General features: G+C 69.2%; 57 protein-coding genes (2 of these 57 only partly in view). 33 read left to right on the forward strand and 24 right to left on the reverse strand.

Translation table 11 applies throughout. The annotated features are described in order from the left end of the window. The 5 genes from AC1Q87_RS15325 to AC1Q87_RS15345 form a co-directional block, all read right to left on the reverse strand. Positions 1-77: the 5' portion of an MFS transporter gene (locus AC1Q87_RS15325; RefSeq protein WP_492609786.1), read on the reverse strand. The gene continues 1,264 nt to the left of window position 1, outside the view; 77 of the gene's 1,341 nt are visible here — the first part of the coding sequence; the start codon lies at positions 75-77; its stop codon lies beyond the left edge, outside the window. Between the two features lie 196 nt (positions 78-273). After that, complete coding sequence (locus tag AC1Q87_RS15330) at positions 274-2,538, reverse strand: TonB-dependent receptor (protein ID WP_492609787.1); 2,265 nt, start codon at positions 2,536-2,538, stop codon at positions 274-276. A 69-nt stretch (positions 2,539-2,607) separates the two neighbouring features. Next, positions 2,608-4,863: a xanthine dehydrogenase family protein molybdopterin-binding subunit gene (locus tag AC1Q87_RS15335; protein ID WP_492609788.1), complete on the reverse strand. Its 2,256-nt coding sequence runs from the start codon at positions 4,861-4,863 to the stop codon at positions 2,608-2,610. Continuing rightward, positions 4,860-5,330, reverse strand: coding sequence for a (2Fe-2S)-binding protein (locus tag AC1Q87_RS15340; RefSeq protein ID WP_492609789.1), 471 nt, complete (start codon positions 5,328-5,330; stop codon positions 4,860-4,862). Before AC1Q87_RS15340 ends, AC1Q87_RS15335 begins: the two co-directional genes overlap by 4 nt. Positions 5,331-5,416: 86 nt before the next feature. After that, positions 5,417-6,148, reverse strand: a complete 732-nt coding sequence (locus AC1Q87_RS15345) for a hypothetical protein (protein ID WP_492609790.1) — start codon at positions 6,146-6,148, stop codon at positions 5,417-5,419. Between the two features lie 83 nt (positions 6,149-6,231). Between AC1Q87_RS15345 and AC1Q87_RS15350 the strand changes: the two genes are divergently transcribed. Both AC1Q87_RS15350 and AC1Q87_RS15355 read left to right on the forward strand, forming a co-directional pair. Beyond that, on the forward strand, positions 6,232-7,446 hold the full coding sequence (locus AC1Q87_RS15350; protein WP_492609791.1) for a putative DNA modification/repair radical SAM protein: 1,215 nt from the start codon (positions 6,232-6,234) through the stop codon (positions 7,444-7,446). After that, entirely contained in the window at positions 7,446-8,876 is a 1,431-nt protein-coding gene (locus AC1Q87_RS15355; RefSeq protein WP_492609792.1) for a UdgX family uracil-DNA binding protein, read from the forward strand. Before AC1Q87_RS15350 ends, AC1Q87_RS15355 begins: the two co-directional genes overlap by 1 nt. Here the strand turns inward: AC1Q87_RS15355 and AC1Q87_RS15360 are convergent. Next, positions 8,873-9,541, reverse strand: a complete 669-nt coding sequence (locus AC1Q87_RS15360) for a TetR/AcrR family transcriptional regulator (RefSeq protein ID WP_492609793.1) — start codon at positions 9,539-9,541, stop codon at positions 8,873-8,875. The genes AC1Q87_RS15355 and AC1Q87_RS15360 overlap by 4 nt on opposite strands. 44 nt (positions 9,542-9,585) lie before the next feature. Then, on the reverse strand, positions 9,586-10,761 hold the full coding sequence (locus AC1Q87_RS15365) for a vWA domain-containing protein (protein ID WP_436060447.1): 1,176 nt from the start codon (positions 10,759-10,761) through the stop codon (positions 9,586-9,588). 297 nt (positions 10,762-11,058) lie between these two features. On the opposite strand from AC1Q87_RS15365, the gene AC1Q87_RS15370 reads away from it, so the two are divergent. Further along, complete coding sequence (locus AC1Q87_RS15370; protein WP_492609794.1) at positions 11,059-11,847, forward strand: ABC transporter ATP-binding protein; 789 nt, start codon at positions 11,059-11,061, stop codon at positions 11,845-11,847. 1 nt (position 11,848) lies between these two features. On the opposite strand, the gene AC1Q87_RS15375 is transcribed toward AC1Q87_RS15370, so the two are convergent. From AC1Q87_RS15375 to AC1Q87_RS15385, 3 genes are all read right to left on the reverse strand, one after another. Further along, entirely contained in the window at positions 11,849-12,226 is a 378-nt protein-coding gene (locus tag AC1Q87_RS15375; protein ID WP_492609795.1) for a MerC domain-containing protein, read from the reverse strand. Positions 12,227-12,315: 89 nt separating this feature from the next. After that, positions 12,316-12,807, reverse strand: coding sequence for a recombinase family protein (locus AC1Q87_RS15380; protein ID WP_436060450.1), 492 nt, complete (start codon positions 12,805-12,807; stop codon positions 12,316-12,318). A gap of 154 nt (positions 12,808-12,961) precedes the next feature. Continuing rightward, positions 12,962-13,495, reverse strand: a complete 534-nt coding sequence (locus AC1Q87_RS15385; RefSeq protein WP_492609796.1) for a GNAT family N-acetyltransferase — start codon at positions 13,493-13,495, stop codon at positions 12,962-12,964. A gap of 37 nt (positions 13,496-13,532) precedes the next feature. On the opposite strand from AC1Q87_RS15385, the gene AC1Q87_RS15390 reads away from it, so the two are divergent. The 5 genes from AC1Q87_RS15390 to dxs all read left to right on the forward strand — a co-directional run bounded on the left by AC1Q87_RS15390 (position 13,533) and on the right by dxs (position 18,242). Further along, entirely contained in the window at positions 13,533-14,456 is a 924-nt protein-coding gene (locus AC1Q87_RS15390; protein ID WP_492609797.1) for a histone deacetylase family protein, read from the forward strand. A 41-nt stretch (positions 14,457-14,497) separates the two neighbouring features. After that, positions 14,498-15,115 carry a phosphoglycerate mutase family protein gene (locus AC1Q87_RS15395; protein ID WP_492609798.1) on the forward strand — a complete coding sequence of 206 codons (618 nt, stop codon included), beginning with the start codon at positions 14,498-14,500 and terminating at the stop codon, positions 15,113-15,115. A gap of 66 nt (positions 15,116-15,181) precedes the next feature. Further along, positions 15,182-15,424, forward strand: a complete 243-nt coding sequence (locus AC1Q87_RS15400; protein ID WP_183773412.1) for an exodeoxyribonuclease VII small subunit — start codon at positions 15,182-15,184, stop codon at positions 15,422-15,424. A gap of 1 nt (position 15,425) precedes the next feature. Beyond that, complete coding sequence (locus AC1Q87_RS15405) at positions 15,426-16,304, forward strand: polyprenyl synthetase family protein (RefSeq protein WP_492609799.1); 879 nt, start codon at positions 15,426-15,428, stop codon at positions 16,302-16,304. A gap of 18 nt (positions 16,305-16,322) precedes the next feature. Further along, a complete protein-coding gene (gene dxs / locus AC1Q87_RS15410; RefSeq protein ID WP_492609800.1) occupies positions 16,323-18,242 on the forward strand; it encodes a 1-deoxy-D-xylulose-5-phosphate synthase in 1,920 nt (639 codons plus the stop codon). Between the two features lie 4 nt (positions 18,243-18,246). Here dxs and AC1Q87_RS15415 read toward each other — a convergent pair whose 3' ends face one another. The 5 genes from AC1Q87_RS15415 to flgF are packed head-to-tail and all read right to left on the reverse strand — an operon-like array spanning position 18,247 to position 21,830. Continuing rightward, the gene (locus AC1Q87_RS15415; protein ID WP_492609801.1) at positions 18,247-18,750 is read right to left on the reverse strand and encodes a hypothetical protein; all 504 of its coding nucleotides are present in this window, start codon (positions 18,748-18,750) and stop codon (positions 18,247-18,249) included. Positions 18,751-18,788: 38 nt separating this feature from the next. Beyond that, complete coding sequence (gene flgH / locus AC1Q87_RS15420; protein WP_492609802.1) at positions 18,789-19,520, reverse strand: flagellar basal body L-ring protein FlgH; 732 nt, start codon at positions 19,518-19,520, stop codon at positions 18,789-18,791. A gap of 12 nt (positions 19,521-19,532) precedes the next feature. Continuing rightward, positions 19,533-20,285, reverse strand: a complete 753-nt coding sequence (gene flgA, locus AC1Q87_RS15425; RefSeq protein WP_492610021.1) for a flagellar basal body P-ring formation chaperone FlgA — start codon at positions 20,283-20,285, stop codon at positions 19,533-19,535. 5 nt (positions 20,286-20,290) lie between these two features. Then, entirely contained in the window at positions 20,291-21,079 is a 789-nt protein-coding gene (flgG, locus tag AC1Q87_RS15430; RefSeq protein ID WP_492609803.1) for a flagellar basal-body rod protein FlgG, read from the reverse strand. Positions 21,080-21,092: 13 nt separating this feature from the next. Further along, entirely contained in the window at positions 21,093-21,830 is a 738-nt protein-coding gene (flgF, locus tag AC1Q87_RS15435) for a flagellar basal-body rod protein FlgF (protein ID WP_492609804.1), read from the reverse strand. 217 nt (positions 21,831-22,047) lie between these two features. On the opposite strand from flgF, the gene AC1Q87_RS15440 reads away from it, so the two are divergent. From AC1Q87_RS15440 to AC1Q87_RS15465, 6 genes are all read left to right on the forward strand, one after another. Further along, positions 22,048-22,632, forward strand: coding sequence for a flagellar basal body-associated FliL family protein (locus AC1Q87_RS15440; protein ID WP_492609805.1), 585 nt, complete (start codon positions 22,048-22,050; stop codon positions 22,630-22,632). A gap of 71 nt (positions 22,633-22,703) precedes the next feature. Further along, a complete protein-coding gene (gene fliM, locus AC1Q87_RS15445; RefSeq protein ID WP_363223197.1) occupies positions 22,704-23,750 on the forward strand; it encodes a flagellar motor switch protein FliM in 1,047 nt (348 codons plus the stop codon). Further along, on the forward strand, positions 23,747-24,271 hold the full coding sequence (locus tag AC1Q87_RS15450) for a DUF6468 domain-containing protein (protein WP_492609806.1): 525 nt from the start codon (positions 23,747-23,749) through the stop codon (positions 24,269-24,271). The genes fliM and AC1Q87_RS15450 overlap by 4 nt, the downstream gene beginning before the upstream one ends. Further along, positions 24,268-25,071, forward strand: coding sequence for a MotE family protein (locus AC1Q87_RS15455; RefSeq protein ID WP_492609807.1), 804 nt, complete (start codon positions 24,268-24,270; stop codon positions 25,069-25,071). The genes AC1Q87_RS15450 and AC1Q87_RS15455 overlap by 4 nt, the downstream gene beginning before the upstream one ends. Before the next feature lie 3 nt (positions 25,072-25,074). Beyond that, on the forward strand, positions 25,075-28,005 hold the full coding sequence (locus tag AC1Q87_RS15460) for a tetratricopeptide repeat protein (protein WP_492609808.1): 2,931 nt from the start codon (positions 25,075-25,077) through the stop codon (positions 28,003-28,005). 5 nt (positions 28,006-28,010) lie between these two features. Then, the gene (locus tag AC1Q87_RS15465) at positions 28,011-28,814 is read left to right on the forward strand and encodes a transporter (protein WP_492609809.1); all 804 of its coding nucleotides are present in this window, start codon (positions 28,011-28,013) and stop codon (positions 28,812-28,814) included. On the opposite strand, the gene fliP is transcribed toward AC1Q87_RS15465, so the two are convergent. Continuing rightward, positions 28,811-29,608: a flagellar type III secretion system pore protein FliP gene (fliP, locus tag AC1Q87_RS15470; RefSeq protein ID WP_492609810.1), complete on the reverse strand. Its 798-nt coding sequence runs from the start codon at positions 29,606-29,608 to the stop codon at positions 28,811-28,813. The genes AC1Q87_RS15465 and fliP overlap by 4 nt on opposite strands. After that, positions 29,601-29,894, reverse strand: coding sequence for a flagellar biosynthetic protein FliO (locus tag AC1Q87_RS15475; protein WP_492609811.1), 294 nt, complete (start codon positions 29,892-29,894; stop codon positions 29,601-29,603). The genes fliP and AC1Q87_RS15475 overlap by 8 nt, the downstream gene beginning before the upstream one ends. Before the next feature lie 106 nt (positions 29,895-30,000). Between AC1Q87_RS15475 and flgB the strand changes: the two genes are divergently transcribed. From flgB to AC1Q87_RS15525, 10 genes are all read left to right on the forward strand, one after another. After that, on the forward strand, positions 30,001-30,435 hold the full coding sequence (gene flgB / locus AC1Q87_RS15480; RefSeq protein WP_492609812.1) for a flagellar basal body rod protein FlgB: 435 nt from the start codon (positions 30,001-30,003) through the stop codon (positions 30,433-30,435). An 11-nt stretch (positions 30,436-30,446) separates the two neighbouring features. Continuing rightward, complete coding sequence (gene flgC / locus AC1Q87_RS15485) at positions 30,447-30,866, forward strand: flagellar basal body rod protein FlgC (protein ID WP_183773440.1); 420 nt, start codon at positions 30,447-30,449, stop codon at positions 30,864-30,866. A 14-nt stretch (positions 30,867-30,880) separates the two neighbouring features. Beyond that, positions 30,881-31,189, forward strand: a complete 309-nt coding sequence (gene fliE / locus AC1Q87_RS15490; protein WP_267230539.1) for a flagellar hook-basal body complex protein FliE — start codon at positions 30,881-30,883, stop codon at positions 31,187-31,189. A gap of 48 nt (positions 31,190-31,237) precedes the next feature. Then, positions 31,238-32,005, forward strand: coding sequence for an ATP-binding cassette domain-containing protein (locus AC1Q87_RS15495; RefSeq protein WP_492609813.1), 768 nt, complete (start codon positions 31,238-31,240; stop codon positions 32,003-32,005). Next, positions 32,002-33,546, forward strand: a complete 1,545-nt coding sequence (locus AC1Q87_RS15500; protein ID WP_492609814.1) for a glycine betaine ABC transporter substrate-binding protein — start codon at positions 32,002-32,004, stop codon at positions 33,544-33,546. Before AC1Q87_RS15495 ends, AC1Q87_RS15500 begins: the two co-directional genes overlap by 4 nt. A 76-nt stretch (positions 33,547-33,622) precedes the next feature. Further along, positions 33,623-33,886, forward strand: a complete 264-nt coding sequence (fliQ, locus tag AC1Q87_RS15505) for a flagellar biosynthesis protein FliQ (protein WP_183773444.1) — start codon at positions 33,623-33,625, stop codon at positions 33,884-33,886. Between the two features lie 19 nt (positions 33,887-33,905). Beyond that, entirely contained in the window at positions 33,906-34,661 is a 756-nt protein-coding gene (gene fliR / locus AC1Q87_RS15510) for a flagellar biosynthetic protein FliR (protein WP_492609815.1), read from the forward strand. 3 nt (positions 34,662-34,664) lie between these two features. After that, entirely contained in the window at positions 34,665-35,753 is a 1,089-nt protein-coding gene (gene flhB / locus AC1Q87_RS15515; protein WP_492609816.1) for a flagellar biosynthesis protein FlhB, read from the forward strand. 75 nt (positions 35,754-35,828) lie between these two features. Then, positions 35,829-37,898 (forward strand): cell cycle histidine kinase CckA, encoded by a 2,070-nt coding sequence (cckA, locus tag AC1Q87_RS15520; protein ID WP_492610022.1) that lies wholly within the window; start codon positions 35,829-35,831, stop codon positions 37,896-37,898. A gap of 51 nt (positions 37,899-37,949) precedes the next feature. After that, positions 37,950-38,870, forward strand: coding sequence for a mechanosensitive ion channel family protein (locus AC1Q87_RS15525; protein WP_492609817.1), 921 nt, complete (start codon positions 37,950-37,952; stop codon positions 38,868-38,870). Here the strand turns inward: AC1Q87_RS15525 and AC1Q87_RS15530 are convergent. Continuing rightward, on the reverse strand, positions 38,860-40,071 hold the full coding sequence (locus tag AC1Q87_RS15530) for a TIGR03862 family flavoprotein (RefSeq protein WP_492609818.1): 1,212 nt from the start codon (positions 40,069-40,071) through the stop codon (positions 38,860-38,862). The genes AC1Q87_RS15525 and AC1Q87_RS15530 overlap by 11 nt on opposite strands. 39 nt (positions 40,072-40,110) lie before the next feature. After that, a complete protein-coding gene (locus AC1Q87_RS15535; RefSeq protein ID WP_492609819.1) occupies positions 40,111-40,494 on the reverse strand; it encodes a DUF6841 family protein in 384 nt (127 codons plus the stop codon). Positions 40,495-40,655: 161 nt separating this feature from the next. On the opposite strand from AC1Q87_RS15535, the gene AC1Q87_RS15540 reads away from it, so the two are divergent. From AC1Q87_RS15540 to AC1Q87_RS15550, 3 genes are all read left to right on the forward strand, one after another. Continuing rightward, a complete protein-coding gene (locus AC1Q87_RS15540) occupies positions 40,656-42,566 on the forward strand; it encodes a DEAD/DEAH box helicase (RefSeq protein ID WP_492609820.1) in 1,911 nt (636 codons plus the stop codon). Between the two features lie 88 nt (positions 42,567-42,654). Continuing rightward, entirely contained in the window at positions 42,655-43,386 is a 732-nt protein-coding gene (locus tag AC1Q87_RS15545; RefSeq protein WP_492609821.1) for a TVP38/TMEM64 family protein, read from the forward strand. Between the two features lie 61 nt (positions 43,387-43,447). Then, positions 43,448-44,473, forward strand: a complete 1,026-nt coding sequence (locus AC1Q87_RS15550; RefSeq protein ID WP_492609822.1) for an NADP-dependent oxidoreductase — start codon at positions 43,448-43,450, stop codon at positions 44,471-44,473. 16 nt (positions 44,474-44,489) lie between these two features. Here the strand turns inward: AC1Q87_RS15550 and AC1Q87_RS15555 are convergent, their stop codons facing one another. Beyond that, positions 44,490-46,121 carry an acyl-CoA synthetase gene (locus AC1Q87_RS15555; RefSeq protein ID WP_492609823.1) on the reverse strand — a complete coding sequence of 544 codons (1,632 nt, stop codon included), beginning with the start codon at positions 46,119-46,121 and terminating at the stop codon, positions 44,490-44,492. An 86-nt stretch (positions 46,122-46,207) separates the two neighbouring features. After that, positions 46,208-47,221 (reverse strand): fatty acid desaturase, encoded by a 1,014-nt coding sequence (locus AC1Q87_RS15560; protein ID WP_492609824.1) that lies wholly within the window; start codon positions 47,219-47,221, stop codon positions 46,208-46,210. Between the two features lie 187 nt (positions 47,222-47,408). Here AC1Q87_RS15560 and AC1Q87_RS15565 point away from each other — a divergent pair, with 187 nt between their 5' ends. Next, positions 47,409-49,256, forward strand: a complete 1,848-nt coding sequence (locus tag AC1Q87_RS15565; RefSeq protein ID WP_492609825.1) for a DUF885 domain-containing protein — start codon at positions 47,409-47,411, stop codon at positions 49,254-49,256. A 2-nt stretch (positions 49,257-49,258) separates the two neighbouring features. On the opposite strand, the gene AC1Q87_RS15570 is transcribed toward AC1Q87_RS15565, so the two are convergent. Both AC1Q87_RS15570 and AC1Q87_RS15575 read right to left on the reverse strand, forming a co-directional pair. Continuing rightward, positions 49,259-49,762 carry a GNAT family N-acetyltransferase gene (locus AC1Q87_RS15570; protein WP_492609826.1) on the reverse strand — a complete coding sequence of 168 codons (504 nt, stop codon included), beginning with the start codon at positions 49,760-49,762 and terminating at the stop codon, positions 49,259-49,261. Beyond that, positions 49,762-51,393, reverse strand: coding sequence for an EAL domain-containing protein (locus AC1Q87_RS15575; RefSeq protein ID WP_492609827.1), 1,632 nt, complete (start codon positions 51,391-51,393; stop codon positions 49,762-49,764). The genes AC1Q87_RS15570 and AC1Q87_RS15575 overlap by 1 nt, the downstream gene beginning before the upstream one ends. 130 nt (positions 51,394-51,523) lie before the next feature. Between AC1Q87_RS15575 and AC1Q87_RS15580 the strand changes: the two genes are divergently transcribed. Together AC1Q87_RS15580 and AC1Q87_RS15585 are read left to right on the forward strand one after the other, a co-directional pair. Further along, a complete protein-coding gene (locus AC1Q87_RS15580; RefSeq protein WP_492609828.1) occupies positions 51,524-52,009 on the forward strand; it encodes an NUDIX hydrolase in 486 nt (161 codons plus the stop codon). A 20-nt stretch (positions 52,010-52,029) separates the two neighbouring features. Beyond that, complete coding sequence (locus AC1Q87_RS15585; protein WP_492609829.1) at positions 52,030-53,115, forward strand: Ca2+-dependent phosphoinositide-specific phospholipase C; 1,086 nt, start codon at positions 52,030-52,032, stop codon at positions 53,113-53,115. Here the strand turns inward: AC1Q87_RS15585 and AC1Q87_RS15590 are convergent. Continuing rightward, a complete protein-coding gene (locus AC1Q87_RS15590) occupies positions 53,112-53,510 on the reverse strand; it encodes a GFA family protein (protein WP_492609830.1) in 399 nt (132 codons plus the stop codon). The two genes, AC1Q87_RS15585 and AC1Q87_RS15590, sit on opposite strands and share 4 nt — an antisense overlap. Positions 53,511-53,614: 104 nt before the next feature. On the opposite strand from AC1Q87_RS15590, the gene AC1Q87_RS15595 reads away from it, so the two are divergent. From AC1Q87_RS15595 to AC1Q87_RS15605, 3 genes are all read left to right on the forward strand, one after another. Continuing rightward, positions 53,615-53,755 (forward strand): hypothetical protein, encoded by a 141-nt coding sequence (locus AC1Q87_RS15595; protein WP_492609831.1) that lies wholly within the window; start codon positions 53,615-53,617, stop codon positions 53,753-53,755. A 65-nt stretch (positions 53,756-53,820) separates the two neighbouring features. Next, on the forward strand, positions 53,821-53,970 hold the full coding sequence (locus tag AC1Q87_RS15600) for a hypothetical protein (protein WP_436060488.1): 150 nt from the start codon (positions 53,821-53,823) through the stop codon (positions 53,968-53,970). Positions 53,971-54,039: 69 nt separating this feature from the next. After that, a protein-coding gene (locus tag AC1Q87_RS15605; RefSeq protein WP_492609832.1) for a CorA family divalent cation transporter crosses the window boundary here: on the forward strand, positions 54,040-54,362 show its start. The gene runs 649 nt beyond the window's last position; the window shows 323 of its 972 coding nt (coding positions 1-323); its start codon is at positions 54,040-54,042; its stop codon lies beyond the right edge, outside the window.

Here is a 54,362-nt window from a genome sequence, read left to right on the forward strand (position 1 = left end):
TCCGCCAGGGTGAGTTCGACAGGGGCGTCTTCAGACGCGGCGTCGGCCGCGTCCTGTCTTGAAATATGTGCTTCCAATCGCGTTCCGCCCGCGCACGGATCGCTAAATGGGTCGCGCGGGCGACTCCCTAATCTTTACGGCTAAATTTTATGCCGACCGTCGTATCAGAGTCCGATACCGCGGGGGAAGGGGCGCGCGCGGCCCAGAGCGCAATCGGCTTCGATAGAATCTGATCGCGCTCTGAGCTTTTTGGATTTGTAGAACGCGGCCTCGTCACCAGCGGGTTTCGAGGACGGCTCCGAAGACGCGCGGCGCGCCGTACATGGCGCGGTTGAGGGTCGGCTGGCGGTACTGGACGTACTCTTCGTCCAGCAGGTTGGTCGCGTACGCGGCCAAGGTCCAGCGTTCGGCCTGGTAGCCGATCTTGCCGCCGAGCAGGGTGCGCGCGTCGAGCTTGTTGGCGCTCTGGGTCGGGCCCGACACGCCGTAGGACTTGCTGCGGTAGCCGGCGTCCAGGTTGACGAACACGCCGTTGTCCCAGCGATAGGCGCCGCCGAGGTTCCAGGACCACTCCGGAGCGAAAGCGAACTCGCTGCCCGACAGGTCGATGGTCGTCGTGCCGGCGCGGATCGTGAAGTCGTCGAACTCGGTGTGGCTGTAGCCGACGGAGCCGTAGAGATCCCAGGCGGCCGACGGGCGGTAGGCGGCTTCCAGCTCCGCCCCGTAGAGGGTCGAGGCGCCGGCGTTTTCGGTCTGGTAGTCGTAGGGCGTCGCGCTGAGGTTCACGACCACCTGCTGGTCGGTCCAGTCGACGTAGTAGGCGTTGGCGTTGACCGTCAGGGCGCCGTCCAGCCAACTGGTGCGCGCGGCGATCTCGTAGTTCCAGGTGTACTCAGGATCGTAGGGCACGACCGCCGAGCGGATGACGTTGATGTTGGCGCCGCCCGAGCGATAGCCGCGCTGGGCCACGAAGCTCAGCGAGGCGTCCTCGGTCAGGTCGTACTTCAGGCCGAGCTTGGGCAGGAAGGCCTCGAAGGTGCGCGAGGTCTCCGGCTGATTGGCGGTGGCCTGGGCGACGTAGAGGCCGACGACCTGGTTCAGGCCGGCGATGACCGGGGCCAGGGTCCCGAAGGCGGCCGGGTTCGGATAGGTCCCGGCGAAGCGCGTGGTCTGGGCGACCGACAGGGTGTTCTCTTCGCGGTCGTAGCGGAAGCCGGCCAGCAGAGAGAGTTGCGGCGTCAGCTGATAGCGGCCGTCGGCGAACAGGGCGATCGTCTGGATCTCTTCCGGCGCACGGCCGGCGAAGTCGACCGAGACCGCCGGCAGGGCCGCGACATAGGCGTTGGCCGCGGCGTTGGCGGTGGCCGCGGGCAGGTTGAACGGGGCGCTCATCAGCACGCCGATCAGGGTGGCGCGCGGCGTGGCCAGGGCGTTGCGGGTGGCCACGGCGAAGTCGCGGTCGCGGTCGGCGTAGTAGACGCCGGCGAGGCCGGACAGACGTTCGCCTTCGTAGTGCAGCCGCAGTTCCTGCGAGAACGAGCGGTCGAGGTCGTCTTCCTGGCCGTAGGCGATCGAGGCCGGTCCGCCGTCCATGTCGAACAGACTGGCGCTGCGCACCTTGCTCCAGGCGGTCACCGAGGTGAGCTTCAGCTGGTCGGAGAGGGCGTAGTCGGCGTTGACCGTCAGGATGTCGGACGTGCTGCGAGTCTGGCCCGGATAGTCGCTGGTGGCGACGCGGTTCTCGGCCGGGTTCGGCACGTCGGAGCGCGAGTAGCTGTAGATGTAGCCGCCCTTGTGCCGGTTGTGCAGCACGCTGGCGCGCACCGTCAGGTCAGGCAGGGCCGAGGGGGTGAACAGTAACTTGCCGCGGACGGTGGTCGACAGCAGCGGGTCTTCCTGGGTCTTGCGGGTGGCGTTGTAGGTGAAGCCTTCGGACTCGCGGTCCTCGAACGACAGGCGGAAGGCCAGCTGGTCGGCGACGATCGGGCCGCCGGCGGCGAAAGCCAGGATGCGGGACTCATCGTCGGCCAGGTCGGCGCGGGCCACGCCGCTCCAGGTCCAGGTCGGGTCGTTGCTGCGCAGGACGATGGCGCCGGCCAGGGTGTTACGGCCCTGGAGGGTCGATTGCGGGCCGCGCAGGATCTCGGCCTGGGCGATATCCCACATGTCCAGCGGGCCGGCCGCCACCGCGCGGTCGGGCAGGGCCGCGCCGTCGAGATAGACCGTGGCCAGGCCGCCGCTGCCGCCGCCCGAGACGCCGTTGTTGGCGACGCCGCGGATGGTGAAGCCGAAGCCTTGATAGGTCTGGCCGACGTTGGCCGCCTGGTTCACCAGGTCGCTGAGATCGCGGACGTTGCGGGCGTCGAGATCGCGCTCGGTGAACAGCGCGACGCTGGCGACGGTGTCCTGCAGGCGGCGGTTGGCCTTCTCGCCGGTAACGATCAGCTCCTCGACCTGCGGCGCGTCGGCGGCGAGCGCGGCGCTGGAGGACAGGAGCGCGGCGGCGGCCGCGCCGCCCACGAGAAGAAGGCGATGCATCGAAGAGCTTTCCGGGTCTGCTACGCGCCAAGAGGGGGGAGGCGCGGCCCGGAGATAGCCCCCCGCGGGTTAAGAGTTGGTCTTCAAGGCGTTAAGCACCGATTGAGGACTGATCGGCAGGTGGCGGACCCGCGCGCCCGAGGCCGCGAAGATGGCGTTGCCGATCGCCGGACCGACCACAGTCGTCGCCGGCTCGCCCAATCCGACCGGGACCTCGGCGCTCTCGATGAACTCGATGTCGAGCTCGGGCACGTCGGCCATCCGCAGCGGCGTGTAGCCGTCGAGGTTGGTGTCGCGCGGCGCGCCGTCCTCGAACTCGGTGCCTTCGAAGAGAGCCAGGCTCATGCCCCAGAGCGCCGCGCCCTCCATCTGCGCCAGGGCGCCTTCGGGCGAGACGATGGTGCCGGCGTCGGCGACCAGGGTCAGTTTCTCGACCTTCACCGCCCCGCTGGCGGCGTCGACCTCGACCCGCGCCGCGCAGGCGACCCAGGTCGGCATGTCGCGCTCCTGGCCGAAGGTGGTGGCGATCCCGAGGCCCGTGCCCTTGGGCAGGGACTGGCCCCAGCCGGCCTTGGCGGCGAGGCGCGAGAGCACGGCGGCCTGGCGCTTGGCGCCGCCGACCGAGTTGGGCGGAGTCCCGGCGTTGCGTCCGGCTCCGTCCAGCATAGCCAGGCGGAAAGCCAGCGGGTCCTTGCCGACGGAGCGGGCCGCCTCGTCCATGAAGCACTCGACCGCCCAGTTGGTCCAACCGGGCCCGACCGAGCGCAGCCAGCCGGGCCGGAAGGCGCGGTTGGCCAGGTCGTTGGGCACCGCGCGCACCCGCTGTGCGCCGACGCTGTACCAGTGATTGGCGCCGCTGATCGCAAACGGGTCGTAGGCGACGTCGTTGGCGCCCTTGGGCATGAAGAACGGGGCCATGACCTGGGTCGGCCAGCCGGCGCAGGCGGCATGGTCCATGGCGGTCACGCGGCCGCCCTCGCCGAACGCCATCTTCACCATCTGGACCGAGGGCGAGCGGAAGGAGTCGAAGCGGCTGTCGTCGGCGCGGGTGCAGACCATCTTCACCGGCCGGCCGAGCGCCTTGGCGGCGAGCGCGGCGGGCACCGCATAGTCGCCGTTGAGCCGCCGACCGAAGCCGCCGCCGAGCAGGTAGGTCTTCAGGACGATCTTGTCCTCGGGCACGCCGAGCGCCTTGGACAGCCACGGCAGCACCAGCGACTGCCACTGGTTGCCGGTGTGGATTTCGTAGGAGCCGTCCTTGTTGACCAGGGCCAGGGCGTTGACCGGCTCGAGCTGGAAGTGGAGGGCGCTGGCGGTGGTGTAGGTGCGCTCGAGCTTGGTCTTGGCGGCGGCGAACGCGGCGTCGACTCCGGGATCTTCGACCACCAGAGCGCCGGCCTTGGGATCGGCGATCAGGGTGCTGGCGCGCTTCTGGATATCGGCTTCGGAGGTCTTGGCGGTGTCGCCCGAGCTCCACTCGACCTTGACCAGTTCGCAGGCGGCGTCGGCGGCGACGAAGCTCTCGGCGATCACCATCGCCCAGCCGGGGACGGTGCCCGACGGATCGTCGAGGGTGAGGGTGCGGATGTAGCCGGGCACGGCCTTGGCGGCGCTATCGTCGACAGAGACGACCTTGGACTCGTTGCGGGTCGGCGGGATCTTCGGCCGGGCGTAGACCATGCCGTCGATCTTGGCGTCGATGCCGAACTTGCCCGAGCCGTCGACCTTTTCGCCGATGTCGAGCTGGGCCGAGGGCTTGCCGACCAGCCGGCGGTCGGCGGCCTTCTTGATCGGCATCTTGCCGAGCTCGTCGGCGGTGAAGCTGCGCTTGAGGTTTCCGCGCGCGACGATGTCGCCATAGCCGATCGACTTGCCGCCGCCGCTGACGACGCTGTTCGCGGCCGTGCAGGATTTCGGATCGACGCCGAGCAGCTTGGCGCCTTCCTCGATCAGCACCATGCGGCCGGCCGCGCCGGCCTGGCTCATCAAGGGGTAGCTCTGCCAGACAGACCAGCTGCCGCCGGTGACCATCAGGCCCCACTTGGCGGCGGAATCGACGTGGTTGATGCGGACCTTGGACCAGTCGGCCTCGAGCTCGTCGGCGACGATGCGGGCGATGGCGGTGCCGACGTGCTGGCCCATTTCGGCGCGGATGACGTTGACCGTGACGATCCCGTCGCGGCCGATCGAGTACCAGATGGTCGGCTCGAAATCGCCGGCCGCGGCGGCCGCCTCATCGGGGCCGACCGCGAAGGTCATGGCCGCGCCGGTGGCGGCGATCGCGGCCAGGAAACCGCGGCGGGAGAGGGGGGCGATGGCGTTCATGCCTTCACCCCGTGCGTCTTGGCGGCGGCCAGCTTGATGGCCTTCTTGATCCGCACATAGGACATGCAGCGGCAGAGGTTGCCGGTCATGGCGTCGTCGATCTGAGCGTCGGTGGGGTTGGGCGTCGACTTCAGCAGCGCCGCGGCCGACATGATCTGGCCCGACTGGCAGTAGCCGCACTGCGGGGCCTGGGCTTCGATCCAGGCGATCTGCAGCGGATGGCGGCCGTGGGGATCCAGGCCCTCGATGGTGGTGATCGCGTGGCCGGCGATGGAGCTGACCGGGGTGACGCACGAGCGCACCGGCTCGCCGTCGAGGTGCACCGTGCAGGCGCCGCAGCCGCCGATGCCGCAGCCGAACTTGGTGCCGGTGAAGCCGAGCTCGTCGCGGATCGCCCAGAGCAGCGGCGAGTCGTCCGGGCCGTTGACCGTGACCGCGCGGCCATTGAGTTTGAACGTCGTCGCCATGCAGCCCAAAGCCTCCATGCGTCCCCCGACAACAGTGTTACGGGACGCCAAGCTAGGCCGCCGTGCAACCCCCTTTTTTCAGACGCTTAGGGCCACAGTTCCGGAGCGGCGGTCATTTCGTCGATGAGCTCCATGACCCGCTCGCGCGGGATGCATCGGCCGAGGCGCTCGGCCTCGTAGGTGGCGACATAGATGCCGATCCACTGCACGAAGGTGCGGTCGCCGCGTTCGGCGCGCAGGGCGACCGGACCGCCGGAGCAGCCGGCCCCGCCGATGCCGTCGACGTGAAAGGCGTAGGGGTTCAGGCGGTAGTCGCTGGCCAGGGTGAAGCCGCGGGCGATCGGCGCCTCGCGCAGGATCGCCGCGCCGCCGGGGAAGCCGTAGATCATCCCCGCCGAGCCGGTGGTCAGCGGCAGGCCCTGGGGCAGCACGTCGTAGTCGCCGAACCGGCCGGTCCAGTTGATCGCCTGCGGCTGGCCGCGGAGCCGCACCGGCACGCCAGCGACGTCGAGCGAGGCGTTGTCGGGATCGCGGTGCCAGCGAAAGCGGGGCGTCTGGCCGTCATAGAGCGGCACGCTGATTCCGAGCGCGGCGCAGTCGAGGTCGTGGGCGTAGGTGTCGGCCCAGGTCGCCTCGGTCCCGCGATTCTTGAAGTAGAACGTGTTGGGCGCCAGCAGGCAGTGCAGGGCGGTGAGGATGACGTAGCGGTCGCCCTCGACGTGGAACAGGAACCCCGAGAACACCTGGTGCGGCTCGCCGGTTTTGCGGCGGGTGGCCAGACGCGGGCTGGCCTGGGCGAAGGGGTCGATCAGATCCATGGCGGCAGGCTAGGCCGTGGGGCGGGCCCCGTCGAGCGCGCGCCGCACTCGACAGAACAAAATGTGAACTCTATGCTGCGCGGATGGCCGTTCTCAGCCTCAAGCGTAAGCTTTCGATCCTTTCGGACGCCGCCAAGTACGACGCTTCCTGCGCCTCCTCGGGCACCTCGCGTCGCGACTCGGTCGGTGGCTCGGGCGTCGGGTCGACCGAGGGCATGGGCATCTGCCACGCCTACGCCCCGGACGGGCGCTGCATCAGTCTGCTGAAGATCCTGCTGACCAACTTCTGCGTCTACGACTGCGCCTATTGCGTCAATCGGGTCAGCTCGAACACGCCGCGGGCGCGGTTCTCGGTCCAGGAGGTCGTGGACCTGACGCTCGGCTTCTACAAGCGCAACTACATCGAGGGACTGTTCCTCTCGTCGGGCATCATCCGCAGCGCCGACTACACCATGGAAGAGATGGTGCGGGTCGCCCGCAGCCTGCGGGTGGATCACGACTTCCGCGGCTATATCCACCTGAAGCTCATCCCTGAGGCCTCGCCCGCCCTGGTCGACGAGGCCGCGCTCTATGCTGACCGGCTGTCGATCAACATCGAGCTGCCGCGGGACGACAGCATCGCCACTCTGGCCCCGGAGAAGGACGCGCGCCGGATCCGCAAGGCGATGGGGGCGGTGCGGCTGGGCATCGAGGCGGCGTCCGAGCCGGCCCGCTCCGCCGCGCCGCCGAAGTATGCCCCAGCCGGGCAGTCGACCCAGATGATCGTCGGCGCCGACGGGGCCTTCGACGGCGAGATCCTCTCGCGCAGCGCTGGGCTCTACGGCGCCTATGGCCTGCGGCGGGTCTACTATTCGGCCTACAGCCCGATCCCGGACACCACCGCGCGGCTGCCGCCGGCGCGGCCGCCCCTGGCGCGCGAGCATCGGCTCTACCAGGCCGACTGGCTGATGCGGTTCTACGGCTTCGCGGCCGGCGAGATCGCCGCCGACGGCGAGAACCTCGACCTGGAGCTCGACCCCAAGCACGCCTGGGCGCTGCGCCATCGCGGGGCGTTCCCGGTGGACCTGAACCTGGCCGACCGCGAGCAGATGCTGCGGGTGCCGGGGCTCGGCGTCAGCGCCGTCGACAAGCTGTTGGTGCTGCGCCGGCGCAAGCGGCTGCGGCTGGAGGACGTGCGGCGGCTGAGCCGGGGTTCGAAGACCTCGCAGCCGTTCATCGTGGTCGACGATTGGCGGCCGACGCGGCTGGCGGACCAGGACGACCTGCGCCCGGCGCCAACACAGCTGAGCCTCTTCTGATGCAGGTGGTTCGGCTTGCCTCGGAGATCGACTTCGACGGCTGGCGGCTGGCCGCGCGGGCGCTGCGATCGGCGGGAACGCCGCCGCCGGACGTGATCTGGACGGTGGACGGCGAGGGCGACCTGTTCGGCGAGGAGGCTCGGCCGCCGGGCGCGGGACCGCCGGCCTTCACCGTGCCGCGCGCGTTCGTGGATTTGGCCCAGGAGGTGGTGCTGCACCGTTCGGGTGAGCGGTTCGCGCTGCTTTACCGGCTGCTGTGGCGGCTGGGCGAGCGGCCCGAACTGCTGGACCTGGCCTCGGATCCTGACGTGGCCCGGGCGCGCGACATGGCCCGGGCGGTGTCGCGGGCGGCGCACAAGATGAAGGCCTTCGTCCGCTTCCGGCTGGTCGAGGACGCAGCCGAGGAGACCTATGTCGCCTGGTTCGAGCCCGCCCATCGCGTGACGCAGGCGACGGCTCCGTTCTTCCAGCGGCGGTTCGCCAACATGTGCTGGTCGATCCTGACGCCGGACGTCTGCGCCCATTGGGACCGCAGCCGGCTCAGCTTCACCGCCGGGGCCGATCCCGCCGACGCGCCGGGCGAGGATGCGCTGGAGGAGTACTGGCGCACCTATTACGCCTCGATCTTCAATCCGGCCCGGCTGAAGACGGCGGCGATGCAGCGCGAGATGCCCAAGCGCTACTGGCGGAACCTGCCCGAGGCGCGGCTCATTCCCGAACTGGTCGCCACCGCGGAGGCGCGCGCGCAGGACATGGTCCGCCAGCAACCGTCAGAGCCGAATCGGCGCGTCGTGCGCCAGCCCCACCGGCCGTCTCGGGAGGCGACGTTCGAGGAGGGGGCGCCCGCGACTCTGGAGGAGGTCGCCGCCGGCGTCGACGCCTGCCGCCGCTGCGAGCTCTGGCGCGACGCCACCCAGGCGGTGGCGGGCGAGGGGCCCGGTACGGCGCGGATCATGCTGGTCGGCGAACAGCCCGGCGATCAGGAAGACCTGGCCGGCAGACCGTTCGTGGGGCCGGCGGGACGGGTGCTGGACGAGGCGCTGGAGGCGGCCGGCGTGCCGAGGGCGCAGGCCTATGTGACCAATGCGGTGAAACACTTCCGCCACGACCTGCGCGGCAAGCGGCGGATCCACCAGACGCCGACGGCCGGTCACGTGTCGGCCTGCCGGTGGTGGCTGGACGCCGAGCGGCGGATCGTGCGGCCGCGGGTGATCGTGGCGCTGGGGGCGACGGCGGCGCTGGGCGTGTTCGGCAAGCCGGTGGCGATCGGCAAGTCGCGGGGCCAGGCGTTGCAGTTGGCTGACCAGGCGCAGGGCGTGGCGACCTATCACCCGTCCTACCTGCTGCGCGTGCCGGACGCCGAGGCGAAGGCGCAGGCGCGCGCCGCCTTTGTCGAAGACCTGAAGTTCGCCTGGAGCCTGGCGTCCTAGGCTTTGAAGCCGGCCTCGGCGAAGTCGAGCATTCGGGTCAGCAGGGCCGCGGTGTCGCCCTCGCGCGTCGCGCCGTCGGACAGCACGTGCAGGCGGTCGAACTCGGCGAAGCGGTTGTTGTGGACCATGCCCAGGCAGAAGTGCAGCCGCCAGTAGACGGTCTCGCGCGGGATGTCCGGCCGGGCCTTGATCAGCGCGTCGGCGAAGCGCGCCAGGTGGCTGACGTCCTTGGCCAGCGCCTCGCGCATTTCCTCGTTCCCCTCGCTGCGCGAGCGGATGATGAACTGGATCGAGATGCGGCGGTCGTTCTCCGGCGAGCCCCAGCGCAGCGGCGGGGCGAACAGAGCCTCGAGGATTTCGCGCACCGGGGGCGCGCCCTGATGGCGGTCGTTCGCCTCGTGCAGCATACGGGCGCGTTCGCGGTTCAGCTCCGCCGTCCGACGACGGAAAATCTCGAACAGCAGGGCGTCCTTGGAGCCGAAGTGATAGTTCACCGAGGCGAGGTTCACGCCGGCGTCGGCGGTGATGTCGCGCACCGAGACGTTCTGGAAGCCGTGCAGGGCGAACAGCCGCTCGGCCGCGCAGAACACCGCCGCCTTGGTTGCGGCTTCGTTGGTCTCTTCAGGTTCGTTGGCCTGGGCCGGGTCCACGGGCGAATCTCTCATACGTCACGCCAGCTTAGCAGGTCGCACGCGATGGGCGATGCGGCCTAGCGCGCCAGTTCCCGCATTGCCTTGTCGAGCCCCTCGATGGTCAGCGGGAACATGCGGTCGTTGACCAACTGCTTCATCACCTCGATCGATGGGGTGTAGTCCCAGTGGCGCTCGGCCGTCGGATTCAGCCACACGACGTGCTCGTAGATCTGAGCCACGCGGTCCATCCAGATGGCGCCGGCTTCCTCGTTCCAGTGCTCGACCGAGCCGCCCGGATAGGTGATCTCGTAGGGGCTCATCGTCGCGTCGCCGACGAAGATCACCTTATAGTCGCTGGAGTACTTGTGGAGGATGTCCCAGGTGTTCAGCTTCTCGGTGTGACGGCGGCGGTTGTCCTTCCACACGCTCTCGTAGAGGCAGTTGTGGAAGTAGTAGAATTCCATGTTCTTGAATTCTGACCGCGCGGCCGAGAACAGCTCCTCGCAGACCTTGATGTGGCTGTCCATCGAGCCGCCGATGTCGAAGAAGATCAGCACGCTGATCTTGTTGCGGCGTTCCGGGCGCAGCTGGATGTCCAGATAGCCCTTCTCGGCGGTGCCCTTGATGGTGCCCGGCAGGTCCAGTTCGTCGGCGGCGCCGTCGCGGACCCATTTGCGCAGCCGGCGCAGGGCGACCTTGATGTTGCGGGTGCCGAGCTCGACGGCGTCGTCGAGGTTCTTGAACTCGCGCTTGTCCCAGACCTTCACGGCCTTGCCGTGCCGGCCCTTGTCCTGGCCGATGCGCACGCCTTCGGGATGATAGCCGTTGGCGCCGAACGGCGAGGTGCCGCCGGTGCCGATCATCTTGTTGCCGCCCTCGTGGCGTTCCTTCTGTTCCTTCAGCCGCTCGGCCAGGGCTTCCATGAGCTTGTCGAAGCCGCCCATGGCCTCGATCTGGGCCTTTTCCTCTTCGGTCAGGAACTTCTCGGAGAGCTTGCGCAGCCACTCGGCGGGGATGTCGGCGACGCCTTCGCCTTCGACCTTCTCCAGGCCCTTGAACACGTGGCTGAAGACCTGGTCGAACTTGTCGAGGTTCTTCTCGTCCTTCACCAGGGCCGAGCGCGACAGGAAATAGAAGTCCTCGACCGAGCGGTCGATGACCACCTTGTCGAGCGCCTCCATGAGCATCAGGTACTCTTTCAGCGTCACTGGCACCTTGGCTTCGCGCAGCTCGGTGAAAAAGCGCATGAACATGGGCAGGCTTCCCGCTGGGAGACGAACAGACGTTTGACTTCGAAAGATGGGGCCGCAGACCGCCGTTGTCCAGCATGCCCTTGCGTTGCGTCGCTGCGACGTAACCGAGCCTGCGGCGTCTAGGGTCTCTACCTAATATGCGGCGCCTCGATCGCGCCCCTAACATTCGGCTGCGCGCCTTGAACGCGTGGGAACGGCGTGCTACAGTTTTAACTTAACAAGTTAGAACGAGTCACGTAACAAGTTATGATCGCGACGCGACGCAGGTGGCTGGCGGGGACGCGGACGGGGCCGACCGTGCGGCCGATTTCGGCCGGGCTGGAGGTCGTGCCCGCGCCGAACGACTCAATCGACTCGCGGGTCGCGGTCCGGGTCGAGGACCTGACGCTGCGCTTTCCAGTCTACGGCGCCGACCGATCCCTGAAGAAGCATCTGGCGAGAGCCGCGGTCGGCGGCGCGCTCAGCAACGGCGGGCGGATCGTCACCGCGCTGCAGGGCGTCAGCTTCGAGCTGCGGCCCGGCGACCGGCTCGGTCTGGTCGGTCACAACGGATCGGGCAAGACCACGCTTCTGCGAGCCTTGGCCGGCGCCTATGAACCCGATGACGGGCTGGTCGCGGTCGACGGGCGGATCGCCTCGCTGCTCGACCTCAGTCTCGGCATCGACCCGACGGCGACCGGCTTCGACAACATCCGCCTGCGCGGACTGATCGCGGGGCTCACCCGCCGCGAAATCGAGGAACGGCTGCCGGACATCGCCGAGTTCTCGGGCCTGGGGCAGTTCCTGGAGATGCCGCTGAAGACCTATTCGGCCGGCATGCAGGCGCGGCTGGCCTTTGCGGTGGCGACGTCCGTCGAGGCGGACGTGCTGCTGATGGACGAATGGATCGCCGTCGGCGACGCCGATTTCCGCGAACAGGCGCACCGGCGGCTGCAGCAGCTGGTCGAGCGGGCCGGCATCCTGGTGCTGGCCTCGCATGATCCGATGACCCTGCGGACCTACTGCAACAAGGTCATGCGCATCGATGCGGGGGTCGCGTCGCCGATCGTCGAGATCGACGGCTTCGACGCCCTGATGGCGGCCTGACCTAGTCGGGCTTGTCCGAGCAGCTGTGCCGGCGCCGCCAGTTGGCGACGTGCGCGCCGGCCAGCAGCAGGCTGCCGGCCACGGTGATCGGCGTTTCGGCTTCGTGGCTGGGCCAGTGGGCGACGCCCAGCGCCATCAGCGACAAGCCGAACAGCGACAGCAGGATCACGGCCGGGGACTGGCCCTTGCGCCAGAGGGCCAGGGCGGACATCGGCGCGGCCAGGCCGATGGCGAGCGCATGAACCCACTCGGCCTCCGCCCAGGTCGCCACGACTGGGGAGAAGGCGGCGACGAGGGGGAGGGCCAGGCAGTGGGCCAGGCAGAGGCCTGACAGGCTGATGGCCGAGGCGTCCAGGAGGGAGCTAGGGGCAGATTTCAAGCGTCCCTCCGCAGCGGCCGCAACCGTCGCGGCAGAGGCAATGTAATATTATAACATTTCAGTTTCAAGCCCGCATCGGCGGGACGGCGTCAGACCGCCGCTTCCTTGAGCTTGCGCCAGACGGTCATGCGCGAAACGCCGAGCCGGCGGGCGATTTCGACCGGACCGACGCCGGCCGCCTGCAGGGCGCGGATGTCGGCGGCGGGGGCGCCGCGACGGCGACGGTTCCACGGCGGTTCGACCGAGGCGACGGCTTCCAGCGCCGCGCGCAGGGCGCGGCCGCCTTCGCCCAGGCTGCTGACGTCCGACTCGGCCACGAACAGGCTGGCGCCGCGGACTTCCAGCCGCTCGATCACGTCGAGCACTTCGCGGGTGCAGGTAGCCAGGTGGTTGAGGCGGGTGACGACCAGCTGGTCGCCCTCGGAGATGAAGTCGAGAATCGACATGAGCACGCACGAGCCGTCGGCGCCGGGGCCGGCCGGTTCTTCGGCGCGAACGACATGGCAGCCGATCGCCTTCAGGGTCGCAGTGTCGTCAGCGGACCGCGCGTCGCGCAGCCTGACATATCCGATTTTGAGCATCCCACCCGTCGCGTGCAGCTACGTCGATGATTGCCGGGAAGTTCGCAAATGCGAGCGTCAGCGTCAAAGTCCGCGACGTTAATTCGCAGCAATATTTCTCTAAGCGGACGATAATTCTCAGGGCAACTGGCAAGCTCCGCCCTAAAATTCGCCCCTAGGTGGAGAACCCTTGCGCGGCACGCCGCAGAATGAACTCGTGGTCGACCGTGCCGCCCACCCGGAAGCCGTACTCGCCGACCTGTTCGAAGCCGTGGCGCATGTAGAATCTCTGGGCGCCGAGGTTCTCAGACCAGACCCCGATCCAGAGGTCGCGCGGGCCGTCCCGCTCGAGCCAGGCCATGACCTGCGAGAACAGTCGCCCGCCCGTGCCGCCGCCCTGCCAGTCCTTCAGCAGGTAGAAGCGCTTGAGCTCGCCGCTGGCGGCGGTGACGTCCGGATGCGGCAGGTCGCAGGGGCCGGCCAGGGCGTAGCCGACGGCCTGGCCGTCTGCCTCGACCAGCCATTGGGCCTTGGCCGGGTCGGCGAGATCTGCGCGGGTCTTCTCAAGTCCATAGGCCAGGGCCAGGAAGTCCGTGAGGTCCTGCGGAGGGTAAAGATGGGCGAAGGTCTCGGCGAACGTCCGCGCGCCAAGATCGGATAAAACCTGAGCGTCGGAAGGATCTGCGCGGCGTATCGTCGGTTGTTGCATTCGGGTTCCACGTAAGCCGGGTTAGGCTGCGATTCGCATGGATATCGCCCTCTACACCCATCTTGAGATGCTGGACCACCGGCCGGGCGAATGGCACCCGGAGCGGCCCGAGCGTCTGAGTTCGGTGCTGGGCGCGCTCGGCGACAGCGATCTGAAGCTGGACCGGCGCGAGGCGCCGCTGATCGCGCGGGCCGATCTGGAGCTCGCCCACCGCGGGGCCTACGTCCAGGCGGTGATCGACAGCGCGCCCAAGCAGGGCATGCTGCAGCTGGACGACGACACCTACATGTCGGCGGGCAGCCTGACCGCGGCGCTGCGGGCGGCGGGCGGCGTGGTCGAGGCCGCGCGCGAGGTGGCCGCGGGCCGCATCGAGCGGGCGTTCTGCGCGGTGCGCCCGCCCGGACACCATGCCGAGCCGGCGCTGCCCATGGGTTTCTGCATCTTCTCGAACGTCGCCCTGGCCGCGCGCGCCGCGCAGTTGGCCGGGATCAAGCGGGTGGCGGTCGTGGACTTCGACGTCCACCACGGCAACGGTACCCAGGCGGCCCTGGGCGGGCAGGACGACCTGTTCTTCGCCTCGGTCCAGCAGTGGCCGCTGTGGCCCGGCAGCGGCCATCCTTCGGAGGTGGTCCCCGGCAACATCCGCAACGCCGTGGTGCCGCCGAACGCGCCGCGCGAGCTGTGGCGCAAGGAGTTCGAGGGGCTGCTGACTCACGTCGACGCCTTCGCCCCCGAACTGATTCTGATCTCGGCGGGCTTCGACGCCCACGCCCGCGACCCGATCGGCGATTCCAGCCAGAACCTCGAAGCCGAGGATTTCGCCTGGGCGACCCGTGCGATCATGAGCCTTGCCCGGACCCATAGTCGCGGGCGGGTTGTTTCCTCGCTCGAGGGCGGGTACGACCTGGAGGCTCTAGGCCGTTCTGCGCTTGCGCATGTACAGGCACTTTCGCAGGGGTGAGGGCGAAGGCCGGGTTGCAAGAATCCTGGCCATTGGATGACATGGCCGACGCTTTGACCGCCGACCTTCCGAAATCGAACGCCGCGCGCCCAGGGGCGATCGTGCTTGCGCGTCACGGCGAGCCGGACATTCACCGCAAGGTGATGCTGAACGTGCACGGCTACCGCGACTACTGGAGTCGCTACGAACAGCTGGGCATTCGGCCGGGCCAGACGCCGCCGCCGGCGTTGATCGAACAGACCGCTCGGGCCGGCGTGATCATCTCGTCTGTCCGCAACCGTTCCATCGAGAGCGCCTTGGCTCTGGCGGCGGGCCGCGAGTTCGACCGCACGCCGTTGTTCGTCGAGGCCCCGCTGCCGCCGCCGCACTTTCCGGGCTTCGTGCGGATGTCGCCGAAGATCTGGGGCTTCATCGCGCGGTTCTGGTGGTGGTTCTTCAATCACCACGACGGCCAGGAAACCCGCCGTGAGGCGGAGAAGCGGGCCGACCAGGCCGCCGACCTGATCGTCGATCTGGCGTCCCAGGGCGAGGACGTCGTGGTGCTGGCGCACGGCTTCTTCAACTTCATGGTCGGGCGCGCGCTGCGCCGGCGCGGCTGGCGCCTGACGGCCAATCAGGGCTGGAAGTACTGGTCCACCCGGCGCTACGAGCGGTCCTGACGACGCTCGAAACGTTGCGGGCCGGGGCGCCGGTCACTAACCTGATAGCATCTCAAGGAAATCGGAATGGCCGACGCCGCTGACATTGACGCGCTCTCCTTCGAGCAGGCCCTGGCCGAGCTGGAACGCATCGTCGGCCAGCTGGAGTCGGGCCAGGCGCCGCTGGAGCAATCCATCGAACTCTACGAGCGCGGCGCGCTCCTGAAGGCGCACTGCGAGAAACGCCTGGAGGCCGCGCGCCTGCGGGTCGAGAAGATCGTGGTCGGCGCCAACGGCCAGGCCGGCGCCGAGCCCGCCGAGTTCAACTGACATGGCGCTGGGCAAGCGCCTTGCCGAGGCCGCCGACCTTGTGACGGTGGCGCTCGACGCGCTGCTGCCGCGGGCCGAGGGCCCCGAGCAGCGGCTGACCGAGGCCATGCGCTACGCGGCGCTGGGGCCGGGCAAGCGCCTGCGTCCGTTCTTCGCCATCGAGACCGGCCGCATGTTCGACCTGGACGAACGCGCGGTGCTGCGCGCCGCCTGCGCGCTGGAATGCATCCAGGCCTACAGCCTGATCCACGACGACCTGCCGTGCATGGACGACGACGACATGCGCCGCGGCCGGCCGACCGTGCACCGCGCTTATGACGAGGCGACCGCGGTGCTGGCGGGCGACGCCCTGCAGACCTTCGCCTTCGAGATCCTCGCCGACCCCGACACCCATCACGACGGCGCGGTGCGCGCCGAGATGGTCCTGCGGCTGGCCCAGGCGGCCGGCGCGCGCGGCATGTGCGGCGGCCAGATGATCGACATGCTGGGCGTGCGCGACGATCTCGGCGCCGTGGCCCGCATGCAGAGGCTGAAGACCGGCGCGCTGATCGCCGTCTCCTTCGAGCTGCCGCTGGTCATGGCCCACGCGGGCGACGCCGAGCGTCACGCCTTGATGGCCTTCGCCCAGGACATCGGGCTCGCCTACCAGATCGTCGACGACCTGCTGGACGTCGAGGGCGATAGCGCCGTGCTCGGCAAGAAGGCCGGCAAGGACGCCGAGAAGGGCAAGGCGAACTATGTCACCCTGCTCGGGGCGGATGCGGCGCGCGAACGTGTGGCGTTGCTGGCCGAACAGACCAAATCGCATCTTGATCCGTTCGGTCCGCGGGCCGATTTCCTGCGGGCGAGTGTCGATTTCGTGCTAGATCGCCGGAACTAGATCGAGAACAACAACAATATGCCGCCAGTCACGCCCCTGCTCGACAAGGTTTCGTATCCCCGCGACATGCGCGGCTTCAGCGCGCTTGAACTGCGCCAGCTGGCCGATGAACTGCGGGCCGAAATGATCGACGTGGTCTCGCAGACCGGCGGACACTTCGGCGCCGGTCTGGGCGTGGTCGAACTCACGGTGGCGCTTCACCACGTCTATGAGACGCCGGACGACATCCTGATCTGGGACGTCGGCCACCAGACCTATCCGCACAAGATCCTGACCGGCCGCCGCGACCGCATCCGCACCCTGCGCCAGGGCGGCGGACTGTCGGGCTTCACCAAGCGCAGCGAGAGCGAATACGACCCGTTCGGCGCGGCCCACGCGGCGACCTCGATCTCGGCGGCTCTCGGCTTTGCGGCCGCGCGCGACGCGGCCGGCAAGTCCAACAGCGTGGTGGCGGTGATCGGCGACGGCTCGATGAGCGCCGGCATGGCCTATGAGGCGATGAACAGCGCCTGCCACACCACCACCGGCCAGCTGACCGTCATCCTCAACGACAACGACATGTCCATCGCTCCGCCGGTCGGGGGGATGAGCGCCTACCTGGCCCGCGTCGTGTCCGGCGGCGGTTACCAATCGCTGCGCAATCTCGGCAAGTCGGTGGCCAAGGTGCTGCCGCGGCCGCTGCAGGAAGCCGCCCGCAAGGCCGAGGAATACGCCCGCGGGATGGTCACCGGCGGCACGCTGTTCGAGGAACTCGGCTTCTACTATGTCGGCCCGATCGACGGGCACGACCTCGACGCCCTGGTCCCGGTGCTGAAGAACGTCCGCGAGATCAAGGACAAGCCGGTCCTGGTCCACGTCGTCACCCAGAAGGGCAAGGGCTACGCGCCGGCAGAGAGCGCCGCCGACAAGCTGCACGCGGTCGCCAAGTTCGACGTCATCACCGGCCAGCAGGCCAAGAGCCAGCCGGCCGCCCCGACCTACACCAAGGTCTTCGCCCAGGAACTGATCAAGCGGGCCGAGCTTGATCCGAAGATCGTCGCCATCACCGCGGCGATGGATTCCGGCACCGGCCTCGACCTGTTCGCCAAGCGCTTCCCTGAGCGGATGTTCGACGTCGGCATCGCCGAGCAGCACGCGGTGACCTTCGCCGCCGGCCTGGCGGCGGACGGCATGAAGCCGTTCTGCGCGATCTATTCGACCTTCCTGCAGCGCGGTTACGACCAGGTCGTCCACGACGTGGCGATCCAGGGCCTGCCGGTGCGCTTTGCGATGGACCGGGCCGGGCTGGTCGGCGCCGACGGCGCGACCCATGCGGGCTCGTTCGACATCGGCTTCATGGGCGCGCTGCCAGGCATGGTGCTGATGGCCGCCGCCGACGAGGCCGAGCTGGCGGCGATGATCGCCACCGCCGCTGAGATCGACGACCGCCCCTCGGCCTTCCGCTATCCGCGCGGCGAGGGCATGGGCGTCGCCATCCCCGACCTGGCGGCGCCGCTGCAGATCGGCAAGGGCCGCATCGTCCGCGAAGGTTCGGCCGTGGCCATCCTGTCGTTTGGGACCCGCCTTGCCGAGAGCCTCAAGGCCGCCGACCTGCTGGCCGCCCGCGGCCTGTCGGCGACCGTCGCCGACGCCCGCTTCGCCAAGCCGCTGGACATCGACCTGATCCTGAACCTGGCCCGCAACCACGAGGCCCTGATCACGGTGGAAGAGGGCGCCATGGGCGGCTTCGGCTCGTTCGTGCTGCAGGCCCTGGCCCAGCACGGCGCGCTGGACCGTGGGCTGAAGGTCCGCACCTTGACCCTGCCCGACATCTTCCAGGATCAGGACAAGCCCGAGGCGATGTACGCCCAGGCGGGGTTGGACGCCGAAGGCATCGTCGCCGGCGCGCTGTCGGCGCTGGGCGTCGACAACGTCTCGGCGGCGGGACGCCGGGCCTAAAGCCCTATTTGCAGGCGCTGAGGAACTTGCGCACCGCGCCCTTGGGCGCGGGCGGCGGCTTCACGCTGTCACCGGCCGCGCTCAGGCTGATGATCCCGGTCTTGCGGAAGGCCGCGGCCAGCGGTGCGCGGGTCGAGAACTCGGTCAGCACCAGGGTGCCATCGGTGATGTCGTTGGGATGGCCGACGCCGCGCAGGCTCAGGCTCGCGCCTTCCGAGGCCAAGGTCACGCTCATCGGCCAGGGCGCGCGCACGCCGGACTTGTCGACCCAGGTCTCGCCGACCCGCTCGACGCCCAGGCGCTTGCCGATGTCGGCGCTGACCTTCACCTGGCCCGAGCCGCGGACGCAGGTGAAGGCGATCGGCTGGTCGTCGGTGTCGGGCAGGCCGAAGCGCAGTGCGGCGTCCGCGTCCTTGGGCGTCTCGACGCTCCAGACGTGCAGCGGTTCCTGCGCCTGGGCGGCGCCGGCGACGGCGAAGAGGGCGAGCGCGAGAGCGGCGGATTTCATCGCCTCAACCTAGCATCGGCCCGGCCGCGCCTCCACCGTCAGAACGGTTGGAAGCGCTCGACCAGCGACTGGCCGGCCGGCACCTTCTGCACGCGGCTGATGTCGCCGCGGCCGCCGTAGCTGATCCGGGCCTCGGCGATCTGGGTGTGGCGGATGGTGTTGGCCGAGGAGATGTCCTCGGGCCGCACGATGCCGGCCACGGTCAGCTGACGCAGCTCGGCGTTGGTGCGCACCTCCTGGGTGCCCTGGATCACCATGTTGCCGTTCGGCAGGACGTTGGTGACCACTGCGGCGATGGTCAGCGAGATCTTCTCCGAACGGGTCACGGCGCCAGATCCGGCGTTGTTCGAGGCCGAGTTGGTGTTGACCATGTTCGACGGGTCGTAGCCGCCTGGGAAAAACTTGCCGAGGCTGGTTTCCAGCCCAAAGAAGTTGTCGACGCCGGCCTGCATGCCGGCGGTGCGGCTGCTGGTCGAGGCGTTGCGGGTCTGGGCCGAGTCGTCGATGTCGATCTGCACCGTCAGGATGTCGCCGACCCGGTTGGCGCGCTGGTCGATGAAGAACGCGCGCGCGCCCGTCCGCCACAGCGAGTTGGCCGAGGCCGCCTGCGGGGCGGGCTCGCGGGCCGACACGAAGGTCGGTTGATCTCGGGCGATCAGGGTGGCGGGATAGCCGACCGGCGCGAGTTCGGGGCCGCGCACCGCCTCGGTGACGGTCGAGCAGGCGGCCAGCGGGGCCAGGGCGAGGACGGCGAGAACGGAAAGGCGCATGGGCGGTGATCCCTATCGGAGCGCGTACTGGGTGCGGGGGAGGGCCTTCAGCTGGTCGGCGGCCGGGCCGACGACGGCTTGGCCGGGACCGCTGGCGACGGCCTGGATGATCTTCTTCGACGCGATGTTCTGGACGGCCAGGGTCTCGCCGAGGCTCGCAGCGGCCATCGCCTTGCCCTGCAGCACCAGCGAGATGCCGCCGTCCTCGTAGGTGACGGTGATCAGGTCGCCGGATTTGATGACCTGCGGGGCCGAGACGTCGCGGGCCGACACGGCCGAGCCGGCGCGCAGCGGGCGCTTGGCGGCCAGGCCGATGATCGCCTCGGCGTCGTTCGGCGCGTCGGTGGGCGCAGCGGCGGCCTTGCCCCAGACCAGATCCTGCGGCTGCACGATCTCGCCGGCCGTCAGGCTGCGGGCGTAGGTCAGCACCTCGACATTGCCGCGCGCGGCGGCGGGGCCGGCGGCGGCTAGGCCCGGGCCGCTGGCGGCGCTGCGCACCACGATGCGGCGGAAGCCCTCGGCATTGGCCCAGTCGAGGCCGGCGCGGCGGGCGACGCCTTGCACGGCGGCGGCGTCCAGCACCGCCGAGGCGCCCGGCTTGGCCGCGACCGGGGTCTTGCCGGCCGCGCCGGCGCCCTCGAACAGGTCCGACAGGGTGATGATCCCGTCGCTGTCGACCGGATCGGCCTTGAGCACGACCGGCTGGCCGGCGAGGGCGGGGGCGGCGATCAGGGCCGCCGCGGCGGCGATCAGGAGACGCTTCATCATGATCAGGACCTGATGTTGCTGGCGGTGCGCAGCATCTCGTCGGCCGAGGTGATGACCTTCGAGTTCATCTCATACGCCCGCTGGGCGACGATGAGGGCGGTGATTTCGGTGACCGCGTCGACGTTCGAGGCTTCGGTGTAGCCCTGGTTGATCGTGCCGGTGCCGTCGACGCCGGGAACGGCGACGGTCGGGGCGCCCGAGGCCGCGCTTTCCTTCAGCAGGTTGTCGCCGATCGCGTCGAGGCCGGCCTCGTTGACGAAGGTCGCCAGCTCGAGATTGCCGATGATGTCCTGGGCGGTCTGGCCGGCGCGGATCGCCTGCACCTGGCCGCTCTTGGAGATCGAGATGTCGGTGGCGTCGGCCGGGATGGTGATGGCCGGCTCGATCAGGTAGCCGTCCTCGGTGACGAGTTGGCCCTGGTCGTTGGGCGAGAAGTTGCCGGCGCGGGTGTAGGCGATCTCGCCGCTCGGCATCATCACCTGGAAGTAGCCGCGGCCCGAGATGGCCATGTCGAACTTGCCGCCCGTGGCGGTCATGTTGCCCTGCTGGGTGATGCGGTAGACCGATCCGGTCTTCACCCCGCCGCCGACCTGCACCCCGGTCGGGACGACCGTGCCCTGGTCGGAGGACTGCGCGCCCGCCCGCTCGATGGTCTGGTAAAGCAGGTCCTGGAACTCCGCCCGCTGCTTCTTGAAGCCGACGGTGTTCATGTTGGCGATGTTGTTCGAGATGACCTCGACGTTCAGCTGCTGGGCGGCCATGCCGGTCGCGGCGGTGCGGAGCGCTTGCATCGGCGGAAATTCCTCAGTTCACCTTGCCCATCCGCTCGATCGAGCGGCGGGAGAGTTCGGCGTTGGCGTCCATCATCTTGGCGACGGACTCGTAGGTGCGGGTGATCTCGATCATCCGGGTGATCTCGGCGACCGGTTTGACGTTCGAGCCCTCCAGCATGCCTTGCTGGATCACGGATTCCGTGGCCGCTTGCGGCTGCGCGTTGGAGGTGTTGCGGTAGCGGTTCTCGCCGACCTTCTCGAGCACCGAGAGCTCGTCGAAGCGGGCCAGGCCGACCTTGCCCAGGCGCTCGGCGCCCTGGCTGACCGTGCCGTCCTTGGCGATCATCACCGGGCCCAGCTTGGGGTCGATGGCGATCTCGCCGCCGCCTTCGTCCAGCAGCGCCGCGCCGTCCTCGGTGACCAGGCGTCCGTCGCCGTCCATGTGGAAGCGGCCGTCGCGGGTGAACTGCTCGCCGTCGGCGGTGCGGACCCGGAAGAAGCCGTCGCCCTGGATGCCGAGGTCGAACGGCGCGCCGGTCTGGCGCAGCACGCCCTGGCCGAAGTCTCGCCCGACGCTGCGGTCGATCACGAACTTCACCGGCCGCGGCGCGCCGAAGGTGTGGGCCGGCGCCATCGGCTCGGTCTCGACCATCAGGTTTTCGACCTTGAAGCCGGTCGTATCCATGTTGGCGATGTTGTTGGCCACGATGTCGAGTTCACGGCGCAGAGTCATCTGGCGCGAGAGTCCGACGTAGAGGGCGTTGTCCATGGCGAAGCCTTAACCTGCGGCGTTTTCGTCGCCGGTTTGGCTGCAAGGATCGGGCCAGTTCAAAAATTCAATGAAAACAGCAGAGAATAAGGTTAACGCCCGCCGCTCGGCGGAAATTGCCCGGCACGAAAATCGCGCTCGTTAACACACGTTAAAAACTTGTCCTTAACCATGCCTGGGCCATGAGACGGGGTAAGATTCTAAGGAGCGCGCGCGCGTGGCCAAGGACAAGGTGAAGGAAGCCCCGTCAGGCGACGCCGAAGGCGAAGACGGCGAGGGTGCGCCCGCGAAGAAGAAGTTCACCCCGAAGATGATGATCATCGCCGGGGTCGCGGCCGTGCTCGTGCTCGGCGGCGGCGGGGCCGGCGCGTTCTTCCTGATGAAGCCGAAGCCGGAAGCGGCGGCCGGTAAGGCCGCCGAAAAGAAGAAGGAAAAGAAGGGCGAGAAGAAGGGCGAGGCCGAGAAGCCCGTCGGCCAGGTCCGCGAAGGACCCGACGGCATCCTGTTCTACACTATGCCCAGCGTGGTGGTGAACATGCAGACCGCCGACGGCCGCTCGACCTTCCTGAAGCTCAAGCTGACCCTGGAAGTCCCGGACCAGGCGACGGTCGACCTGCTCGAACCGAACATGCCCAGGCTCCAGGACATGTTCCAGACCTTCCTGCGCGAACTGCGCCCCGAGGACCTGCAGGGCAGCCAGGGATCGTACCAGCTGCGCATGGAGATCCAGCGCCGGGTGAACCTGGTCATCGCGCCGTCGAAGGTGAACGCCGTCCTGATCGAGGAGATGCTGATCAACTAGGGCCCTCCCTGGTTGGCGCGTGACCCATGGCTGACGAAGAACCTCAGATCATCGGCGGGATGCAGGGCGCGATGAACCCTGACGACCCGGCCACCTGGCAAAACCCCGACGAGAAGGTCGAGGGGCTGCTCGGCGCCGAACGCATCCTCAATCAGGACGAGATCGACAGCCTGCTCGGCTTCGACCTGTCGGACGAGGAGGCGGCCGAGCGCTCGGGCATCCGCGCGATCATCAACTCGGCGCTGGTCTCGTACGAGCGCCTGCCGATGCTGGAGATCGTCTTCGACCGCCTGGTGCGGTTGATGACTACCTCCCTGCGGAACTTCACCTCCGACAACGTCGAGGTCAGCCTCGACAACATCTCGTCGATCCGTTTCGGTGACTATCTGAACTCGATCCCGCTGCCGGCCATCCTCTCGGTGTTCAAGGCCGAGGAGCTGGAGAACTACGGCCTGCTGACGGTCGACTCCAACCTGATCTACTCGATCGTCGACGTGCTGCTGGGCGGCCGTCGCGGCACCGCGGCCATGCGCATCGAGGGCCGCCCCTACACCACCATCGAGCGGGTGCTGGTCCAGCGGATGGTCGAGGTGGTGCTGGCCGACGCCCGCGCCGCGTTCGAGCCGTTGACGCCGGTGACCTTCACCCTCGACCGGCTGGAGACCAATCCGCGCTTCGCCGCGATCGCACGGCCGGCCAACGCCGCCATCCTGGTCAAGCTGCGCATCGACATGGAAGACCGCGGCGGGCGCATCGAACTGCTGTTGCCCTACGCCACGCTCGAGCCGATCCGGAAGATGCTGCTGCAGCAGTTCATGGGCGAGAAGTTCGGCCGCGACAACATCTGGGAAAGCCACCTGGCGACCGAGCTCTGGACCACCCAGCTCGACGTCCGCGCCGTGCTCGACGAACAGCAGCTGCCGCTTCGCGAGGTGCTGGAGCTGAAGGTCGGCGATACGCTGATGCTGAACGCCACGCCCGACAGCCAGGTCGAACTGCGCGCGGGGGCGATCCCGCTGACCCGCGGGCGCATGGGCCGGCGCAACCACCACATCGCCGTGCGCGTCGACGGACCGCTGTCGCCGCATGCCAAAAAAGCCATTTCGAGGTTCAAATGAGCGCCATCGCCATCGGCCTGAACCTGATGCTGGCCGGCTTGCTGGCCGCCGCCCTGATGATGGGCTACCGCCTCAATGCTCGGCTGAAGGCGCTGCGCGAGAGCCATGAGGGCTTCGCCAGGGCCGTGGCCGAACTAGACGCCGCCGCCGCCCGGGCCGAGCAAGGCCTGGCCGATCTGCGCGCGGCCACCGACGAAGCTCACGACGCCCTGGCCGATCGCATCGAGAAGGCCCGCGCCCTGACCGCCAAGCTCGACCGCCAGCTGCAGGGCGCGCCCGCCTCGTCGCCGCGCCGCGGCGACGCCGAGCCGGTGGGCGAGGCCGACGTCGAGCGCGTCACCCAGCGCCTGGGTTCGCTGCTGTCGGCCTCGCGTGACAGCCGTCCCGAGCGTGCGCCCGCCGCCCCCGCTCGCCGCCAGGCCGCCGCCGCGCCGGCGCGCCCGGCCTTTGACGACGACCTCTTCGACCAGCCCGCCGAGCGTCGCCCGACGCCTGGCGCGCGCCTGGGAGCCCGCCGATGAAGAACATTCCCCGCATCCTGCCGCTGGTCGGCGTCGCCATGGTCGGCGTGCTGAGCCTCAATGCGCTGTCCGGCGCGCAGAGCCTGCCCGACCTGTTCTCGGGCGCGCGCGCCTTCGCCGAGGAAGCCGCCAAGGGCGTCACGCCGGCCAAGGAAGAGGCGAAGGCCGCGACCGGCGAGGCCAAGGACGCCGCCGCCACGCTCCCGAACCTGCCGCCGGCGGCCAAGCCTGCCGCCGTCTGCGCGCCGACCGCCGCTGAGCTCGCCAAGGAGGCCGGCCTGTCGCCGGCCGAGCTGCAGGTCCTGCAGAGCCTCGGCGCCCGCCGCGGCCAGCTCGACAAGCGCGAGCAGGACATGGACGTGCAACTGGCGCTGATGGCCGCCGCCGAGGCCAAGCTCGACGCCAAGATCCAGGCGCTGAACGGCATGAAGGGCGACATCGCCAAGCTGATGGTCGACGCCGACGAGAAGGAACAGGCCGAGATCGACCGCCTGGTGAAGGTGTTCGAGCTGATGAAGCCCAAGGACGCCGCGCCGCGGATGGTGCTGCTGGACGACGCGGTGCGCCTGCCGGTGGCCTCGCGGATGAAGGAGCGGGCGCTCTCGCCGATCATCGCCAACATGCCGCCGGTCGAGGCCAAGAAGCTCACCGAGGCCCTGGCCGCCCGCTTCGCCGAGGTCAAGAAGGTCGCCGCCGCGGCCCAGGCCGCCGCCGGTCCGCTGCCGGCCGCCCCGCGCGCCGCCGGCCAGGCCGCCGCGCCCGCGCCGAAGGCGGCCGCGCCGCCGGCCAAGGCTGGCTAATCGATGAAACTGCGTCAGGCCCTTAGGTCGAGCGTCGCGGCGATCACCATCGCCAGCGTCGCTGCGCCTAGCGGCCTGTCGGCCCAGACCTCCGAGGCCGCGCCGCGCGGCGGCGCCCAGGTGCGCGTGGCCCAGGCCAAGGACTTCTCGCGCATCGAACTGGGCGGCCGGGCGGTGGCGCGGCGCGACGGCCAGGTTCTGACGCTGCAACTGGCGCGCGGGGCCAATCCCGACATCAGCCGCCTGCGGACATCCCCGCCGCGCTGGCTGAAGAGCGCCGAGCTGCGTCGCGGCGGATCGGGCGCCGCGCTGGTCCTGACCCTTGCCGACGACGCCGACGCCCGCGTCGGAACCGCCGACGGCGCGACCTACGTCAATCTTTTCGAGAAGCCGCCGGCCCCGCCTGCGCCCGAGGTCGCGCAGGCCGAGCCCGTCGCAGCCCCGTCGCCGCCGCGGCCCAATCCGATCCCGGCCGGCGGCGTCGTGCGCATGGCCACCAAGATCGGCGCCGGCCAGGTGCAACTGAGCTTCCCGTGGGCCAATCCGGCCGGGGCGGCGGTGTTCCGGCGCGGCGGCGCGGTCTGGATCGTGTTCGACGCTCCGGCGACGCTCGACGTCTCGGCCTCGCCGCGCGGTCTGCGCCAGATGACCGGCGCGGCCGCCTATCGCGGCACGGACTATACGGCCGTGCGGATCGACTCGCCGTCCGGCACGCCGTTCTTCGCTTCGTCGCAGGGCGCGACCTGGACGGTGATCCTCGGCCCGGGCGCCCAGGTGGAGCAGCCCGCTCAGATCCGCGTGGTGCGTGACTCGGCGGGTGGCCCGGCAGGACTCAAGGCCGCGGTCTCCGGCGCGACCAAGGTCGTGCGCGTCACCGATCCGGTGGTCGGCGATACGCTGTCTGTGGTCACGGCGCTTGGCCCCGCCAAGGGCCTGCCGTCGCGCCGCGAGTTCGTGCAGATGGCGCTGCTGCCTTCGGCCCAGGGCATGGCGGCGGAATCCTACATCGACGATCTGGCGATGCGCCAGGACGGCGACCTTGTGCAGATCGGCCGCCCCAGAGGCCTGACCTTGTCGCCGGCTTCGGCCTCGGCGGGGCGTATCGAGGCCACGCTCGGGGCTCCGCAACCGGCGAGCCTGCCGGGCCTGATCGACCACGAGAACTGGGCCAAGACCGGTTCGGGCGGGTTCCTGTCGCGCTACAACGCGCTGCTGTCGGCCGCCAACGACGAGGCCGCGGTGGGGCGCGACGCGCCGGTGGCGGCGCGCATGGCGCTGGCCCGCTTCCTCGTCGGCTCGGAGCTGTCGTTCGAGGCGATCGGCGTGCTCAACGAGGCGGCGCGCCGCAGTCCGGCGATGATGGAGGATCCGGAGTTCCGCGGCCTGCGCGGCATCGCCCGGGTGATGGCCCGCCGCTACAAAGAGGCCCAGGCCGACTTCTCCGCGCCGATCCTGCAGGACGATCCGTCGGCCGCGCTTTGGCGCTCGTACATCGCCGCGCAGCTGGCCCAATGGCCCGAGGCCCGCAGCCAGTTCGGGGCCGGCGCCGAGGCCTTCAACCAGTTTTCACCGACCTGGAAGGCGCGTTTCGCCCGCTCCGACGCGCTGGCGGCGCTGGCGCTGGGCGACGTCAACGGCGCCGACGCGCGCATCAAGCTCGCCCTCATGGACAAGACCGACCCGATGGAGGAACTGGCCACGCGCCTGGTCCAGGCCCAGGTGGTCGAGGCGCTCGGCCACAAGGATCGGGCGCTGCGCATCTATGCTGCGGTCGCCGGCGCGCCGAGCGAGGGCCTGGCGGCGCCCGCGACCCTGCGCGCCACCAAGATCCGGCTGGAGACAGGCAAGATCACCCCGGTGCAGGCGGCCAACGTCTTCGCCGGGCTGCGTTATCGCTGGCGCGGCGACGCCACCGAACTGGAGACGATCCGCGCGCTCGGCCACCTCTATCTGAGCCAGGGGCGCTATCGCGAGGCGCTGGAGGCGCTGCGCGGCGCCGGCTCGCGCCTGCCCGATCTGCCCGAGGCGCTGCAGCTTCAGGCCGACCTGGGCGCGGCGTTCCGCACCCTGTTCCTGGACGGCGCGGCCGATGGGCTGGAGCCGGTGCAGGCGCTGGCGATGTTCTATGACTTCCGCGAGTTGACCCCGCTCGGCGCCGACGGCGACATGATGGTCCGCCGGCTGGTGCGCCGGCTGGTCGACGTCGACCTGCTGGACCAGGCGGCCGAGCTTCTGAAGTACCAGGCCGAGAACCGCCTCAACGGCGTGCCGCGGGCCCAGGTCTCCACCGACCTGGCGCTGATCTACCTGATGGACCGCCGGCCCGAGCAGGCGTTGCAGGCGATCAACGCCTCGCGCACGACGATCCTGCCGACCGCCCTCAACGCCGAGCGCCGGGTGGTCGAGGCGCGCGCGATGATGGGCCTGGGCCGCTATGACCACGGCCTCGAACTGCTCGAGCGCGACACCGGTCGCGACGCCCAGGACCTGCGCGGCGAGATCTACTGGAAGCAGAAGAACTGGGCCGCCGCCGGGGGCGTCTTCGAAAAGAGCCTTGGCGAGCGCTGGAAGCAGCCCGGGCCGCTCACCGCCGAGGACGAAGGCAAGCTGCTGCGGACCGGCGTCGCCTACAGCCTGGCCGGGGACGACGCGGCGCTGGCGCGCATGCAGCAGCGCTATTCCGGCTTCTACGACCAGGCCCGCAACCCCGAGGCGCTTCGGGTCGCCCTGACCGGGGTCCAATCGGGCCCCTTGAGCGTTTCAGATTTCGGCCGGGCGACGGCGGACAACGAAGCCTTCGCCGGCTGGGTCGCGAAGATGAAGGTCCGGTTCCGCGAAAAGCCGGCTCCGTTGGGGCCGCCGACGCCCGCCAAGGCGTCGCCTGCGCCGACCGCCGCGAAGCAGGCGGCCGCGGCCACGGCCGCCAAGGGCTGATGGTGATGAGATCCTGGATCGGCGCTGCCGCTCTTGGGATCTTCGCCAGCCTCGCCTGTGGGGCCCACGCCGAACCGCTGCGGGACTTCTGCCCCGACCGTCCGGGAAAGGGCTCGCCCTCCTGCGTCGTCGATCCCGGCGTCTTCCAACTCGAGATGAGCGCGATCGACGCCGGTTTCCAGCGCTCGGGACCGGGATCAATCGACACCTACGCTGTCGGGGCGCTCGAGCTGCGCCTGGGTCTGACCCCGCTGATGGAGGGTCAGGTCCAGTGGACGCCCTATACTCAGATCCGCCAGCGCGAATACGGCCAGACAACGCGCGCCGAGGGCGTCGGGGACCTGCTCTTCGTCTTGCGCCGATCGCTGCGCAACCCTGACGGCTCGGGCTTCTCGGTCGCGTTGCAGCCGTTCGTCTCCGCCCCGACGGGCAAGCGCGGCGTGGGCGCCGGCGGCTGGCAGGGCGGTCTGGTCGTGCCGCTGTCGATCCCGCTGGCCGATGACGTGGCGCTGGGCATGGCGCCTGAGGTCGACGTCACGCGCGACGCGGACGGCGAGGGGACGCACCTGACCGTTTCGATGGCCGCGGGGGTCAGCTGGCCGGCCGGACCGGTCTCGCTCGGCGCGGAGCTGTGGGGCTCCATCGACGATGACCCGGCCGACCGCGCGCATCGCGCCTCGCTGGATCTGACCCTGGCGTGGCAGCCGCCGGGCCAAAAGGACCTGCAGTTCGATCTGGGGGTCTATGGCGGGCTGACCCGCGACACGCCGGACCTTGAGGTTTCGGCCGGCCTTTCGCGGCGGTTCTAGCCGCCGCCGGCGCCGCGCTGGAAGCTCTCGACCAGACTGCCGGCCACCAGCCGCCAGCCGTCGACGAGCACGAAGAAGATCAGCTTGAACGGCAGGGACACCACCACCGGCGGCAGCATCATCATACCCATGCTCATCAGCACGCTGGCGACCACCAGGTCGATGACCAGGAAGGGGATGAAGAGCAGGAAGCCGATTTCGAAGGCCCGCTTCAGCTCCGAGATCATGAAGGCCGGGGTGACGACGCTGAGCGGCGTCTCCTGGGCGGTGGCCGGCCGCTCGATCTTCGACAGCCGGATGAACAGCGCCAGGTCGTCCTGGTCCACTTGGCTCAGCATGAAGGTCTTTACCGGCGCGGCGCTGGCGTCGAACGCAGCCGGCAGCTCCATCTGCTGGTCCATCAGCGGCTTGATGCCGTCCTCGTAGGACTTCTGGAACGTCGGACCCATGACGATGGCGGTCAGGAACAGCGCCAGGCTGATCAACACCGCGTTGGGCGGGCTCTGCTGGAGGCCGAGCGCGGTGCGCAGCAGGCCGAGCACCACGACGATCCGCACGAACGACGTGGTCATGATCACGATCGACGGCGCCAGCGACAGGACGGTCAGCAGCCCGACCATCTGCACGACGCGCTCGGAGAGGCCCGCGCCGCTGCCAAGGTCGATGTTGATGGCCTGGGCCGCCGCGGCGGCTGGGAACACCAGCGCCGCCAGGGTGGCCAGCACCGAGAGGCCCGCCGCGCGCCGCCAGTCTTCGGCGCGTAGATGGAAGAGGGCGGCGAAAACCTTACGCATCGGCGGTGATCTTTGGCTTGCGGACGGACTTGGCGGCGGCGGGCAGGACCTGTCCCTCGCCGAGCAGCAGGAGCCTTTCCTCGCCGTCGAACGAGACCACGACCAGGCGACGCGAGGGATCGAGCACCAGGGTCTCGACGACCTTCAGCCGGCGATCGGCCTTGGCCTTGGCCAGCCGCGCCACGGCGTCCGGTCCGAACCGACGCAGGGCCACGGCCGCCAGGCCGACGAGCCCCAGGGTCAGCGCCAGGGCGAAGACGGCGCGGAGGAAATCAGCCAATTCCATCGGATGTTCGAAAACGGGGCGGGGCGCGACTCGTGCGCTGTCCTCCCTCGTGTGCGCCGTAGGGTCTTAAGACGCGGTTAACCCTGTTTGTTCACCATCTTGAGCTATGAACCTGAACGAGATTCCGCTGTTCGCGATGCTCAAGGGGCGTTTCTCGCACCTCGGCGAGCGTCAGCGGCTGATCTCTCAGAACGTCGCCAATTCAGACACGCCCGGCTACACGCCCAACGACCTCAAGGCCTATTCCTTTGAGGCGCAGGTGCGCGCGGCGCAGACCGCCTCCGGCACGATCGGGTCGGCGGCGCGCGGCCAGGCGGTGACGCAGGCCGGGCACATGACGCCGGCCTCGCAGCACCGCAGCGCGTTCAAGCCGATCAAGGCCAAGGACTCCGAGACCACGCTCGACGGCAACTCCGTCGTGCTCGAGGAGGAGATGCTGAAGATGGGCGAGGCGCGGATGAACTACGACGCGGCGATCAGCTTCTACCAGAAGTCCCTGGGCATGCTGCGGCTGGCCAGCCGCGCGCCGGGCCGCGGCTAAGGAAACGCTAGATGGCTGACATCAAGCCGATGACCGGCGCCACCCAGATGATCGCCGCCACCGCCCTGCGCGCCCAGCAGGCGCGCATGCGGGTGATCGCCGAGAACATGGCCAACGCCCAGTCGGTGTCGCGCCAGCCGGGCGGCGACCCGTACCGCCGCCAGGTGCCGGTGTTCACGCCCTACAAGACCGACGCCGGCCAGGGCGTGCGCGTCGCGCGCGTCGAGCCGGACCGCAAGGACTTCCGCAGCGTCTACGACCCCAGCCACCCGTCGGCCGACGACAAGGGCTATGTGAAGCTGCCCAACGTCGACACCCTGGTCGAGGCGCTGGACATGAAGGAGGCCCAGCGGGCCTACGAAGCCAACCTCAACGTCATCGAGACGGCGCGCGCCATGGAGCAGCGCACCCTCGACATCCTCAAGAAGTAAGGGCGGCCTAAGTCATGATGACCGCGCTCGCCGCCGCCAAGGCCTACGCCGCCACCCAGAACACGGCGGTGATCAAGCCGCCGTCCGCCGGTCAGGAGGACCAGGGGCTCGACTTCGGCTCCATGGTCAAGTCGGCCATGAACGATGTCATGCACAACACCAAGAAGGCGGAAGGCCAGATCGCCGCCCAGGTGGCCGGCAAGGCCGAGTTGATCGACGTCGTCACCGCGATTTCGGCCGCAGAGGCGAGCCTGGAGACGGTGATGGCGGTCCGCGATCAGGTGATCAACGCCTATCAGGAAATCATGCGCATGCCGATCTGACGGCGAGGCAGGGGTTCCCCTTCCACCTCACCGTGTTACGCCTAGGGCATGGCGGCGATCGAGCTTTCGCAAATCGAGAAGCGTTTCGGGGGCCACGCCGCCCTGGCCGGCGTCGATCTGACGATCCATCAGGGCGAGTTCGTCGCCCTGGTCGGGCCGTCCGGATCCGGCAAGACCACCCTGCTCAAGACGATCAACGGCCTGTCGCAGCCGGACGCCGGCGCGGTGCTCATCGCCGGCGAGGACGTCGGGGCGCTGGCGGGGCACCTGCTGCGCCGAAGGATCGGCTACGTCTTCCAGGAAATCGGACTCTTTCCGCATCTGACGGTGGCCGAGAACGTCGCCGTCACGCCCCGCCTGCTGGGCTGGGACAAGGCGCGGATCGCGCGTCGCGTCGATGAACTGCTGGATCTGGTCGCGCTGCCGGCGCAGGTCGCCGGGCGCGCGCCGTCAGAGTTGTCGGGCGGCCAGCGACAGCGGGTCGGCGTCGCTCGCGCCCTGGCCGCCGAGCCGAAGATCATGCTGATGGACGAACCGTTCGGCGCGCTCGACCCGCTGACCCGCGACGCCCTGGGCGGCGACTACCGCGCCCTGCACGACAAGCTCGGCCTGACCACCGTGATGGTCACCCATGACATGGCCGAGGCGGTGCTGCTCGCCGACCGCATCGTGGTCCTGGCAGGCGGGCGGATCCTGGCGGACGGCGCGCCGGCCGACCTGTTGGCCACCGCCACCGATCCCGAGGTGCGCGCCCTGCTGGAGGCGCCGCGGCGCCAGGCCGAACGGCTGCGCGAGCGGCTGGGAGGCATGGCGTGAACGAGCGCATCGCTCAGGCCTTCGCCCTGCTGCCCGACTACCTGGCCTGGCATGTGGTGCTGAGCGCCAGCGCCCTGGCGCTGGGCGTGCTGATCAGCCTGCCGCTGGCGGTGGCCGCGAGCCGCAGCCCGCGCCTGCGTTGGCCGGTGCTGGCCTTCGCCGGCCTGATCCAGACCATTCCCAGCCTGGCGCTGCTGGCGCTGTTCTATCCGGTGCTGCTGGGGCTGTCGGCGGCCAGCCAGGCGGTGTTCGGCAAAGGCTTTTCGGCGCTGGGCTTCCTGCCCTCGCTATTGGCGCTGACGCTCTATTCGATGCTGCCGATCCTGCGCACTGCGACCACCGGCATCCTCGGGGTCGATACGGCGGTGCGCGAGGCGGCCGACGGGGTCGGCATGACCCCGCGCCAGCGGCTGTTCCAGGTCGAACTGCCGCTCGCCATGCCGGTGATCATGGCCGGCGTACGCACCGCCGCGGTCTGGACCATCGGGGCGGCGACACTGTCGACCCCGGTCGGCCAGACCAGCCTGGGCAACTACATCTTCGCCGGTCTGCAGACCGAGAACTGGGTGTTCGTGCTGTTCGGCTGCGCGGCCTCGGCGGCGCTGGCGATGACCGTCGATCAGTTGCTGGGCTTGATTGAGACTGGCGCGGCCAGGCGTCGGCGCGGCCTAGTCATCGCGGGCGCGGCGCTGCTGGTGCTCGGCGCGCTGGCGGCGATGAGCCCGCTGGCGGCCTTCGGCAAGCCGGCGAGCTATGTGGTCGGGGCCAAGAACTTCTCCGAGCAGTACATCCTGGCCGAACTGATGGCCGAGCGGCTGGAGGCGACCGGCGCGCGGGTGTCGCGCAAGGAAGACCTGGGCTCGGCGGTGGCCTACCGCGCGCTCGCGGCCGGCGAGGTCGACGTCTATGTCGATTACACCGGCACGCTGTGGACCAACGTCCTGAAGCGCCAGGACAACCCCGGCCGCGAGGCGGTGCTGGAGCAGCTGACCGCCGAGCTGAAGCGGCGCGACGGGGTGGTGGTGCTGGGATCGCTGGGGTTCGAGAACGCCTACGCCTTCGCGATGCGCGCCGACCGCGCCAGCAGTCTGGGGATCGCCAGCCTGTCTGATCTGGCGCGCCGGGCGCCGCGGCTGACGCTGGGGTCGGACCTTGAATTCCTGTCGCGGCCGGAGTGGAAGGCCGTCGACGCCGCCTATGATTTCCACTTCAAGACCGAGCGCTCGTTCCAGCCGACCTTCATGTACCGCGCGCTGTCGGGCGGGGAGGCGGACGTGATCTCGGCCTTCTCGTCGGACGGGCGGATCGCCGCCGACAAACTGGTGGTGCTGACCGATCCCAAGGGCGCGCTGCCGCCCTATGACGCGGTGATCCTGGTCTCGCCCAAGCGGGCCGATGACGCGCGGCTGCTCGACGCCCTGCGGCCGCTGGTCGGGTCGATCTCGGTCGAGGCGATGCGGGCCGCGAACTACAGCGTCGACCGTGACCGCGGCAAGCTGTCGCCGGCCCACGCCGCCCGGGCGCTCGAACCTTCGAAGTAGCCCTTCGTTAACCATAAGTAGGCAATTTCGACCTAGCTGATTTCCAGCGTTTCACGCGTACCCAAGAGGCCTACCGATGAGCGGCGCCGAAGTTCTGGACGTCGGTCGCGACGCCATCTGGCTCACCATCCAGCTCTGCGCGCCCGTGCTGATCGTCGGGCTGGTGGTCGGGGTCGGGGTCGGCCTCATGCAGGCCCTGACGCAGATCCAGGAAGCCACGCTGGTTTACGCACCGAAGATCGTGGCGATCTTCCTGTCGCTGCTGCTGTTCCTGCCGCTGATGGGCGCGCTGATGAGCGGCTTCATGCGCCAGATCGCCGCCCGCATCGCGGCGATGTAGCGGCCGCCCGGCCGCCCGCATGGAAAGCTTCGCCGCCGCCAATCAGGTCTACGCCGCCGGGCTGATCTTCGCCCGGGTAGGCGCGATCATCATGCTGCTGCCCGGCTTCGGCGACACCAGCGTGCCGCCGCGTATCCGCTTGGGATTTTCGCTGCTGATGGCGATGATGCTGATGCCGGTGGTGGCCCAGGGGCTGCCGGTGCCGGGCACGGTGTCGGGCGTGGCTGGCGCGGTGATCAAGGAGCTGCTGATCGGCCTGATGATCGGCACGATCCTCAAGCTGTTCCTCTCGTCGCTGTCGACGGCCGGGGAGATCATCTCGATCCAGACGACGCTGTCCTTCGCTCAGACCGCCGCGCCGGGCCAGGCGCAGCCATCGACGACGCTCGGCACCTTTCTGATGTTGATCGGGGTGACCCTGATCATGGCCACCGACCTGCATCACATGTTCCTGGCCGCGATCGTGCGGTCGTACGCCGTGTTCCCGTTCACCCGTGAACTGGCGATCGCCGACAGCACCCAGCTGGCGGTGCAGACGGTGGCGGGCTCGTTCCGGTTGGGCCTGCAGCTGGCCGCGCCGGTCGTGGTGTTCTCGGTGATCTTCAACGTCGCCGCCGGTCTGGTCGGCCGGGTGATGCCGCAGTTCCAGGTGTTCTTCGTCGTCACCCCGCTGATCGTGCTGCTGGGCCTGTCGATCTTCGCGCTCAGCCTCGGCGTGATCGGCATGGTCTGGCTCAACCGCTATCGCGAGCTCGTCTCGCTGTTCCTGGGCTAGGTCATGGCCGACGAACAGGACGCAGCCTCCAAAACAGAAGAGGCGACACCCCAGAAACTCGCCAAGGCGCGAGAGAAGGGCGATGTCGCCAAGACCCCCGACCTGGCGATGCTGGCCTCGTTCGTCGGCGCCGCGGCGGTGATCGCCATCGCCGGCGGCTGGATGTCGCGCAACCTGGCGGCCGAGCTGCTGCCGTTCATCGCGCGGCCTGAAAGCATCAGCCTCGAAGGGCACGGTTCGATCGACGTCGCCCGCCACGTGGCCCGCGCCTCCGCCCCGATCCTGCTGGGTGTGATGATGGTCGCCGCCGTCATGGGCGCGGCCGGCAATCTGGTGCAGACCGGTCTGCTCTACAGCCCCGACAAGATCAAACCGGATTGGAAGAAGGTTTCCCCGCTCGGCGGCCTGAAGCGCATTCTCGGGCCCGACGGCCTGATGCAGTTCTTCAAGTCGATCGTGAAGATCATCATGGTCGGCTGGGTCGGCTGGGTGGTGATGAAGCCTTACATCCATCCGCTGAAGGAGCTGGCCGCCCTGGATCCGGCGGCCATGCTGCCGCTGATGGTCGAGATTCTTCGCAAGCTGGTGTTCGCGACCGCCGCGCTGATGCTGGCGATCGCCGGCTTCGACTGGCTCTGGCAGCGCCAGCGCTTCCTCAAGCGCATGCGCATGACCAAGGAAGAGCAGAAGGAAGAGTTCAAGAACTCGGAAGGCGACCCGCACTTCAAGGCCAAGCGCCGCCAGATCGCCATCCAGCGCTCGCGCCGCCGGATGATGGCCGCGGTGCCCACCGCCACCATGGTGGTGATGAACCCGACCCACTACGCCGTCGCCCTGCGCTACGAGGCCGGCGAAACCAATGCGCCGCAGTGCGTCGCCAAGGGCATGGACGCCGTCGCGCTGAAGATCCGGGCCCTCGCCGAGGAGCATGGCGTGCCGGTCATCGAGGACCCGCCATTGGCGCGCGCGCTCTATGCGGCGGTCGAACTCGACGACTTCATTCCGCCCGCTCACTACGAAGCCGTGGCCAAGCTGATCGGCTTCATCATGCAGAGCAGCGCGCGCGTGGCCGCAAAGGCCCGCCACCACTGAGAAATATGAGAACATTGCGTGACTGATTCGCCGGAGGCGCTGGCCTCCCCGTCCGAATTCAACCGGGACCGTCCCATGGCCAAGCCCAAGACGAAGGACCGCGCGGCCCGCCGCTTCGACCCGATGACGGCGATGGCGGTGCTTTGCTTTCTCGCCGCCGTGGGCTTTGCGGCGGTGCCGGCCTTCCACGCCGGCCCGGCGACGCGCGCCGGGGTGATGCTGCTGATCGGGCTGTTCGGCGTGGCCTGCCTTGGCCTGTTCGCGCTGCGCAACTCGGCCGAGCCGGCGGTGGCCGGAGAGCCGGGCGCCGATCAGATGGTCGACGCGCTCACCGAGCCGGCGGCGATCGCCGCGGCAGACGGGCGCATTCATGCCGCCAACGCCGCCTGGCGCGCGATGCTGGGCGCGGCCGCCCGCCTGCCTAAGGGCGGTTCGTCGGCCGCCAGCCTGTTCTCGGCTCTGACCGCCGCGCGCCGCGGCGAGACGGCCCAGGCCTCGATCCGCAACAACGGCTCGGAGCATTCGGCGACCGTCGCGCCGCTGGGCGAGCGCCGCTTCCTAGTACGCCTCGCCGAAGCGCCGCCGCTGGCCCTGCCGCCGGCCGCGGCCGAGGTGCTGCAAGCCTTCAACACCGCCAAGCCGCCGCCGCCCAAGGTGCTGGACGCCTTCGCGGCCGCCTCGCCGTTCGGCGCCGCGCTGCTCGACGGGGACGATCCCTTTGAAGCGACGATCATCGAGGCCAATCCGGCCCTGGCCGGCCTGTCGGGCGGCGCGGCCAGCGGCTCGCGGTTCGGCGACCTCATCGACGTGGCCTCGCGCGCCGATGCGGTCCAGAAGCTGGCCGAGGGGCATGTGGGGGCGCTGGAAGTGCGGCTGGCCAAGGATCCGGCCAAGATCGCCCACCTCTATCTCTCCAGAAGCGACGGCCGCTGGGTCGCCTACCTGGTCGACGTGTCCGAGCAGAAGCAGATCGAGCTGCAGCTCTCGCAGAGCCAGAAGATGCAGGCCATCGGCCAGCTGGCCGGCGGCGTCGCCCACGACTTCAACAACCTGCTGACGGCGATATTCTTCCAGCTCGACGTGCTGGCCCAGCGCCACCCGGTCGGCGACCCCTCGTACGAGGGGTTGAACGAGATCCGCTCGACCTCGACCCGCGCCGCCGACCTGGTCCGCAAGCTGCTGGCCTTCTCGCGCAAGCAGACCGTCCAGCGCGAGACCCTGGACCTCGGCGAACTGATCAGCGAGTCCGAGGTGCTGCTGCGCCGCGTGCTCTACGAGGACGTGAAGCTCGAGACCGAGTACGGCCGCAACCTGCCGCACGTGCGCGCCGACCGCAGCCAGATCGAGACCGCGGTCATGAACCTGGCGGTCAACGCCCGCGACGCGGTTCGGGCCCATGGCGGCGGCGTAGTCCGCATCCGCCTAGCGCGGCTCACCCAGGACGAGGCCGCCGCCCAGGGCTATCCGGCCGCCAAGGGCGACCAGGCGCTGATCGAGGTCTCGGACGACGGCCCCGGCATTCCGCCCGAGGTGATGGACAAGATCTTCGACCCGTTCTTCACCACCAAGCCGGTGGGCGAGGGGACGGGGCTGGGCCTCGCCACCGTCTACGGCATCGTCAAGCAATCGGACGGCTGGATCAGCGTCGCCTCCAAGCCGGGCGAGGGCGCGGCGTTCCGAATCTTCCTGCCGGTCCACATCCCGACCGCGGCCGCGCCGGCGCCGACCCCGGCCGCCAACAGGGCGCCGCCCAAGGCGCGCGACCTGTCGGGCGCCGGCCGCATCCTGTTCGTCGAGGACGAGGACGCGGTGCGCACCGTGGCCGCCAAGCTGCTGCGCGCCCGCGGCTACGAGGTGATCGAAGCCGGATCAGGCGAGGAAGCGCTGGAGCTGGCCGAACAGCATGCCGGCCAGATAGACCTGATGATCTCGGACGTGGTGATGCCAGGCATGCAGGGCCCCGACCTGCTCAAGCATGCCCGCGCCTATCTGGCCGGCGCGCCGGTGATGTTCATCTCCGGCTACGCCGAGGCGGAGTTCTCGAATTTGCTGGAAGGCGAGGAGAACATCTCGTTCCTGCCCAAGCCGATCGACATCAAGACGCTGGCCGAACGCGTGAAGCAGGAACTTCAGAAGGCGGCCTAGCGTTTGGCCGCGGATTGGCCTTGGCGGGGGCGTCGATGCTAAGCGGTGGGCATGCAGGGAATTGAACACGAGATCACCAGCCGTCTGAACCAGACGGTCCGGGCCGACGAGAACGTCTTCCACAAGTTCATCGACGCGGCCGGCGACCTAGCCGTGAACCTGGTCGTCGCGATCCTCATCCTCACCGTCACCTGGTGGGCGGCCGGCTGGGCCGCGCGGCTGGTGAGGCGTCTGATCGCCCGCGTGCACGGCGGCGGGCCGCCGGACGTGACGCTGCAGGGCTTCGCCGGTTCGGCGGCGCGCTACCTGGTGATGATCGTTGGGATCATCGCGGTGCTTCAGCAGCTGGGCGTGCAAACGACCTCGATCCTGGCGGTGCTGGGCGCGGCGTCGCTGGCCGTCGGCCTGGCGCTGCAGGGCACGCTGAGCAATGTCGCGGCCGGGGTGATGCTGCTGCTGTTCCGGCCCTATCGGGTCGGCGACGTGATCGAAGTGGCCGGACGCACCGGCACCGTGCGGACGCTCGACCTGTTCGTCACCGAACTCACCACGCCTGACAATCTCAAGGTCGTGCTGCCCAACGGCAAGGTGTTCGGCGACGTTATCGTCAACACCAGCTACCACAGCCGCCGCCGCGTCGACGCGGCGATCAAGACCGACCTGAAGCGCGACGTGCCCGCGCTGATGGAGGGGCTGAAGGCCCGCGCCGAGGCAAATCCCCTGGTGCTCAAGGAGCCCGCCCCTCAGGTCGAACTGACCGGGATGTCCGAGGCCTTCGTCGAGCTGACCGTGCGGGCCTGGGTCGAGGCCGGTGATTTCGGGGCCGTGAAGGCCGACCTGATGCTGGCGGGGCGGTTGCTCGCCGAGGGCGCAGAGCAATTGCCGGCGCTGCCGGCGCCGCGCGCCAAGCCGGCAGCGCCGAAGAAGAAGCCGCGAGCGACCCTGAGCGACCGGCTGCGCGCTAAGCCGTAAGGATCGATCGCGCGGCGTGGACGCCGGTGGCGAAGCAGGCCTGCAGCAGGTAGCCGCCGGTCGGGGCCTCCCAGTCGAGCATCTCGCCGACCGCGTAGACGCCAGGGATCGTGCGCAGCATCAGGCGCTCGTCGACGGCCGAACGCGTGACGCCGCCGGCCGACGAGATCGCCCGCTCCAGCGGACGCATGCCGGTCAGACGCAGCGGCGCGCCCTTGATCGCCCGCGCCAGCGCCCCCGGCTCGCGCGGCAGGCCCACGCCGTGCGCCTCGCGCAGCAGGTTGATCTCGACCGGCGACAGCCCCGCCGCCTTGCGCAGCAGGTTGGTGGTCGACTGGCCGCCCGGCGCGCGGTGCAGCCGGTCGGTCAGCTTGGCCCGGCTGAGATCCGGGGTCAGGTCGACCTCCAGGACCGCATCGGCGTCTTGGGCGAGCGCCTCGCGCAGGTCCGCCGACAGGGCGTAAATCGCACCGCCTTCGATCCCATAGGCAGCGACCATCGCCTCACCGCGCACGGTCCTGCCATTGAAGCTGAGCGCGATGTTCTTCATCGGCTCGCCGGCGAAGCGCTCGGCGAACATCGGGCTCCAGACGACGTCGAAGCCGGCGTTTGCGCTGCGGAACGGCGCGAGATCGACGCCCTTGTCGGCGAGCAGCGCGGCCCAGGAGCCGGTCGAACCAAGTTTCGGCCAGCTGGCGCCGCCGAGGGCCAGGATGACGGCGTCCGGGCGCGCGATCTCGACCACGCCATCGGCGCCGGCGAAGACCAGCTCGCCAGCGGTGTTCCAGCCGCGCCATTCATGCCGCAAGCGCAATTCCACCCCTTGCGAGGACAGCCGCGCCAGCCAGGCCCGCAGCAGGGGGGAGGCTTTCAGGGCCTTTGGGAACACTCGCCCGCTGGAGCCGACGAATGTCTCCTGACCTAGGCCCTGCGCCCACGCCAGAAGATCCGTGGGAGAAAACGCCTCGATCAGTGGCGCGAGCCACTCGGCGGCCGCGCCGTAGCGTTGGGTGAAGCTCGCCAGGTCCTCGGAATGGGTGAGGTTGAGCCCGCCGCGCCCGGCCATCAGGAACTTGCGGCCGAGCGTCGGCATCCGGTCGTAGAGCGTCACCTTCACGCCGGCGGCGCTAAGGGTTTCGGCGGCGATCAGACCCGCGGGGCCGCCGCCGACCACCGCGGCGGTCTTCACTGACTTGGACATCGGCGTGGTCAGAGGCCCTTCCGCCGCAAAAGTCCAGCCTCAGGGCGCGAAGCTGGAGCGAGCCTTCACGCCCCAATGACCCTCTTCGCAGGTGATCACATAGATGGAATCGAAGCCGCCGATGACGCTGCCGTCCTTGCGGTAGCGGGTGAAGCGGGTGTCGAGGTGCACCTTGTCGGGCCCGGCGTGGATCACCTCGCGCCGCTCCCAGGCCGAGTGGTCCCAGTCCGACAGCGGGCCCTTCTCGAACATCTGCGGTTGATGATAGCCGGGCTCGATGATCGTCAGGGTGTTGGAGGCCAGCCGCACGCTGGGGAAGTTGAAGGTCTTCTCGAATGCGGGCAGGTCGCGGGCGTTGAAGGCGGTCATGAAGGCGTCGGTGACGGCCATCGCGGCGGCGATTTCGGTCTCGTAGCTCGGCATGTCATCTCCCCTTGTCAGGGCTAGCTTCGCACGTTTATTTCTGCGGCGCTTGCGCCCCGGAGCACGATTTCCGCGTTGTAAGGCTTGCCGTAGACGCTTGCTTGGCCTCTAAGGCGCGCCCGCGCTCTTTTTGTGTGTGGCGCGAACCTTCAAGGACGACCATGGCCTTCCCTAACATCCATCCCGCCTTGGCGCGCGCGCTCGCGAGCCAGGGATACGAAAATCCCACCCCGGTGCAGGCCGCTGTGCTGACGGAGGAGGCCGAGGGCCGCGACCTGCTGGTCTCCGCCCAGACGGGCTCTGGAAAGACTGTGGCCTTCGGCCTCGCAGCCGGCCCCACCTTGCTTGGCGAAGAGCAGTGGTTCGGCCAGGCCGGTCCGCCGCTGGCGCTGGCCATCGCCCCCACCCGCGAACTGGCCATGCAGGTCGCTCGCGAACTGAGCTGGCTCTATGGCCAGGCCGGGGCGAAGGTCGAGACCTGCGTCGGCGGCATGGATCCGCGTCGCGAGCAACGCGCGCTGGCCGCCGGTTGCCACATCCTGGTCGGCACGCCGGGCCGCCTGAAGGATCACCTGGAACGCGGCAATCTCGATCTCGGCGCCCTGCGCGTACTCGTCCTCGACGAGGCCGACGAGATGCTCGACATGGGCTTCCGCGAGGACCTGGAGGAGATCCTCGACTCCTCGCCAGTTGACCGCCGCACGCTGCTGTTCTCGGCGACGATCGCCAAGGACATCGCCGCCTTGGCCAAGCGCTACCAGAAGAACGCCCTGCGCATCGACACCGTGCGCCGCGACGAACCGCACGGCGACATCGAATACCGCGCTGTCCGCGTCGCGCCGAACGAGGTCGAGCTGGCCGTTGTCAACGTGCTGCGCTTTTTCGAGGCCCCCGGCGCGCTGGTGTTCTGCAACACCCGCGACGGCGTGCGCCACATGCATGCGGCGCTGCGCGAGCGCGGCTTCCAGGTCGTCGGCCTGTCGGGCGAACTCGGCCAGCGCGAGCGCTCCGAAGCGCTGCAGGCGCTGCGCGATGGTCATGCGCGGGTCTGCGTGGCGACCGACGTCGCCGCCCGCGGTCTCGACCTGCCGGACCTCGGCCTGGTGATCCACGCCGACCTGCCGATCAACAAGCCGGCCCTGCTGCACCGCTCGGGTCGCACCGGCCGCGCCGGCAAGAAGGGCACCTCCGTCCTGCTGGTGCCCTACACCCGCCGCCGCAAGGCCGAGCAGCTGCTGGCCTCGGCCGGCGTCGACGTCCACTGGCAAGGCCCGCCGACCGCCGACGAGATCAAGGCCAAGGACCAAGCCCGGATGCTCGAGGACCCGATCCTCACCGAGACCCCGGCCGAGGAAGACCTGGCCCTGGCCCGACTGGTGCTGGAGACCCGCAGCGCCGAGCAGGTCGCCGCCGCCTTGATGCGGCTCTACCGCCAGCGCCTGCCGGCGCCGGAAGAGCTCTATGACGACGCCCGCATGCGCGACGCGCAGGCCCGCGATCGCGATCGCCCGCAACGCGGCGAGCGGTGGGAGCCGTCGGACCGCGAGGACGGCCCGGTCGGTCGGCCGCCGCGCCTGGCGCCGGAAGACGTCTCCTGGTTCCGCATCACCGTCGGCCGCGACAAGAACGCCGATCCCAAGTGGCTGATCCCGATGATCTGCCGCCTGGGCCACGTCACCAAGAAAGACATCGGTTCGATCCGCATCTTCGATCGCGAGACGAAATTCGAGATCTCGAAGGAAGCCGAGGGCAAGTTCGCCGCTGCGGTGAAGGCGACGGTCGACGACGAGATCAAGATCGAAGCCTCGGGCCCGCCCGGCGGTCCGACCTCGCCGCCGCGCGGCGGTCCGCACCGGAAGGGCCCGCCGAGCGGCGACCGTCCGTTCCGCAAGGGACCGCCCGGCGAAGGCAAGCCGCCCTTCCGCAAAGGCGCGGCCGGCGAAGGCAAGCCGTTCGGCAAGGGCCCTCCGCGCGACGGCGGCAAGCCCGCCTTCAAGGGGCCGCCGGGTTCGCCCGGCCCAAAGGCGGGCAAGCCGCCGTGGAAGAAAAAGGGCAACGACCAGCGCAAATAGCCGTCTTGGTCCGGTCACAAAATCAGTCCTAGGCTGTGATCGCGCGTTCCCCTGAGGGGCGCGCGGCAGGGACGAAGGCGCCAGCCGGATGACCGAGACCGAGAACGATCGACGCTTGGCCCGCCTGCGCATCGTCGCGAGGTGGGTTCCGGCGGTGCTGCTGATCGGCGCGGCCGTCGCGCTATACGCCAGCGGCTTGGCGACCCTTTCGTTCGACAGCGTTCAGGCCAACGAGCTCCGCCTGCGCGGCGAGGTCGCGGCGGCGCCGTTGGCGGCCTTGGCGGTGTTCATCGCCCTCTATGCCGTCGCCACGGGCGCGTTCGTGCCGCTTGGCCTGGTCCTGATGCTGGCCGGCGGCTTCCTGTTCGGGCCGCTGATCGGGGCGCTGGCGACCATCGTCGGTTCGACCCTCGGCGCGATCATGACCTATCTGGCGGCCAGGTTCGCAGCCGGCGACCGCATCCGCCGCTTCCTGACCGGCGGGCGGTTCCGCGGGCTCATGGAGGGCTTCGACCGCGCGCCGTTCCGCTATCTGCTCACCCTGCGCCTGGTGCCGCTCAGCCCGTTCGGCCTGGTCAACCTGGCGGCCGGCTGCGCGCGCGCGCCGTTCCGCGCCTATGTGGCCGCCACCGCCGTCGGCGCCGTGCCGTATTCGCTGATCTACAGCTATCTCGGCGCAGGCCTGGGCCAGGCGTTCCTGGGCGGGCGAACGCCGGACGCCAGTCTGTTGCTGCGGCCGCAGGTGGCGCTGCCGCTGGCGGCGCTGGGCGCGCTCAGCCTGCTCAGCGGACGGCTCAAGCGTCGCGAGCAGCCGCTGTAGGCGCTCGACTCCGCCGCCTGGCGCGGCCCATGATCGGGGAGCCTCTCGGAAGGAGCCCCTCATGCCGACCAACCGTCAGTGGATTTTGCGTCGCCGTCCCGCCGGGGAGATCGTTCCGGACGACCTGGAGCTGATCGAGACGGTGACGCCCGAACTGCACGATGGCGAGGTGCTGGTCCGCAACATCTACCTCTCTCTCGACCCGACGAACCGAATCTGGATGAGCGACCAGGACCAGTACCTGCCGCCGGTGCAGATCGGCGAGGTGATGCGCGGCGGCGCCATCGGCGTGGTCGAGCAGTCGCGCAACGCTGCGCTGCCGGAAGGGGCCATCGTCAATGCGGGCCTCGGCGGCTGGCAGGACTACGCCGTGGTGCACGAGGGCATGGCCCGGCGCGTACCGCACCTGACCGACGTGCCGCTGACCGCGCACATGAGCGTGCTCGGCGCGACCGGCCTGACCGCCTATTTCGGGCTCAACGACATCGGCAAGCCGCAGCCGGGCGAGACGGTGGTGGTCTCGGCCGCCGCCGGCGCGGTCGGCTCGATCGTCGGCCAATTGGCCAAACTCCAGGGGTGCCGGGTCATCGGCATCGCCGGAGGGCCCGAGAAGTGCCGCTGGCTGACCCAGGATCTCGGGTTCGATGGGGCTATCGACTACAAGTCCGAGGACGTCGCCGAGGCGTTGTCGCGGCTGGCCCCGAACGGCGTCGACATCAATTTCGAGAACGTCGGCGGCAAGGTGATGGACGCCGTCATCGGCCAGATGAACAATTTCAGCCGCATGCCGCTGTGCGGGATGATCTCGACCTACAACCGCGAGGGGGCTATCTCCGGCCCGACCGACTTCGGGCGGGTGCTGATGCACCGCATCCTGATCAAGGGCTTCATCGTCATCGACTACCTGCCGCGCGCGGCCGAAGCGATGGCCGAGCTAGAGCCGCTGGTGGCCGATGGCCGCCTCAAGTGGAAGGTCCACGTCGTCGATGGCCTGGAGAACGCCGTCAGCGCGCTGGGCCGGCTGTTCACCGGCGACCATGACGGCAAGCTGCTGATCCAGGTCTCGCCCGAGCCCCGGCACGCCTGACGCCGAAGAGGGGGCGCTAGGCCCCCACGCCTAACGCCGCCAACGCGCGGTCGCGGCTGGCCTTGTAGTCGACCTTGCCGTTGGGGGCCCGGCCGATGCTGGGCACCACCACCAGTTCGCGTGGGGCCTTGTAGGCGGCCAGGCGTGAGCGGACGTGGGCGGCCATGTCCTCCAGGCTGGGCGGATCGGCGCTCGGCTCGGCCTCGACCACCGCGCAGATGCGCTCGCCAAAGCGCGGGTCCGGCACGCCGACCACCACCGCGTCGCGCACCGACGGATGGGTCTTCAGCGCCTCCTCGACCTCTTCGGGGAAGACCTTCTCGCCGCCGGTGTTGATGCACTGGCTGCCGCGTCCGAGCAGCTTCAGGGTGCCGTCGAGATTGACCTCGGCCCAGTCGCCCGGAACGCTCCATCGCTGGCCCTCCATTGTCTTGAAGGTCTTGGCGCTCTTTTCGGGGTCCTTGTAGTAGCCGACCGGCAGGAAGCCGGAGACGGCGACCAGACCGCGTTCGCCCGAGCCGGGCTCGACGCGGCGGCCCTCTTCGGTGAACACGGCGCAGTTGGGACCGAGCATGAAGGCCGCCGTGGCCGCTTCGGCGCCGGGCGCCGAGGCCGAGGCCCCCAGGCCGACCGCCTCGGACGAGCCGAACGAGTCCATGATCATGGCGTTGCGCGCATGGCTGAGCAGGCCGCGCTTGTTCTCCTGGCTCCACATCGAGCCGGACGAGCTCATCGCCTTGACGTTCGACAGGTCCCAGCGGCCGGGGTTGGCCTCCAGCGCTTCGAGCATCGGCGTCGAGAAGGCCAGGCCGACGATGACGATGTTGTCGGCCTTCAGCCGCACCGCCTCGTCCCAGAGCTCCATGGCGTTGAAGTGCCGGGAGGGGAGACTGGCGACCGCGCCGCCGATGTTGAGCGTGATGAAGGCGGAGAACTGGCCGGTGCCGTGCATCAACGGGCAGCAGACCAGGGTGGTCGGCGACGGATAGGTACCAAGCCGCGCGTCGAGGTCGCCGACCGCTTCCAGCGGCGGCAGGCCCATCAGCGCGTGCCCGCCGGACCCGATGACGTTGAACAGGTCGTCCTGGCGCCACATCACGCCCTTGGGCATGCCGGTGGTGCCGCCGGTGTAGAGCAGCAGCAGGTTGTCGGGCGAGCGGCCCCAGGGCGCCTTGACCGGGCGCTGAGCTGGCGGCGCGGCGACGATCTGGTCGTAATCGTCGGCCCAGTCGGGGACCGGGTGGCCGGGCTCGGCGACTGCGATCCAGCGCTTCACGCTCGGCAGCTTGGCGCGCAGCGGCGCCAGCGTCTCGGCGAACCCGGCGTGGAACACCACGGCCTGGGCGTCGGCGTTGTCGAACAGATAGGTCAGCTCGTCGCCGCCGTAGCGATAGTTGGTGTTGATCGGCGCGACCCCGGCCTTGAAGGCGGCGTAGTAGGTCTCGAGGTATTCTGGGCCATTGTAGAGGTAGGCGGCGACCTTGGCGTCGGCGGTGATCCCGTAATCGACGAGGTGGGCGGCCAGAGCGTCGGCGCGGGCGTCGAACTGACCCCAGGTGACGACGCGATCGCCCTGGATCAGGGCCGGATGGTCAGGCTGTCTGGCGGCGATCGCCTCCCAGACGTCAGCGAATGTCCACGCGCTCACGACGTCACCTCCCAATGTCTTTATTTTGGGAGGAAGTTGGGGGTCAGCGACGGCTAGGTGTCAACGTTGACCCCAGGGCAGGGGCGTCAGGCCGCGCGGTGCAGGCCGCGGATGTCGCGGAACGAGACCAGACGCTGGGCGTGCTCGTCCCAGAGGGCCAGGCGCGCGTTCTTGAAACTGTCCCACAGGCCGATGCGGCTGACGTCGTGCAGTTCGGGATGGTCCTTCAGCACCTGCGGCAGGCGGTAGAAGGGGATGCGCGCCGACAGGTGATGCACGTGATGGATGCCGATGTTGGCGGTGAGCCAACGCAGCGGCTGGGGCAGGTCGTAGTGCGAGCTGCCGTGCAGGGCGGCGTCGTCGCGCTTCCACTCGCCGTTCCGCGACCAGGACACGCCCTCGTACTGGTGCTGCACGAAGAACAGCCAGACGCCGATCGTGGCGGCGATCACCATGGTGGTGAAGTTGACGAGGATCACCGGCGCCACGCCGAGCAGCCACATCATCACCCCGACCCCGACGGCGGCGATCGCGGTGTTGCCGAGGGTCGAGGCCCAGGGCCGCCAGCCGTCCTTCATCAGGCCGATCGGCAGACGCTGCTGCAGGAAGAAGACGAAGGTCGGGCCGAGGCCAAACATCACCGCCGGATTGCGGTAGAGCCGGTAGCCGAGCCGGCGGATCGGCGACAGGGCCAGATACTCCTCGACGGTCAGCATCTCGATCACGCCCAGGCCGCGGCGATCGAGGTTGCCGGAGGTCGCGTGGTGCATCGCGTGGGTGCGCCGCCAGTAGTCGTAGGGCGTCAGGGTCAGCAGGCCGATGGCGCGTCCGACCCAGTCGTTGGCGGCCTTGTCCTCGAAGAACGAGCCGTGTCCGCAGTCGTGCTGGATCATGAACAGCCGAACCAGGAACACCGCCGCCGGCACGGCGAGCAACAGCGCCAGCCACCAGAACCCGAAGTGGAACGCGGCCCAGCCGAGGCCCCACAGGCCGGCCAGGATCGAGGCCGTCAGCACCAGTTCAAAGATGCTGCGCGACAGGCGGGGGCGCTTGTACGCGGCGAGCTTGCGGCTCCAGTCGGCGGGCTTGGGATCGGTCACGAGGTCCAGTTTCCGTCACGGGGGCGATGGCGTTCTGCCGCCAGAATGCGGTGCTTCTGCGACAGCACCTTGAACGCGGCGGCCCGCATTACGGCGAATTATCTGGCCGCGCCATGCCCATATTCTTGTCGCGGGAGCGACGTCCCCCGTAGTGTCCGATCACTTTGTGACATTTTGGGGGGCGGACATGCACAGTCGCCGACAACTTCTTCTTTCCGCCGGCGCGCTGGCCGTCCTGGGCGGCTGCGCCAGCAAGGCAGCGGCCCCCGCCGTCGTCACGTCCCAGCCCGCTGCGGCGGCGCCTGACGCGGCCGCGCAGCTCAACGCCTTCCTGGAAAAGATCTTCGAACAGGCGCTGGACGATTCGCCGCAATTGGTCACCGGGCTCGGCCTCGACAAGGGCGCCCGCGCGCCCGCCAAGTTCAAGCTCGACGACGCCTCGCTGGCCGAGAAGGCTCGCGCCAAGGCGCTGAACACGGTCCAACTGGGCGAGCTGAAGGGCATCGACCGCAGCGCGCTGACGGGTATGGCGGGCGTCAACTACGACAGCGTGCTGTTCAACCTGGAGACCGCCGAGGCGGCCAACCAGCGCTTTGACTACGGCTTTCTGGGCGCTGGGCAGCCGTACACGATCTCGCAGCTCAACGGCTCGTACCAATCGACGCCGGACTGGCTCGACAACCAGCACCGCATCGAGACCAAGGAAGACGCCGACGCCTACCTCTCGCGCCTGGCCGACTTCGCCAAGGTCATCGACGACGAGGTCGAGCGGGCCCGAAAGGACATTGGAGCCGGCGTGATCCCGCCGGACTTCATCATCGCCCGCGCCTTGCCGCAGATGCAGGGCATGCTGGTCGCGCCCGAGGCTTCGGGACTGGTGACCTCGGTGGCGCGCCGCGCCCAGGAGAAGGGCATCGCCGGCGACTACGCCGGTCAGGCGGCCAAGATCTACGCCGAGCAGGTCGCGCCGGCGCTGGAGCGCCAGATCGCGCTGTTCAAGGAGGTCCAGGGCAAGGCCTGGCACGACGCCGGCGTTTGGCGCCAGCCGGACGGACAGGCCTATTACGAGCAGGCGTTGCACGGCTCGACCACGACGCGGCTGAGCGCCGATGAAGTCCACAACATCGGTCTGGAGCAGGCCAAGGCGCTGCAGGCGCGGGCCGATGAGCTGCTGAAGGGCCAAGGCCTGACCAAGGGCGGGGTCGGCGAGCGGATCCAGGCGCTCTACAAGGACAAGCGCTACCACTACCCGAACACGGACGCCGGCAAGGAGAAGCTGATCGCCGACCTGATGGATCTGGTCGCCGCCACCAGCAAGCGCCTGCCGGAGTACTTCGGGACGCTGCCCAAGGCCCCGCTCAAGATCCAGCGGGTGCCCAAGGCGATCGAGGCGGCCGCCCCGGGCGGCTACTACAACCAGCCCAGCCTGGATGGCACGCGGCCCGGCATCTACTGGCTGAACCTGCGCGATACGGCCGAGTATCCGAAGTGGGCGCTGCCGACGATCACCTACCACGAAGGCGTGCCGGGCCATCACCTGCAGCTGTCGCTGCAGCAGGAGGCTGACCTGCCGATGATCCGCCGCGCGACCTTCCTGTCGGCCTATGGCGAGGGCTGGGCGCTCTATGCCGAGGAACTGGCCCGTGAGATGGGCGTGTACGAGGGCGATCCGCGCGGCGAGATCGGCTACATCCAGGCGGCGCTGTTCCGCGCCGCGCGCCTGGTGGTCGACACCGGGATGCACGCCAAGCGCTGGAGCCGCGAGAAGGCCATCGAGACGATGACCACCATCAGCGGCACCCCGACCACCGCCTCGACGACCGAGATCGAACGTTATGTCGTCTGGCCCGGCCAGGCGTGCAGCTACATGGTCGGGAAGCTGGAGTGGCTGCGGCTGCGCGAGAAGGCGAAGTCCGCCCTCGGCGCGAGCTTCGACATCCGCAAGTTCCACGACGCTGGATTGCTGTCAGGGGCGATGCCGCTGACCGTGCTCGAGGCGGTGGTGGATCAGTACGTGGCCGGCGCGCGCGGCTGACCCTAGGCGAGACGGCGGTAGAGACGTTCGATCTTGCCGCCGGCCTCGTAGCTTCCGACGTCCGCGAACCCCAGCTTCGCCATGACCCGCTGGGAGCCCCGGTTCTCGGGATGCACGGTCGCGGCCAGAGCCGGCAAGCGCACGGTCGAGAAGCCGTGCTCCATCAGCCGAGCCGCGGCTTCCGTGGCGATCCCGCGGCCCCAGGCGTCGCGGCGCAGGCGATAGCCGATCTGGACGTCGTCCGTCCCCGGCAGGGGCGTGAGGAGAGCCCAGCCCAGCATGCGCTCGGGCGCGGTCTGCTCGAACAGGCTCCAGTATCCGAGGCCTTCGCCGAAGTCGGTGTCGATCTGGGCCGACAGGTGTGCGCGCTGGCGCTCCGGCGGCCAGACCGCGCCGAGATAGCGCATGACCTCAGGGTCTGAGTTGATCGCGATACTGTCGTCGAGATCGCTGGCCTGACGCGGCCGTAAGATGAGGCGATCGGTCGTAAAACGCGGCTGGACCATCAGCCCCAGCTATCGACCGATCCGACGCGGCGGGCTGCAGGGCGGCGAGCCGAGGCGACGGCGGGGACGGGCGCGGGGCTGCGAGCCGGGATCTCGCTTGGCGCGCCGTAGAGCCAGCCTTGGGCGAAGTCGACGCCGGCCCGGCGGACGGCGTCTTCGGCGGCGGCGTTCTCGACCATCTCGGCGATGGTCCGCACTTTCAGCTCGGCGCACATGCGGACCAGGTGGCGGATGAAGGTGCTTTCGCGGCCGCCGTGCTGCAGTTCGCGGATGTAGCGGCCGTCGATCTTGACGATGTCGAGGGTCAATTGCTGCAGATAGGCCAGCGACGCGGCGCCGGCGCCGAAGTCGTCCAGGCAGACCATGCAGCCCTCCTGGCGCAGCGCCGAGAGATGGCGGTCGGCCAGGGCTAGGTCGTCGATGGCGGCGCTCTCGGTGATCTCCAGCAGCAGCCGGCCGGCGACGTTCGGCGATTTGGCCAGCATCTGTCGCACGGCGTTGATGAACGCGGGGCTGATGATCGTGCGGCCGGAGACGTTGGCGGCCAGCTTCAGGTCCGGTTCGGCGCAGAGCCGGACGATCGTTTCCTCGACCACGGCGATGTCGAGCGGCTCGATCATGTCGAGCTCTTCGGCCATGCGGATCATCGGATAGGGGCTGGCGCTGTCGCCGAAGCGGACGAGCACTTCGTAGTGATGCAGGGCCGATCCGGCCTTGAGGTCCACCACCGGCTGGTAGACGAGCCGGAAGCGCTTGTCGTTCACCGCCGCGCCAAGCACCCCGACGTCGGCGAGGGTCTTCTTGATCGAGCGGTCGACCATGTCGTTGAGGTCGAGCGATGAGCCGTCGCCGACGCCTTCGGAAATGAAGTTGTCCAGCGTGTAGCGGATGGCGCGGGCGAGCTGGGCCGGCGAGGCGGTCGATTGCAGGCTCATCAGCCGCGCGTTGGCGCTCAGGGCCGAGGCGGAGTCCGAGGTCACGCCGGCGATCAGACGCTGGACCAGGGCGTCGACGCCTTCACCCTTCTGGCGGACGAGCGCGAAGCGGTCGGCGCCGAGGCTGGCGGCCGTCGAGCCGCCGTGCGATTGCGCGCGCAATCCGCCGATCAGGCGCTGCTCCAACGCCATGAAGGCTTCGGGCCCCAGCCGGTCGCGCAGGGTCTCCAGGCCGCCGAACTCGAGAAACGCCATTTCCAGCTCTTCGCCGGTGGCGCGCGCGGCCTCGATCAACGCGCCGGTGGCCGCCTCGAAGCCGGACTTGTCATGCAGGTCGTGGCGGGTCTTGGGCTGGGCGCGGCTCAGAGCGCAGGAGATCGCGCCGCCGTTGCCGGGCATCTTGAAGGCGGTCATCGAAGCGGCGCGGTCGCCGTCGTTCTCACCGGCCAAGCCGACGACGATAGGTCCGCCGCGACCGCCGTCCTTGAGGCCGCTCAGCAGGGCCGCGACCATCATGCGATCGCGCGGGTCGATGAAATCACGCCAGGCGCGGCCGACGAGATCGGTTTCCGCCGACCCGGACAGGGCCTCGCTCGCCCCGATCGCCAGGGCGATGCGGCCGTCCGGCGCCATCTCCAGCAGGAGGTCTGCGCTCGCGAACGCGAAGCCGAGCAGGCGCTGAGGGGCAAGTGACAAGCGGTGGGCTCCATCCCGCGGGAAGCGCCGCATACTTTACCGACGCGATTAATTTCACGTTGAGACCAAGGTTCGCCATAAATGCGGCGGATCGCGGGGGCTTGTCGCCCTAGGTATTTCGGAGGGGTGAATGCGCGAACGACCGACGGCGAGGGTGCTGTTGTTCGACGACAGCGGCCGCATTTTGCTCCTGAAGGGGCGTCTGCCGAACCGCCCGGCTCACACCTCGTCATGGTTCACCGTGGGCGGCGGGGTGGAGCCCGGCGAAACGCTGATCGAGGCGGCGATGCGCGAAATCGCCGAGGAGACCGGCTTCGTCGAGGGCGTGGAGCTCGGCCCGATCATCTGGGTCCGCGAGTCCGTCAGCGCGCTGGTCACCGGCGAGACGGTGCTGTTCAAGGAAAGCTACATCGTCGCGCGATGCCGCGGCGGCGAACCGACCCGCGATGGGTGGGAGCAGTACGAACGCGACCTTATCGACGACATCCGCTGGTGGAGCCTGGACGAGATCGCCGCCACCAGCGACCGTATCTGGCCTGAACGGTTCTGCGAGCTGATCGGCGCGGCGGCCAGGGGCGAGCATCCGGACGAGCCGCTGGTCATCAGCATCGATTGACGGCGCGCTGGGGGGAACAGATGATCATCACCGCCATCGCTGCGGCCGCAGCTATCCACACGGGCTGCGATCTCGAAAAGCCTAGCGGCGGGCCCGGCTGCGCGCGTGACGCGGTCGACGCCCTGAAGCTCAACGACCTGCAGGCCGTCGGCACCCACAACTCCTACAAGCAGGCGATCGCGCCCAAGCAGATGGCGCTGTTGCGCGCGGTCGACCGCAAGCAGGCCGACGGGCTCGACTATGCGCATCCGCCGTTGGCCGCGCAGCTCGACGCCGGCGCGAGGCAACTCGAACTCGACCTGCTGAACGACCCGCAGGGCGGGCGCTACGCCTCGCCCCTCGCCATGAAGATGGCGCCGGATCTGCCGTACGACCAAGAACCGCTGCGTGCGCCGGGCATGAAGGTGATGCACGTCCAGGACATCGACTACCGCTCGAGCTGCCCGCGGTTCACGGACTGCCTGCGGCAGATCGCCGACTGGTCGAAGGCGCACCCCGACCATCTGCCGATCCTGGTGCTGCTGAACCTCAAGGAAGACCGGCTGAAGGTCCCGGGGACGGTCGACCCGCTGGCCTTCGACGCGGCGGCGATGGATGCGGTCGACGCCGAGATCCGCTCGGTGTTCGCCGAGCGCGGCCTGATCACGCCCGACAGCGTCCAGGGCCGCCACGCCAGCCTTCGCGAGGCGGTGACGGCGGGCGCCTGGCCGACGCTGAAAGCGGCGCGCGGCAAGGTGATGTTCGCGCTCGATGCGCCGCCGGAGCAGGTCGCCGTCTATCGCGGTCAGCGCCGCTCTCTCGAAGGGCGGGCGATGTTCGTGAACATCGACGAAACCTCGCCGGCGGCCGGCTACATCACGCTGAACGAGCCGCAGCAGCAGGCAGCCCGCATCGCCGCGGCGGTGAAGGCGGGGATCATCGTGCGCACCCGCGCCGACGCCGATACGGTCGAAGCCCGCAGCGGCGACGGCGCTCGCCGCGAGGCGGCGTTCGCCTCGGGCGCGCAGTTCGTCTCGACCGACTACATGTCGCCGGACGCGCGCTTCGGGACTTACCGCGTCGAACTCCCTGGCGGCGGCGTCGCACGGCCCAATCCGCTCCGCTAGGGACGAGCGTCCGGATACTGCGGCAGGTCGTCGGTGATCGGCCACCACGGCGCTTTGGAGTCGACGTAGAAGTGGAAGCCCAAGGTCGCGCCGGACGGCGCGTCGAGCGTGCCGGCGCGAAGCCGCATCGCGCCTGGCTTGCTGGCCAGGCGGCTGAACAGCGGGCCCCCGCAGCGGCGGCAGAACACCCGTTCCTTGCCCGGCGACGACTCGTAGGCGGTCAACTGATCCTCGCCGCTGAGCAGGCGGAAATTGGCGGTCTCCAACGGGATATTGGCGCCGAACGGACCGCCCTGGGCTTTACGGCAGTCGCTGCAATGGCAGAGCTGGATGGGCGGCAGATCGCCGTCCACCTCGTAGCGAACGGCGCGGCAGAGGCAGGATCCGGCGTGCATTGGTCAACTCCTTGAAACCTTGACGCGAGCATTAGGGTTAAGGGCGCAGAAACTAACCAAAACCGTTTACGGGACCTTGACGGAACATTGTTATCCCTCCGCGCATGACCCGTTTTTCGATCCAGTACGAGGAGCCGTCGCCGCGTAAGCCGCCGCCCAGCGGCTGGGTCCTTCTGCGCGTCTTCATGTGGACCCTGCTGTTTGCGTGTCTCGGCCTCTGGAGCTGGGCGATGCTGGCCAAGTAGCGACTTGGCCCGCAGCTTGCGGTCACCGTTCTCCGACAGGGCAAGACGTCCCAACGGAGGACACAATGCGGTTCACTTTCGCCGAAGAGGCGCCGGTCGTGCGGCGCAATCCAATGCTGACCTTGGCGCGTCGCGCCTTCGATTTCGTGGTCATCGGGGCTGTTCTCTACGCCGCCGTCGAGACGGTGGTCTTCCTGCGCGGCATGGTCGGCTAGGGCTGTCATCGGCCTGTCACGTCCGCGTCGCATGACCGCTTCGAGCAGCGCTCGGGAGGTCGTCGATCCATGGTGCAGGCCAGCGCCTTTCTGTGGGCGTATGTGTTCGAGGGCGGCCAGGCGCGGCCGCTGACCGACGCCGTTCTGGACTTACAACTCCCCGACGCTTGGGTCTGGACCCATTTCCCGCTGAGCGACCAGCGGGCGCGGCTGTATCTGCAGGACTTCAGCGAGATGCCGGATGCGGCGCGGGACATGATCCTGCGCACCGAACAGCGCGTGCAGATCCAGTTCAGCGGCGCCTGGGCCTACGGCGTCCTCCCGGACTTCGAGCGTGATCTGGACGGCCGGGCCAACGGCGCCGGCCGCCTGATGTTCGCCCTCAGCGGCCG

This window comes from Phenylobacterium sp. GW823-FHT02A09 (assembly GCF_058797775.1).

Excerpts from the sequence above, each read along its gene's own strand:
- AC1Q87_RS15330 (WP_492609787.1), bottom strand. The coding sequence starts at position 2,538 with ATGCATCGCCTTCTTCTCGTGGGCGGCGCGGCCGCCGCCGCGCTCCTG.
- AC1Q87_RS15335 (WP_492609788.1), bottom strand. The coding sequence starts at position 4,863 with ATGAACGCCATCGCCCCCCTCTCCCGCCGCGGTTTCCTGGCCGCGATC.
- AC1Q87_RS15340 (WP_492609789.1), bottom strand. The coding sequence starts at position 5,330 with ATGGCGACGACGTTCAAACTCAATGGCCGCGCGGTCACGGTCAACGGC.
- AC1Q87_RS15345 (WP_492609790.1), bottom strand. The coding sequence starts at position 6,148 with ATGGATCTGATCGACCCCTTCGCCCAGGCCAGCCCGCGTCTGGCCACC.
- AC1Q87_RS15350 (WP_492609791.1), top strand. The coding sequence starts at position 6,232 with ATGGCCGTTCTCAGCCTCAAGCGTAAGCTTTCGATCCTTTCGGACGCC.
- AC1Q87_RS15355 (WP_492609792.1), top strand. The coding sequence starts at position 7,446 with ATGCAGGTGGTTCGGCTTGCCTCGGAGATCGACTTCGACGGCTGGCGG.
- AC1Q87_RS15360 (WP_492609793.1), bottom strand. The coding sequence starts at position 9,541 with ATGAGAGATTCGCCCGTGGACCCGGCCCAGGCCAACGAACCTGAAGAG.
- AC1Q87_RS15365 (WP_436060447.1), bottom strand. The coding sequence starts at position 10,761 with ATGTTCATGCGCTTTTTCACCGAGCTGCGCGAAGCCAAGGTGCCAGTG.
- AC1Q87_RS15380 (WP_436060450.1), bottom strand. The coding sequence starts at position 12,807 with ATGCTCAAAATCGGATATGTCAGGCTGCGCGACGCGCGGTCCGCTGAC.
- AC1Q87_RS15385 (WP_492609796.1), bottom strand. The coding sequence starts at position 13,495 with ATGCAACAACCGACGATACGCCGCGCAGATCCTTCCGACGCTCAGGTT.
- AC1Q87_RS15390 (WP_492609797.1), top strand. The coding sequence starts at position 13,533 with ATGGATATCGCCCTCTACACCCATCTTGAGATGCTGGACCACCGGCCG.
- AC1Q87_RS15395 (WP_492609798.1), top strand. The coding sequence starts at position 14,498 with ATGGCCGACGCTTTGACCGCCGACCTTCCGAAATCGAACGCCGCGCGC.
- AC1Q87_RS15400 (WP_183773412.1), top strand. The coding sequence starts at position 15,182 with ATGGCCGACGCCGCTGACATTGACGCGCTCTCCTTCGAGCAGGCCCTG.
- AC1Q87_RS15405 (WP_492609799.1), top strand. The coding sequence starts at position 15,426 with ATGGCGCTGGGCAAGCGCCTTGCCGAGGCCGCCGACCTTGTGACGGTG.
- dxs (WP_492609800.1), top strand. The coding sequence starts at position 16,323 with ATGCCGCCAGTCACGCCCCTGCTCGACAAGGTTTCGTATCCCCGCGAC.
- AC1Q87_RS15415 (WP_492609801.1), bottom strand. The coding sequence starts at position 18,750 with ATGAAATCCGCCGCTCTCGCGCTCGCCCTCTTCGCCGTCGCCGGCGCC.
- flgH (WP_492609802.1), bottom strand. The coding sequence starts at position 19,520 with ATGCGCCTTTCCGTTCTCGCCGTCCTCGCCCTGGCCCCGCTGGCCGCC.
- flgA (WP_492610021.1), bottom strand. The coding sequence starts at position 20,285 with ATGAAGCGTCTCCTGATCGCCGCCGCGGCGGCCCTGATCGCCGCCCCC.
- flgG (WP_492609803.1), bottom strand. The coding sequence starts at position 21,079 with ATGCAAGCGCTCCGCACCGCCGCGACCGGCATGGCCGCCCAGCAGCTG.
- flgF (WP_492609804.1), bottom strand. The coding sequence starts at position 21,830 with ATGGACAACGCCCTCTACGTCGGACTCTCGCGCCAGATGACTCTGCGC.
- fliM (WP_363223197.1), top strand. The coding sequence starts at position 22,704 with ATGAACCCTGACGACCCGGCCACCTGGCAAAACCCCGACGAGAAGGTC.
- AC1Q87_RS15450 (WP_492609806.1), top strand. The coding sequence starts at position 23,747 with ATGAGCGCCATCGCCATCGGCCTGAACCTGATGCTGGCCGGCTTGCTG.
- AC1Q87_RS15455 (WP_492609807.1), top strand. The coding sequence starts at position 24,268 with ATGAAGAACATTCCCCGCATCCTGCCGCTGGTCGGCGTCGCCATGGTC.
- AC1Q87_RS15460 (WP_492609808.1), top strand. The coding sequence starts at position 25,075 with ATGAAACTGCGTCAGGCCCTTAGGTCGAGCGTCGCGGCGATCACCATC.
- AC1Q87_RS15465 (WP_492609809.1), top strand. The coding sequence starts at position 28,011 with ATGAGATCCTGGATCGGCGCTGCCGCTCTTGGGATCTTCGCCAGCCTC.
- fliP (WP_492609810.1), bottom strand. The coding sequence starts at position 29,608 with ATGCGTAAGGTTTTCGCCGCCCTCTTCCATCTACGCGCCGAAGACTGG.
- AC1Q87_RS15475 (WP_492609811.1), bottom strand. The coding sequence starts at position 29,894 with ATGGAATTGGCTGATTTCCTCCGCGCCGTCTTCGCCCTGGCGCTGACC.
- flgB (WP_492609812.1), top strand. The coding sequence starts at position 30,001 with ATGAACCTGAACGAGATTCCGCTGTTCGCGATGCTCAAGGGGCGTTTC.
- flgC (WP_183773440.1), top strand. The coding sequence starts at position 30,447 with ATGGCTGACATCAAGCCGATGACCGGCGCCACCCAGATGATCGCCGCC.
- fliE (WP_267230539.1), top strand. The coding sequence starts at position 30,881 with ATGATGACCGCGCTCGCCGCCGCCAAGGCCTACGCCGCCACCCAGAAC.
- AC1Q87_RS15495 (WP_492609813.1), top strand. The coding sequence starts at position 31,238 with ATGGCGGCGATCGAGCTTTCGCAAATCGAGAAGCGTTTCGGGGGCCAC.
- fliQ (WP_183773444.1), top strand. The coding sequence starts at position 33,623 with ATGAGCGGCGCCGAAGTTCTGGACGTCGGTCGCGACGCCATCTGGCTC.
- fliR (WP_492609815.1), top strand. The coding sequence starts at position 33,906 with ATGGAAAGCTTCGCCGCCGCCAATCAGGTCTACGCCGCCGGGCTGATC.
- flhB (WP_492609816.1), top strand. The coding sequence starts at position 34,665 with ATGGCCGACGAACAGGACGCAGCCTCCAAAACAGAAGAGGCGACACCC.
- cckA (WP_492610022.1), top strand. The coding sequence starts at position 35,829 with ATGGCCAAGCCCAAGACGAAGGACCGCGCGGCCCGCCGCTTCGACCCG.
- AC1Q87_RS15525 (WP_492609817.1), top strand. The coding sequence starts at position 37,950 with ATGCAGGGAATTGAACACGAGATCACCAGCCGTCTGAACCAGACGGTC.
- AC1Q87_RS15530 (WP_492609818.1), bottom strand. The coding sequence starts at position 40,071 with ATGTCCAAGTCAGTGAAGACCGCCGCGGTGGTCGGCGGCGGCCCCGCG.
- AC1Q87_RS15535 (WP_492609819.1), bottom strand. The coding sequence starts at position 40,494 with ATGCCGAGCTACGAGACCGAAATCGCCGCCGCGATGGCCGTCACCGAC.
- AC1Q87_RS15540 (WP_492609820.1), top strand. The coding sequence starts at position 40,656 with ATGGCCTTCCCTAACATCCATCCCGCCTTGGCGCGCGCGCTCGCGAGC.
- AC1Q87_RS15545 (WP_492609821.1), top strand. The coding sequence starts at position 42,655 with ATGACCGAGACCGAGAACGATCGACGCTTGGCCCGCCTGCGCATCGTC.
- AC1Q87_RS15550 (WP_492609822.1), top strand. The coding sequence starts at position 43,448 with ATGCCGACCAACCGTCAGTGGATTTTGCGTCGCCGTCCCGCCGGGGAG.
- AC1Q87_RS15565 (WP_492609825.1), top strand. The coding sequence starts at position 47,409 with ATGCACAGTCGCCGACAACTTCTTCTTTCCGCCGGCGCGCTGGCCGTC.
- AC1Q87_RS15570 (WP_492609826.1), bottom strand. The coding sequence starts at position 49,762 with ATGGTCCAGCCGCGTTTTACGACCGATCGCCTCATCTTACGGCCGCGT.
- AC1Q87_RS15580 (WP_492609828.1), top strand. The coding sequence starts at position 51,524 with ATGCGCGAACGACCGACGGCGAGGGTGCTGTTGTTCGACGACAGCGGC.
- AC1Q87_RS15585 (WP_492609829.1), top strand. The coding sequence starts at position 52,030 with ATGATCATCACCGCCATCGCTGCGGCCGCAGCTATCCACACGGGCTGC.
- AC1Q87_RS15590 (WP_492609830.1), bottom strand. The coding sequence starts at position 53,510 with ATGCACGCCGGATCCTGCCTCTGCCGCGCCGTTCGCTACGAGGTGGAC.
- AC1Q87_RS15595 (WP_492609831.1), top strand. The coding sequence starts at position 53,615 with ATGACCCGTTTTTCGATCCAGTACGAGGAGCCGTCGCCGCGTAAGCCG.
- AC1Q87_RS15600 (WP_436060488.1), top strand. The coding sequence starts at position 53,821 with ATGCGGTTCACTTTCGCCGAAGAGGCGCCGGTCGTGCGGCGCAATCCA.